The sequence below is a fragment of the Parabacteroides sp. AF17-28 genome, from assembly GCF_003479205.1.
In the GTDB taxonomy this organism is placed as follows: Bacteria; Bacteroidota; Bacteroidia; order Bacteroidales; family Tannerellaceae; genus Parabacteroides; species Parabacteroides acidifaciens.
Genome location: NZ_QUGV01000013.1, coordinates 92,952 through 135,875, shown reverse-complemented (window position 1 = coordinate 135,875; position 42,924 = coordinate 92,952). Strand labels below are relative to the sequence as shown.

General features: G+C 44.7%; 30 protein-coding genes and 1 tRNA gene. 10 read left to right on the top strand and 21 right to left on the bottom strand.

Features of this window, described 5'->3' with window-relative positions:
* Positions 1 to 194 (top strand): hypothetical protein (locus tag DWW90_RS20785; protein ID WP_233547721.1); only part of this gene is annotated, 194 nt, incomplete at its 5' end.
* A 12-nt stretch (positions 195 to 206) separates the two neighbouring features.
* Here DWW90_RS20785 and DWW90_RS11480 read toward each other — a convergent pair.
* The gene (locus DWW90_RS11480) at positions 207 to 1,577 is read right to left on the bottom strand and encodes a Gfo/Idh/MocA family protein (RefSeq protein ID WP_122345065.1); all 1,371 of its coding nucleotides are present in this window, start codon (positions 1,575 to 1,577) and stop codon (positions 207 to 209) included.
* A 282-nt stretch (positions 1,578 to 1,859) separates the two neighbouring features.
* Here DWW90_RS11480 and DWW90_RS11475 point away from each other — a divergent pair, with 282 nt between their 5' ends.
* A complete protein-coding gene (locus DWW90_RS11475; protein ID WP_122345064.1) occupies positions 1,860 to 3,914 on the top strand; it encodes an alpha-L-fucosidase in 2,055 nt (684 codons plus the stop codon).
* 101 nt (positions 3,915 to 4,015) lie between these two features.
* On the opposite strand, the gene DWW90_RS11470 is transcribed toward DWW90_RS11475, so the two are convergent.
* Positions 4,016 to 5,458 (bottom strand): MFS transporter, encoded by a 1,443-nt coding sequence (locus DWW90_RS11470; protein ID WP_122345063.1) that lies wholly within the window; start codon positions 5,456 to 5,458, stop codon positions 4,016 to 4,018.
* A gap of 203 nt (positions 5,459 to 5,661) precedes the next feature.
* Here DWW90_RS11470 and DWW90_RS11465 point away from each other — a divergent pair, with 203 nt between their 5' ends.
* On the top strand, positions 5,662 to 7,560 hold the full coding sequence (locus DWW90_RS11465; protein WP_233547720.1) for a GDSL-type esterase/lipase family protein: 1,899 nt from the start codon (positions 5,662 to 5,664) through the stop codon (positions 7,558 to 7,560).
* A 28-nt stretch (positions 7,561 to 7,588) separates the two neighbouring features.
* Here the strand turns inward: DWW90_RS11465 and DWW90_RS11460 are convergent, their stop codons facing one another.
* The 7 genes from DWW90_RS11460 to DWW90_RS11430 all read right to left on the bottom strand — a co-directional run bounded on the left by DWW90_RS11460 (position 7,589) and on the right by DWW90_RS11430 (position 18,967).
* Positions 7,589 to 8,818, bottom strand: a complete 1,230-nt coding sequence (locus DWW90_RS11460; protein ID WP_158582836.1) for a glycoside hydrolase family 105 protein — start codon at positions 8,816 to 8,818, stop codon at positions 7,589 to 7,591.
* A gap of 21 nt (positions 8,819 to 8,839) precedes the next feature.
* The gene (locus DWW90_RS11455) at positions 8,840 to 11,137 is read right to left on the bottom strand and encodes a DUF4038 domain-containing protein (protein WP_122345060.1); all 2,298 of its coding nucleotides are present in this window, start codon (positions 11,135 to 11,137) and stop codon (positions 8,840 to 8,842) included.
* 7 nt (positions 11,138 to 11,144) lie between these two features.
* The gene (locus tag DWW90_RS11450) at positions 11,145 to 12,176 is read right to left on the bottom strand and encodes a nucleoside hydrolase (RefSeq protein ID WP_158543405.1); all 1,032 of its coding nucleotides are present in this window, start codon (positions 12,174 to 12,176) and stop codon (positions 11,145 to 11,147) included.
* Positions 12,166 to 13,887, bottom strand: a complete 1,722-nt coding sequence (locus tag DWW90_RS11445) for a RagB/SusD family nutrient uptake outer membrane protein (protein ID WP_122345059.1) — start codon at positions 13,885 to 13,887, stop codon at positions 12,166 to 12,168. Before DWW90_RS11445 ends, DWW90_RS11450 begins: the two co-directional genes overlap by 11 nt.
* A gap of 14 nt (positions 13,888 to 13,901) precedes the next feature.
* Complete coding sequence (locus tag DWW90_RS11440) at positions 13,902 to 17,123, bottom strand: TonB-dependent receptor (protein ID WP_233547718.1); 3,222 nt, start codon at positions 17,121 to 17,123, stop codon at positions 13,902 to 13,904.
* Between the two features lie 224 nt (positions 17,124 to 17,347).
* A complete protein-coding gene (locus DWW90_RS11435) occupies positions 17,348 to 18,328 on the bottom strand; it encodes a FecR family protein (RefSeq protein ID WP_122345057.1) in 981 nt (326 codons plus the stop codon).
* A 69-nt stretch (positions 18,329 to 18,397) separates the two neighbouring features.
* The gene (locus DWW90_RS11430) at positions 18,398 to 18,967 is read right to left on the bottom strand and encodes an RNA polymerase sigma-70 factor (protein WP_122345056.1); all 570 of its coding nucleotides are present in this window, start codon (positions 18,965 to 18,967) and stop codon (positions 18,398 to 18,400) included.
* Positions 18,968 to 19,128: 161 nt separating this feature from the next.
* Between DWW90_RS11430 and DWW90_RS11425 the strand changes: the two genes are divergently transcribed.
* Positions 19,129 to 19,956, top strand: a complete 828-nt coding sequence (locus DWW90_RS11425) for a hypothetical protein (RefSeq protein WP_122345055.1) — start codon at positions 19,129 to 19,131, stop codon at positions 19,954 to 19,956.
* A 1,402-nt stretch (positions 19,957 to 21,358) separates the two neighbouring features.
* Here the strand turns inward: DWW90_RS11425 and DWW90_RS11415 are convergent.
* The 3 genes from DWW90_RS11415 to DWW90_RS11405 form a co-directional block, all read right to left on the bottom strand.
* Positions 21,359 to 21,432, bottom strand: a tRNA-Ile gene (locus DWW90_RS11415).
* 77 nt (positions 21,433 to 21,509) lie between these two features.
* Positions 21,510 to 22,635 (bottom strand): peptide chain release factor 2 gene (gene prfB, locus DWW90_RS11410; RefSeq protein ID WP_115498930.1). Its coding sequence is split into 2 segments (ribosomal slippage): positions 21,510 to 22,571 and positions 22,573 to 22,635, totalling 1,125 coding nucleotides; the frame shifts between segments, so codons are not numbered across the junction.
* Between the two features lie 44 nt (positions 22,636 to 22,679).
* Positions 22,680 to 24,485: a long-chain fatty acid--CoA ligase gene (locus tag DWW90_RS11405; RefSeq protein ID WP_122345053.1), complete on the bottom strand. Its 1,806-nt coding sequence runs from the start codon at positions 24,483 to 24,485 to the stop codon at positions 22,680 to 22,682.
* Positions 24,486 to 24,671: 186 nt separating this feature from the next.
* Here DWW90_RS11405 and DWW90_RS11400 point away from each other — a divergent pair, with 186 nt between their 5' ends.
* From DWW90_RS11400 to DWW90_RS11390, 3 genes are read left to right on the top strand one after another with little or no spacing between them, the layout of a single operon-like run.
* Positions 24,672 to 24,998: a PadR family transcriptional regulator gene (locus DWW90_RS11400; protein ID WP_115498928.1), complete on the top strand. Its 327-nt coding sequence runs from the start codon at positions 24,672 to 24,674 to the stop codon at positions 24,996 to 24,998.
* A 12-nt stretch (positions 24,999 to 25,010) separates the two neighbouring features.
* Positions 25,011 to 26,111: a PspC domain-containing protein gene (locus tag DWW90_RS11395; protein WP_122345052.1), complete on the top strand. Its 1,101-nt coding sequence runs from the start codon at positions 25,011 to 25,013 to the stop codon at positions 26,109 to 26,111.
* 14 nt (positions 26,112 to 26,125) lie between these two features.
* Positions 26,126 to 26,866 (top strand): head GIN domain-containing protein, encoded by a 741-nt coding sequence (locus tag DWW90_RS11390; protein ID WP_122345051.1) that lies wholly within the window; start codon positions 26,126 to 26,128, stop codon positions 26,864 to 26,866.
* A 200-nt stretch (positions 26,867 to 27,066) separates the two neighbouring features.
* Here DWW90_RS11390 and DWW90_RS11380 read toward each other — a convergent pair whose 3' ends face one another.
* The 3 genes from DWW90_RS11380 to DWW90_RS11370 all read right to left on the bottom strand — a co-directional run bounded on the left by DWW90_RS11380 (position 27,067) and on the right by DWW90_RS11370 (position 29,298).
* The gene (locus DWW90_RS11380; protein WP_115498925.1) at positions 27,067 to 27,462 is read right to left on the bottom strand and encodes an HIT family protein; all 396 of its coding nucleotides are present in this window, start codon (positions 27,460 to 27,462) and stop codon (positions 27,067 to 27,069) included.
* An 11-nt stretch (positions 27,463 to 27,473) separates the two neighbouring features.
* Positions 27,474 to 27,944, bottom strand: a complete 471-nt coding sequence (gene greA, locus DWW90_RS11375; RefSeq protein WP_115498924.1) for a transcription elongation factor GreA — start codon at positions 27,942 to 27,944, stop codon at positions 27,474 to 27,476.
* Between the two features lie 193 nt (positions 27,945 to 28,137).
* A complete protein-coding gene (locus DWW90_RS11370; protein WP_122345050.1) occupies positions 28,138 to 29,298 on the bottom strand; it encodes a TlpA disulfide reductase family protein in 1,161 nt (386 codons plus the stop codon).
* Between the two features lie 196 nt (positions 29,299 to 29,494).
* Between DWW90_RS11370 and pnp the strand changes: the two genes are divergently transcribed.
* Positions 29,495 to 31,747, top strand: coding sequence for a polyribonucleotide nucleotidyltransferase (gene pnp / locus DWW90_RS11365; RefSeq protein ID WP_115498922.1), 2,253 nt, complete (start codon positions 29,495 to 29,497; stop codon positions 31,745 to 31,747).
* Between the two features lie 74 nt (positions 31,748 to 31,821).
* On the opposite strand, the gene DWW90_RS11360 is transcribed toward pnp, so the two are convergent.
* The 3 genes from DWW90_RS11360 to DWW90_RS11350 all read right to left on the bottom strand — a co-directional run bounded on the left by DWW90_RS11360 (position 31,822) and on the right by DWW90_RS11350 (position 34,701).
* Positions 31,822 to 33,462, bottom strand: coding sequence for a fumarate hydratase (locus DWW90_RS11360; protein WP_122332116.1), 1,641 nt, complete (start codon positions 33,460 to 33,462; stop codon positions 31,822 to 31,824).
* Positions 33,463 to 33,635: 173 nt separating this feature from the next.
* Entirely contained in the window at positions 33,636 to 34,136 is a 501-nt protein-coding gene (locus DWW90_RS11355; RefSeq protein WP_122345049.1) for a DUF3868 domain-containing protein, read from the bottom strand.
* A 7-nt stretch (positions 34,137 to 34,143) separates the two neighbouring features.
* Complete coding sequence (locus tag DWW90_RS11350) at positions 34,144 to 34,701, bottom strand: DUF3575 domain-containing protein (protein WP_115498937.1); 558 nt, start codon at positions 34,699 to 34,701, stop codon at positions 34,144 to 34,146.
* 150 nt (positions 34,702 to 34,851) lie between these two features.
* Here DWW90_RS11350 and DWW90_RS11345 point away from each other — a divergent pair, with 150 nt between their 5' ends.
* On the top strand, positions 34,852 to 35,991 hold the full coding sequence (locus DWW90_RS11345; RefSeq protein ID WP_122345048.1) for a clostripain-related cysteine peptidase: 1,140 nt from the start codon (positions 34,852 to 34,854) through the stop codon (positions 35,989 to 35,991).
* A 71-nt stretch (positions 35,992 to 36,062) separates the two neighbouring features.
* Here DWW90_RS11345 and DWW90_RS11340 read toward each other — a convergent pair whose 3' ends face one another.
* The 3 genes from DWW90_RS11340 to DWW90_RS11330 all read right to left on the bottom strand — a co-directional run bounded on the left by DWW90_RS11340 (position 36,063) and on the right by DWW90_RS11330 (position 42,569).
* A complete protein-coding gene (locus DWW90_RS11340; RefSeq protein ID WP_122345047.1) occupies positions 36,063 to 40,286 on the bottom strand; it encodes a leucine-rich repeat domain-containing protein in 4,224 nt (1,407 codons plus the stop codon).
* Positions 40,287 to 40,499: 213 nt separating this feature from the next.
* Positions 40,500 to 41,255: a DNA-binding domain-containing protein gene (locus DWW90_RS11335; protein WP_353890073.1), complete on the bottom strand. Its 756-nt coding sequence runs from the start codon at positions 41,253 to 41,255 to the stop codon at positions 40,500 to 40,502.
* Positions 41,256 to 41,618: 363 nt separating this feature from the next.
* A complete protein-coding gene (locus tag DWW90_RS11330; RefSeq protein ID WP_122345046.1) occupies positions 41,619 to 42,569 on the bottom strand; it encodes a site-specific integrase in 951 nt (316 codons plus the stop codon).
* A 185-nt stretch (positions 42,570 to 42,754) separates the two neighbouring features.
* Here DWW90_RS11330 and DWW90_RS20780 point away from each other — a divergent pair.
* A partial coding sequence (locus DWW90_RS20780) for an Rpn family recombination-promoting nuclease/putative transposase (RefSeq protein ID WP_233547723.1) occupies positions 42,755 to 42,924 on the top strand: 170 nt, incomplete at its 3' end.

Sequence of the window (42,924 nt, the reverse complement as noted above, 5' to 3'; positions counted from 1 at the left end):
ACGACCGTCCTAATCTTTGCGAGGTGCCGAGTACACTACACATTAGCACGGTCATGGTGGCGATTAGGACGGTCGTAATTGGGGAAAACGCTCAAAAAAGAGGAAAAAGTCCCTTTTTGACGGTGAAAAAGCGGATTAACATTTGTTCGCTTTTGGAGGCCGAGCGAAAGGCGAAAAGGAGTTTTTTACAATAAGCCCCCCCTTGATTACATTACCGGAGCATCCGGAGCCTTACCCGGAACCGGAGCCTGACCCTCTTTATAGAATGGCAACGGACCCATCTCATACGTTTCGGGACCATAGTGCAAGGTAGAAGCCATAATCTCATCCCATGAAATCGGCTTGCCCGTATATGCGGCTTCACGTCCCAGAATTGCGACTTGAGTAGAGTAAGCCAAAGCCTCAGCTTGATTTATCTTTTTATTCAAACGGATAGACTCTACAAGATGCACATGTTCCTGGTCATACGGGTTTTTAACAGGTTTATTCTTATAATCGTATTCCCAAAGCACATTTCCATTATAATCAACGATCTTTATTTCACCCCGGTCATTCAGTTGAGCCATGCCTTTTGTTCCGTAAACCTGTTCCGACACGTTTCCATCACATCCGTCAATCTGGCGGGCGGTTGCCAACATGCGTTTATTATTGTTGTAATAATAGTCTACGCTGAAAAAGTCGAAGATATCGCCTGTCAAACGTTGTGCCCGTCCCCCGAAGCCTACTGCACGGACAGGGCGATCCTCCATAAACCAAGTCACAATATCGATATTATGGACAGCCTGATCGAGCAGATGATCGCCACTCAGCCATTTAATATTAAACCAGTTACGAATACAATATTCCATATCGCTCCATTCGGGACGTTTCCGCTTATTCCACCAGGCACCCTGATCCCAATGGGCCGTAGAAGAAACGATATCACCAATCAAACCATTTTTCACCTGCACGAATGCCTCCCAATAATCTCTACGGTGGCGGCGCTGTGTCCCCGTAATAACGGTAAGCCCTTTCGAAGTAGCCACTTTTGCCGCAGCAATCACAGTACGGATACCGGTCGGATCGACAGCACAAGGTTTTTCCATAAAGATATTCTTTCCGGCTTCCACAGCTGCCTTAAACTGTTCGGGGCGAAAATGCGTAGGAGTACAAAGCAACACAACATCGATTTCGTTCATGGCCAGTACTTTCTTATAAGCATCAAAACCCAAAAAACAATTAGCATCGGTAACTTCATTATTGAATTTTTCCTTTAGAACCTTACGGCAACTATTCATTCTATCCGGAAATAAATCCGCCAACGCAATAATCGACACATTCGGTCCGGCACTCAAAAACTGAGTGGCAGCACCGGTTCCACGATCACCACAACCAACCAAAGCGGCTTTCAGCGGTTTCCCGTCAGGAGCAACTTCTACAAATGAATACATCCCCAATTCTTCCGGAGTGTATGTTTTAGGAGCAGGAGCATCGCCACCCTGCGGTGAGGAACAAGAAGTCATTACTGCCGATGTCATGCCTAATGGAATACCGGCTCCTAACAGAGCGGTGTTTGTTAAAAAGTCTCGTCTCTTCATGGTAATAAGTAATAATTTAGATTCTATATTCCTCAAACATACTGAATCTTACCGAAACAAGAAAATATTTTCTTTGTTTTATCATACATATTATTAAGAATATAAGTTCCTGCAAATTGTATTTTAAACAATAAGTCATTACATATTGTAGTATTAACGCGAAGCACAGCCATTCCCAAAGCATTAGGGATGACAATAATTAAAAAAAGCTAACAATGTAATACGACCTTCCAAATTCGTTTTTTTCTTATCTTTGACCCATACATAAATTCATCACAAATAATGAAAAACACAAATTCACTACTTCTATGCGGGCTCGGTTTAAGCCTCTTGCTTTCTTGTAAAGAAGCTACGGCGCCAGCTCCTGTTTTGCCAGTTCCGACACCTGAGCAGGTGGAATGGCATAAATTGGAAACTTATGCCTTTGTCCATTTCGGACTGAACACATTCAACGACCTGGAATGGGGATACGGGAATACACCCGCATCTACTTTTAACCCGACAGACCTGGATTGCGACCAATGGGTACGTACCATCAAGGCTGCCGGTCTGAAAGGTGTAATCCTGACAGCGAAACACCATGACGGTTTCTGCCTGTGGCCGACTGCTACGACGGATTACAGCGTGAAAAGCTCTCCCTGGAAAAACGGGGAAGGCGATATGGTAAGGGATTTATCGGATGCCTGCCGGAGACACGGACTTAAATTCGGTTTATATCTTTCTCCCTGGGACCGTAACAGCGCCAACTACGGGACTCCGGGATATGTCGAGAAATTCCATGCCCAGATGCATGAATTGATCAGCAACTACGGACCGCTATTCGAGTATTGGTTCGACGGGGCAAATGGCGGCAGCGGTTGGTACGGAGGGGCTGACGAAAGCCGTTCTATCGACGCTAAGACCTATTACAAATACGAAGAGGCGCGAAAAGCGATCAAAGAATTGCATCCTTCAGCCATGATATTCGGCGGGACAGTTCCCGATATCCGTTGGATCGGAAACGAAGAAGGATGGGCGGGTGACACGCAATGGTCTCCTTATTCATACGATAAAGAAACAAATTACCGTCAAAGCCAGTGGGGAATGGAAAACGGCGACAAATGGCTGGGCGGCGAATGCGACGTATCCATCCGTCCGGGATGGTTCTACCATGCCCGGGAAGACCACCAGGTAAAATCGTTGGCCAAGCTGGTCGACCTGTATTACCGCAGTGTCGGACACAATGCCAATTTCCTGCTGAATTTCCCGGTTGCCCTCAACGGGAAGATCAGTCCGTCTGATTCCATCCGGGCCATAGAATGGTATCAGACGATCCAAAACGACATGAAAGATAATCTGTTAGAGGGGGCCTATGTGGAGGCCAGCAACACACGTGGACACAAATTCAGCGCAAACAAAGTGAACGACGGGAACTGGGATACTTATTGGGCAACCGATGACGGTGTAACCCAAGGGACACTGACCTTCACCCTCAGCACTGCCAAAGAGATAAACCGTCTGGTTATTCAGGAATATATCCCATTGGGACAACGAGTCAAATCGTTCAATATTGAAGCCGAAAAAGAAGGCAAATGGTATCCGGTTCAGGCAGTCGATTCGACAACGACAGTCGGCTACAAACGTATTGTCCGCCTCCAGACATTCAGGGCAGACAAAATACGGATCAATTTTACCGATGCAAGAGGCCCGTTATGTATCAATAATGTAGAAGCATTCTTGGCACCGGCACTAATGACAGAGCCTGTCATCAGCCGCAACCGAAACAACGAAGTTTCCATCCAGGCAGGTGATGCCAATTCAGAGCTCCATTATACTACTGACGGCAGCGACCCGACAAAAGAGGCAACGGTCTACACGGGACCTTTCACATTTGCCCAAAAAGGCATGGTCAAAGCGATCTCTTACGACCCGACATTTGATAAGAGCAGCCCGGTATCCGTATCGGAACTGGATATTCCGGCAAGCTGCTATACGATTATTTCTCCCAAAGAAGAAAAGGCAAATAACATTTTCGACGGGAACGGCTACACGGCTTTCTATTTGCCTAAAGGCAAGCCGGAACTGACTGTCCGGCTGGATAAAGACAGGCTAATCTCAGGTTTCCGGTACACCCCGAACCAAGGAAGGGACGCCGGCGGACACATTGCCAACTATCAGTTATTTATCGACGGAAAGAAAGTAGCAGAGGGCGAGTTTTCAAATATCAAGGCAAATCCGATTGAGCAAGTTATTCATTTTCCGGCCGTGAAAGGAAACACCATCCGGCTTGTAGCAACCCGGATTGTCGACAGCCTGCCTCAAGCAGGAATCGGGGAATTCTCCGTTATCACAGAATAAAACGGCTACTAAATCGGAATATCAGAAAATTCCTACAAAAAAGGAGGATACGGCAAACGTATCCTCCTTCTTTTTATACCTTATATAATTTTATATTCAAATTATTCCAGAACAATAACTTTATATTTCGGAACCAGCATCTTCATGATCACCCATCCGATCAGATAAGCGACAGCACAGACACAGAATATCACAAAATAGCCGGCCGGTTTACCGGAGAAGCCCATAAATGTCATTTGGGTAGCATCGGCATAAACAAACAGGTTTCCTGCTACTTTCTGCAAGATCATGGAACCGACACCACCTGCCATACCGCCGATACCCGTGATACTGGCAATCGCTGATTTCGGGAACATATCACCAACAGTTGAGAAAATATTAGCAGACCAGGACTGGTGGGCAGCTCCACCGATACCGATCAGAATAACCGGGAACCAGGGAGAAACCGTACCCAACGGCTGCGCCAGCAAAACCAACAACGGGAAGAATGCAAAAATCAACATTGCTTTCATACGCGCTGCATATGGGTTCATGCCACTGCGGTTAATAAAGATTGTCGGGAGTTTACCACCATAGATAGAAAGCATGGTCACAGCATACAGGGTAAAGATCAACGCCATACCCAACGGGTCGGAAGTCTTGATACCAAACTGTGTATTCAGATAGGAAGGAGTCCAGAAAAGGAAGAACCACCAAACACCGTCGGTCATAAATTTACCGGCAATGAAAGCCCAAGTCTGTTTAAAAGTAAAGCACTGCCAGAAGCCGATCTTCTTCTCATCCTTTTCTTCTACAAAGACAACGCCTTCTTCGTGCTTATCCTGTTCAATATAATCCAATTCCGCTTTATTGACATGCTTGCTCTTACTCGGTGCCGTGTACATGAAGACCCACAGGCCCATCCAAACGAAACCAAGCGCACCGATTACGATAAACGCCATTTCCCAGCCCCAAGCCTTTGCCAGCAGAGGAATGGATATAGGAGCGATCAGAGCACCGATAGAAGCACCAGCATTAAAGATCGAAGTGGCATAAGCACGGTCTTTCTTGGGGAAATACTCAGCTGTCACCTTAATGGCAGCCGGGAAGTTACCGGCTTCACCCAATGCCAAAATACAGCGGGCAGCCAGGAAGAAATACATACTCACCGTCGCTAATACAACCACAACATCACCGGTTGCAGCGATCATTTCTGCAGCATTGTGCATCCCTACGTAATGTTCGGTTGCCACACCGCAAACAGCATGAAGACATGCACCGAACGACCAGACACCGATAGCCCAGAGATAGCCTTTCTTTGTTCCCATCCAGTCGATAAAGCGACCGGCAAACAGCATGCAGAGGGCATATACAATTGAAAAAACTGATGTTATCGTACCGTAATGGGATTCATCCCAGTGAAATTCAGGTTTGATAAACTCATCCCAGGTCAAAGAAAGAACCTGTCGATCGAGGTAATTCACTGTTGTTGCGAAAAATAACATGGCACAGATTGTCCATCTGTAATTAGTCATCTTCTCATTTACTTTTTGAAATGTGTTCATGATATTAATATTCGTTTTTCATAATACGCCGGCAAATATAAGCTATTTTTTTCGTTATATACAAGTTTGTGTGTGCGAATACATCTACTATTTTATTTCTTTCACATCCTGTTCGGGATTATGAGACAATTGATTTGCATAAAAAAAGCATTTTATGTACGTTTGCCATCTGTAATATAAACACTATGCATACTCTAATTATTATGAAAAAGGTTATTTATCTGATACTTTTCACCCTGATAGCCAATTTGGCCATCCACGCCCAGGAAAAGACCGGCGAATGGAACGGATGTGACCGCTACGATTTCACCTTCAAAGACCGGCAGGCGATTGTCGTCGTCCCGAAACAGGCTGCAAAAGGAAATCCCTGGATATGGCGGCCCGCCTTCTTCGATGCTTTTCCAAGTGTAGACAAAGCTTTACTGGAAAAAGGATTCCATATTGTTTATTATGACGTAACCCATTTATACGGAAGTCCGCGAGCTGTTGCTTTGGGCACAGATTTCTATCATGAAATGGTCGCACGCTACGGCCTCTCCGACAAAGTCACATTAGAGGGATTCAGCCGGGGTGGGTTATTCGCATTCAATTGGGCTGCCCAAAACACGGACAAAGTAGCTTGCATATATGTAGATGCGCCTGTATGCGACGTGTTCAGCTGGCCGGGAAGGAACGCCTCTTTATGGAATGACCTGTTAAAAGAATGGAACCTGACAGATGCAGATATGAACAGTTTCAAAGGAAACCCGATCGATAATCTGGCACCAATAGCTTCTGCCGGTATTCCTATTATCAGCGTATGCGGTGACAGCGACCAGACCGTTCCCTTTAAAGAGAATATGGATATCGTACGCTCCCGTTACCTCGCAGCGGGAGGCCCGGTTGAAGTAATCATCAAGAAGGGATGCGACCACCACCCGCATAGCCTGGACAATCCGGAACCGGTAGTAGACTTCATTCTCCGCCAACAGCCGGAATATGAGAAGTATCTACATTATAATGTGCGTGGCAGCCTGCAAAACTCGTTCCATAAATTCGAGAAAGAACGCCGTGCACGGGTTGCCTTTTTAGGTGGTTCCATCACAGAAATGGACGGATGGCGCAACAGGGTCGAGCAACAGTTACAGCAACGTTTCCCCTATACTGAATTTGAATGGATCGAGGCCGGTATCGGTTCGACCGGAACAACTCCGGGCGCTTTCCGCCTGCAACACGACATCTTGTCGAAAGGGAAAGTGGACCTTCTCTTTGTGGAAGCGGCCGTAAACGACGACACCAACGGATTCAGTGCGCTCGAACAAGTACGCGGAATGGAGGGCGAAGTGCGCCATGCACTGAAAAGCAACCCGGAGATGGACATCGTGATGCTCCATTTCATCTATGATCCTTTCATTCCGATGGTTGCCCGCAAGCAGACACCGGACGTGATCCTGAACCACGAACGGGTGGCTAACCACTATCTTATTCCTTCCATCAACCTCTGTCAGGAGATAGGTGAACGGATGCAAGATGGCGAATTTACCTGGGATGAATTCGGAGGAACGCACCCCAAACCGTTCGGGCATAAATTTTATGCTGCGGCTATCGGGCACCTTTTTGACGACCTATGGAAAGGCCTTTCTCCGGAAAAGGCTGTTGTGCCTCATGAAATTCCCTCCAAGCCTTTGGATGCCTACTGTTACGACAACGGAGATTTTATCGATATCCAAAAAGCACATTCAGACAAAGGTTGGAAGCTGGTCGACAACTGGCATCCCGACAATAAAGCGGGCAAACGAAAAGGCTTCGTAGATGTCCCAATGCTGGAAGCCACACGCCCCGGCGACCAATTAACCCTTGAGTTTAAGGGAAAAGCAATCGGTATTTTCTGTGTCAGCGGTCCTTCTGCCGGTATCTTGGAATACAGCGTAGACGGCGCCCCATTCAAACAATTGGATACTTTCACAGAATGGAGCCACAACCTATATATCCCTTGGGTATATATGCTGGAAACAGAATTAAAAAATACCGATCACAAACTGGTTCTCCGCATGTCGAAAAAGAAAAATCAGGATTCGCTCGGCACGGAATGCCAGATACGGAATTTCGTGGTAAATCAATGAGCGGGGATATTGATTCATTAAAAGACAACTAATCTAATAACTTCGAAATTTCTACCCCAGCCAGAAACATAGCACCAAGACCATGAATATCATTATATGGGGTCGGACGATCATAATAAAACTTGACATCATTGCCAATGCCTGTACCAGCACAAATACCTGTTACAGCCCCTTCGTCTGTAATGCAAGTCAAAAGGCCATTCCATCCAGTCAAAGCAATTGTTTTATATCGTTTATCAACCCAACCATTATTAATTGCTAAAGCAATTGAATAAACAAACATAGCCGAACAAGATGTTTCCAAATAAGAATCTTCTTTATTCAATATCTGATGCCACAGGCCTGAAGCACTCTGATATTGTGCTAAATTTTGTATCTGACGGTTCAATAATGCTATAACTTCATTCCGCCTACTATGGTTCTCCGGCAAAAAACGCAGTAGGTCCGCAATAGCCACCATCATCCATCCATTACAACGCCCCCAATAAGTTCCGCCATTCACCTTTAAGTCATCATAATAGCAATGCCACATCAAACCCACTTTTTCATCATACAAATGCTTATCAAACAAAAAAATCTGATTAACAGCTTCTTCCATATAGAGTTCTATTCCTGTCAGCTTCCACATACGAATAAGGAACGGTACACTCATATAAAGATCGTCTGCCCAAACCGTATGATTATTAGGTACTGGACGGGAAAAAGTCCCGTCATCCAAACGCTGTTGCCTATACATTATATAATCGGCAGCCATATCTATATATTCTTTATATGCAACCACTCTGTTGTTTTCATATAATTCTATCAGGCTTGCTCCCATTGCCCCGCAATCATCCAATTGAGTAATATTGATGCCTTGAGCAACCGGAAAATGCCATTGGTCATTTCCTTTATAAATCGATTTCAAATAGGGACGATCCTTAAAGAAAAACTCAAAATTCTTTTTTGTATAGCTTTGATATTTTTCATTGCCTGTCACTTTACCAAGAGCATTAAAGCCGATATGGATAACTCCGTTCCAATACTTCCAGTCGTTATAACCATTTTGTGGAACAACATATTTATTATAGCCATAACGGGACAAATCATCGATCTGTACTCCATTAGCCTGATCATAATATCTATATGTAGTTTGTTGTATTACATGATCAGCGACCCGGCAAATGGTAGACAATACATCCTCTTTTGATACCTCCTGCCCCATTCCGCACAAAGGGATCAATAATAAAACTCCAACAAATAAGCACCTTATATTCATATGAATCATTTTTAAATACTACTACATTATTTTTGAATTCATCACTAATATCCAGTCATTTCCTTTCCCGGAACTTACCGGTTTAACCCGATAAGTTCCTTTAGCCAGTACATCGGCAATAAAAGAATACTGTCCTGTGCGAGGATTATACCATTGCAATGTCAGAATTGAAGCATTCGTCAGTGCTTCCAAAGAGACATCCACCGCATTCCCATGGGGTAAATAAACAAATGCATACCCATCACCTTGTATTGCAACTGCCATATCTCCTATTGCCTGTTGCTTTGTTAGAATAATCTCAGGAGCTGGACGACGGCTAAAATAATCATATCGTTCAAACAACCTGCGGGCATGTATCATACTACCGGCCCCCGGCAAGTCCAGGTCATCATACCAATTATTAAGAACATTCCCCGTTGGTGTATAAGCGGGTGACATACATTGCCAAATCGGATGGCAACCATACGTATGCCCAGCTGCTCCAGAAAAAAGACTCCAATATAATGCCTGACGCGTATTTGCATCGCCAAACCAAGTCGTAGAAGTACAAACCTTACCACGAACAGGATGATCTTCATAGCAAGGTTCCATATTGACACACGGCTTTACCGGTTGCTTATTATAATCACCAACAATCAATTTTTCAAATATGTCGAAACAACAATCGGCATGTCCAGTCTGACTACTGTTAAAATCAAGCCAATCGGCTGCATGAAACCACCTGCTCGATGTATGTCTTCCATACGGATGAAAAGTCATCAAATGATTTTTATCTATCGATTTTATCGCATTTGCCAAAGCATTCCAAACGGGGAAATTGGTATCACCTCCATTCCGGTCTCCTCCAATTATCCAGATTATATTGGGATAATCTTTATAACGGTTTGCCAGAAAGCGTCCGTATTCAGCAATATTCCGTTCGTTAAAAATAACAGGACCAACTCCCCATTGTTTATCCACTTTATCTCCCCATGTTGGTAACAGTCCCATATACATACCTTTTGCGGCTGCTTTTTCGATAATACGGTCTACCCATCGAAAATAAGTTTCATTCGGTTTTGCCGGATCATTATTTATCAAAGGCTTATTCCCATTACGGTCAGGCGTATCCAAGCCGTCAAGTTCAGCCAAGATTACAGCCTGTATTACATTAAATCCCTTTCCCCTACGATTTTCCAAATAACGATCAATCTCCTCTTCGGTCAAACGATGGAACAATTCCCATGCCGTATCGCCCATATAAAAGAAAGGTGTTCCATCCGTATGCGCCAGAAAGCGTTTATTAGCAGAAACGACAAGAGGGCCATGCGAAAAGTCCACTGATTTACCTTTCCAAGGAATATACGAATTGACCGGAATGTCTTTCCCTAACATCAACTTGGTTATTTGTCCGGCAACCTCTTGAACATTCACACCTGGCTTAAACCGCACAATAGACTGATTACGTTTGGGTCCCGGAATCCATCGGTTACTGCCGTCCGCCTGAAGTTGGCAAGAACCGGCATTATCCAGCTCAAAATAACGAGATGCCTCATCTGACAATAGAAAAGCTGTTACCTGATCCCAACTGGCCCGTCCCTGAAAATTATTATACAACTCATAAGCTCTATACATAGGATGTTCACGTGGCAACTTGGCTTTTAAAGCCGCATCACCGGTAACCACCTGCTGACCGATCTCCCAGCCGCAGAACACGACATCTTTAGTCCAGTTAGCCAGACAATAGACGGTCGAAGCCGGATCCGGACGTGAGAAATTCGCTTCTTTCCCCTCCGGGAATAGTCCCCCCATACAATACCATTTCCTGACTTTTGCCTCGACCAGCTGTTTCCCGTTAAGCGGTGAATACTGGTCAGCGGATGACTGGAGCAGCTTTTGTAAGCTACTCAAATGACCGATTGTAAGAATCACGACAGAATGATCCGGACTTTCTGCCAATAATTTTCGATATGTATGAGTTGCTGCTTCCGCATCTCTCCAAGATGCCAGGTCGTGTGGAAACTCTTCGGAAATCTGCCTTGTATAGCGGGAATGGTTTTTAAGGGAAGATTGCCCTTCTAAAAAGCCAAGCGGCAGCTGGCCCATCCCATAAAACGCATTAAAAGCACTCACACAAGTGGCTGCAAAAGGATCATCACTGGTCACAATAGTTCCTAACAAGTTTATCTTATGCTGCTTATGCAAAGTATAAAGCATCGCCAGTGTTCCGGCATCGTCAACATCCGAGTCTATATCCGTATCAACGATCACCCGCTGTTGCGCGATAAGAAACAGAGGGAATAGTAACATTCCAAAAACTGAGATCAATCGTTTTTTCATATTTTATTCAATGTTTATTCGGTGACATTATCATCAATTCTTCCAGAATCTCCCCCAACTCCTTACGATCCATCTTCTGTATAATATATTGTTGATATCCTTCCGAATGGCCTTTCCACACAAAGCTACAATTTTTTTTAATATCCACATACCCATAATCACTTAAAGTCCAATAATTAGATATTCCTCTCACAGCCAGCAGAACAGCAGTTGGATCAGCTGTATGATGGTTCCAATGCCCGTTTTTTGCTCTTTCCCGATGTAATTGATACGCTCTCCGAACCGGATTATTCAAGGGAGTTTCTTTCAACCGATCCCCGACAAATATGGTGTGCCCGATTTCTCTTCCAGCAAAAAGGATTTTTCCTGGCCAATGAGTAAGCGTATACACTGCCGCATCCGGATCACGGGTAAAGTTAACATTATCAGACGCGTCGTCAACCGGGAAATTCCCCCCCATGCAAACCCACAGTTTTACTTTCTTGCGGACTAAATCCATTCCACTTAATGAAGAAGAGCTATCCGGGAGACTTTTTAATAGAGACTGAAGGTTTGACATATAACCAACCGTCAGGATAACGATAGAAGAATCTTTCTGTTCACTTAATATTTTTCTGTATAAGGCTACAGCATCAGGGGCTTCCATATTCGACCTTAACCGATGTGGAAATTCCATCGCAACAGAATCCAGAAAAGATGAATTATCCCGATATACTCCACTGTCATTTTTCGGGACACCAATCGGGATATAAGGCCTATTATAATAAGTATTTATTACATCCACAACCGGAGCTGACATCGGATAAGAAGAGGTAACCATCGTAGCTAATATCTCAACCTCACCCGCATCTGCCAGTTTATGTAAAATGCCTAAAGCCGCTGTATCATCACAATCAGTCAGCATATCAGTATCAAAAATAATCTTTACACCCGATTTATGACATTCTGCAGCAGAAATAGACTGAGAATTCAATATAAAAAGGAGAAATATCCAGGCACAAATGCCCGGATATTCTATTTTTCTAAACTTAATTGCCATAGCCTTCATTTTGTGGAAAATCTTCCGGATTAGAAATACGAGCCAATTGGTCTCTCGGAATCGGACGAAGCACATGATATTTCTGAAATTTACCAGCTACTATCTCATTCATAGCCGGATTATTCATACGCTCATATAATTTACCAGTCCGTTTCAAGTCATACCAACGGCAGAATTCGCCAGCCATCTCACGTGCTCTCTCATCCAATATGAAATCAATATTAACCTGAGTAGCCGTTATCTCCATTTCTTTTTCTTTACCAGATATAGCTGCACGCTTTCGGATCACATTAATATATTCAGCTGCTTTAACATTGTCACCTAATAAATGGCAAGCCTCAGCTGCCAATAGATATGTTTCACCTAAACGGAAAACCACAACATCACGAACTCCCTTCATTTCATTCGCACTCGGACGCAATGGGTCCTGCAATTTTATCAAAGTTGTATACATGGTGCCACTCTGGAATTTAGTATTGGAAGGCCACTCTCCATCCGGATTAGTTTCCGACTGAATCTTATCCTGTAATTCCTCTCTCATTTCATCAGGCATCCATACCCATACAGGCCACACAGCTTTTACCTGCTCTTTTGTCCAAGGGTGTTTTGGGATAATCATTGCCGAATCACCTCTTTTCCAGAAAACCTCTTCTGTTTTTTTCGTATATGGACTAAAAATCATATCTGTGGCTTCTTCCTTATTGACACGCCAGAAGGTACGATAGCAATCTTCCCAGCGAGCATCTTTTTCCGCGTCATACAATTCCTGCAAATAATATGTCGGTCGTATACGGCTCCAAGGACGTCCATAAGCCAAATCGCGCTCTAACACTTTCGGATAATGATCCGAATAGGAAGCGGTAAACATCACATGAAGTTGCTGACCATCTCCGTTTAGTTCTGTATTGGACGTGAAAAGTACAGGCAATAGAACTTCAGAGTTACGTACATTATCCGTACTCCACAATTCTTTATGAGACCCCAGCAAAGAATGAGAAGAAGCAATGACTTCCTCTGTCAACCGTTTTGCTTCTTTAATATCTTCATCATTACGTTTAACTGTTAAATAAACGCGCGCCAAATGATGTTTAACCGCCTCTTTTGTAATACGCCCATATACATTTTGCTCAGCCGGAAGATTTTCTATACAATATTTTAGTTCATCTATGATAAAATTCCATATTTCAGCTTCTGAAGTTTTATAAGCCTCGGTAACCAATGATTCAGTTGGTTCCGTTTTTAGCTCAACCGCACCATATTGTTGAACCAAATGATAATAATGGTGTGCCCGGATAAATTTCGCTTCACTTATATATTGCTTTTTCTTCCCTTCACTCAAATCCGATATATCGTTATTTTCCAATGCTTTTAGAACTGCATTTGCCTGATTAATGGTAATATAGCAATTACTCCAAAGTGTACCCACACTACCGGAGGTTGCATCAATAGTCCAGTTTTGAAATTCTATATCCATCGATTTTGCACTTTTCCAGATATCAGTAGGAGCTTCACACATATATAAAATATATCCGGAACCATACAAAGTCCTCATCCGGGAATACAAACCATTTACACCCTGTTCCGCCTCTTTTGCATTTGTATAAAAATTGCCGGCTGTAATTTTATTATATGGAGTCTCATCCAAGAAAGAAGAACAAGACTGTAATAAACAGGCCACAAATAAAATACTGTAAATATATACTGTTTTCATACTATCACTCTATTTTAAAATGAAACATTCAATCCAAAAACGAAAGAAGTTAACGGTCGGTGACTGCTATAGGCATAGCAGTTTTCCGGATCAAGCCCTTCAAACTCATTAAAAGTCCAAACGAATGGATTATCAACAGCCAAATACACCCTCAAACGGTTTGCCTTAATTTTCTCAATCACTTGTGAAGGGAAAGTATATCCCAGATTGATATTCTTCAAACGAAGGAATGACAAATTACGATAGGCATAATCACTCTGATCCAATAGGGGTTGTGTATTAGAACCTACAGGTTTAGGGAATGTTTTAGAAGGATTATCCGGAGTCCAGAAATCCACATCCAAATGATTCATTCGTGAAGAACCTGCTTCATATGTCAAAAGTCCGATCTTTTGTCCATATCCGATACGACTGTAGAAATACAAATTCAAATCTAAGTTTCTATATTTGAGTGTTGTATTTAGGCCCCCGGTAAACTTCGGAATCTTATTATAAATAAACTGGTCATCCTGATCGTATTTACCATTCAGATTTACATCTTTCACTTTAGGATTACCCGGTTCATAGCCATATTTTTTAGCTTCTTCCACTTCTTCTGTCTGCCAGACTCCGTCATATTTATACAAGAGCTCAACCTGTAAAGGTTTACCCACAAACCATTTGTTACCCCTGTCTTGTGTCAGACCATCGTACAATTCTATAATTTCATTTTTGTTATAGGCAAAAGTCAAACCGACAGTCCACTCCCAATTCTTATTCACAAAAGGAACTGTATTTAGTGAGACTTCTATACCTGTATTCCTCGTTTTACCGATATTTTGCCAAGTTTCATTATAGCCGGTTGTAATCGGCAACAAACGTTTCATCAACAAATCATGCGTATCCCGGCGATACAGATCAAGCGTTCCTTCGATCCGGTTCCGAAAGAAGCCGAAATCAAAACCAATGTTAAACTCTTCTGTACGTTCCCAACCTAATCCCGGATTAGCCAGTTCTTGCGGTAAATATCCCATTGCAGATTCTTCACCAACTCCCATAACATACGGATATTTAGAAAATGCACCTAAAGTGGAATAACTGCCAATCGCAGTATTGCCTGTATTCCCCCAGCTCAACCTCATTTTCAAATTCGAAACCGCATCTACATTCTGCATAAAGGCCTCTGAATTAATACGCCATGCCAAAGCGACAGAAGGAAAGAAATCCCACTTATTTCCCTTCGCCAAACGGGATGAACCATCATAACGCCCGGTCAAGGTCAGCAGATACTTGTCCATCAAGGTATAATTGATACGTCCCATGAACGAAAGCAATGACCATTTTGAGTAAGACGATGTACGCCCAAAAATATCCGGCGCTTCATTTACATTATACCATTTTCCATAATAAGGGACATCCGAACCTGTCAATTGCACATAGTCGGTCGAATAGGTCTGCATATCATGTACGGCAGATACACTCATATTATGAATGCCTACCCGTTTATCATACTTTAATATATTTGTAAAAGTCAAGGACTTCTCTGTTGTTTTCTTATATGACAACGAATTATATGACATCAAATTCATATATGGACTGTTGTAGCTTCCATCTTCTACAAACTGGAAATCAGGAGTCAAACTTGTACGGAAACTCAAACCTTCAATAATATCCAATTCAGCAGAGACATTAAAGAAAGCTCGATCTCTAAAAGACTGATTCTCCAGATATTCATCACTTACATAATACATGGGATTTATTTGCATATAACTTTCACAATAGGGACTCGGATAATACGCCAATGCCCCCTCTTCATCATATATTCGAGTAACCGGATTAAGAGTCGTACCATTCTGGAATACACTATTATTCCCATTATCAGTCTTACGATGCGAATACATGGCCGAATATCCCAGCTTTAACCGATTAAAGAGTTTCACATCACCATTTAAGCGCATACTGAAACGTTCGCTTGACATGTTGTCGATTATACTCTGATTCTTATTATATCCCAGCACGATCAGATTAGACATATTATCTTTACCAACATTCACCGTAATATTATTATCTGTCTGGAAACCTGTACCGGAAAACATTTCATCCTGCCAATCCACATAATTCCGGCTTTCCAGAATATCTGTAACTCCAACAAACAATTCAGCATCTGTTTTTCCCGGATTTGCGGCTCTCAGGTAGTTCGCCCATTTATCACCGGACATCATGTTATAATCTTTAAACGATTTGGAAATCCCGACAAAGCCATCATAAGAGACAGATACTTTACCGTCCATCTTCCCTCTCTTTGTTGTAATGATAATAACACCATTAGAGCCTCTCGAACCATATATAGCTGTTGAAGACGCATCCTTCAGCACATCTATCGCTTCAATTTCAGCGGGATTGATATCGGATATTTTCCCTCCGAAAGGAGCTCCGTCCAAAACAATTAACGGATCATTCCCTGCATTCAGAGAATTATAGCCACGGATAATCGGAGTAGAGGTGTCACCAGGTTTATTACCGACTGTAATGTCCAAACCTGCGACCTTCCCTTGCAACCCCTGCACAGGATCGCTTAAAACAGCCTGATTTTCGAGGACAGTCGAACGAACCTGCGAAACAGATCCTGTCAAATCACTCTTCCTTACAGAACCATAGCCGATTACAACCACTTCTTCGATCATCTGATTGTCTTCTTTCAACTTGACATTGATGACAGAACGGCTGCCTACCGTTATATTCTGGGAGACATAACCGATAAAGGAAAAGACCAATACTGCCTTTGTGGTCGGCACATTGATCGTATATTTCCCATCAACATCCGTAATCGTTCCAACAGTCGAACCTTTCAGGCTCACACTGACACCCGAAACCGGTTCACCGGCCTCATCCGTAACTAACCCGACAATCTGTATGGAAGCATCGGATTTTGTCAACAGCTTACTTATATCATCTTTCTTTGAAGTTATGACAATATATCTATCAATCAATTTATAGCCGATATCCGTTCCCTCAAAAAGTTGGTCCAGGATGGCGGTGATACTTTTTTCTCCGGTTTTCACGTTTTGTTTCTTCACTGCGTTTAAAACCGTGCTGTTAAAGAAAAAGCGGTAATCCGACTGTTTCTCTATCTCTCTGAAAACGTCCGTCAGGGACACATTCTCTAAATTCAGGTTAACAGTTGCATTTTGAGAATACGTGTTATTGGCCTGCAAGCAGAATGTAACAAGGAACAAGAAGATTGTTATCAGCTTCATTTTTAGCCATATTTTTTGTGGTATCAAAAGCATGACACCTTTGATTAAATATTCTTTTTTCATATCTTTGTTGTACGATTATGATATTAGACAATTAATTTAGTTGTTTGATATTCGAGCCGGGATAAGTGCCACCTTATCCCGGCTTTTTATCTATTTGTTTCTCTTTTTCCTTACTTCATAGGCAATCCCCTCCATATTAGATTCAAATGTTAACGACTCAATTATTTAATATACACAGTATCCTTCTCTATCCGGTATTTGACAGGCGTACTGGTACTGATCACTTTCATAATAGTTTCCAGCGATTCATATTTGCGGAAAGAACCGCCGAATGATTCTTTTTTTATCTTCTGATTCTCAAACTTAAACTTTACATTGAAATTACGTTCCAACCGGAGAGTCAGTTCCTCGAATGTCATCTTATCAAAAAACATTTCTCCATAGCGCCAAGCAGTGTACGAGCTGGTAATAAGCTGCTTGTGACTGATTTTCGCATGTGTTTTGTCATAAACCAAAACTTCGCCAGGCCGGATTTTCTCCGAATAAGTCCCCTTCTCTGCCGTCACTGATCCTTCAATTAAGGCAAGACTCATTTCATGATCGTCATCGAAAGCATACACATTAAAAGAAGTCCCTGTTACCCGGAAAGTAAATTGGTCTGCATGAACAAGAAAGGGCCTGGTAGAATCTTTCTTTACCTCAAAATAGGCTTCTCCTTTCATATGAACCGTACGGTCCTTTTCCCCGAAAGCCCCATCATAACTAATCGAACTGCAAGCATTCACCCAAACAGTCGAACCGTCCGGCAAGCTCACTTTCGAGCGCTCTCCTACTCCAGTCTCTATTTTAGTCAAGCGGGAAGACACCTCTCTCTTATCAGCAAAATAGGAAATGAGCTGCATACAAACCAATCCGAACATAAAGACTGCGGCATAGCGAAGCATATTTTTCCCCAATTGCAACCAACGATGATTCCGGCGGGAAGGAAGAACATGATCCAAAAACTTTTTCCATTGACGGTCTACCTGGCTATTTAATAAATCTGATTCTATCCGCCCCAAGTCATAGACATCCTTGATAGACCGAAAATAGAGTTTGTTTTCCACATCCGCTTCAAGCCAGGCCAACAATTCATTCTGCTGTTCCGGTGTAGCTTCTCCTTTCAGGTAAGATATAATTAGTATATCGACAGATTCTTTCATAACTCATGCTCTTTGTTAGAATGACGCACGAGCCTGAGTTACTACTTAGACACAAATGCACTTTTTTTATTAACGGAAGAAATGAGGGAAGAGCAACAGCAATACCGGCAGGTAATCTTTCAGCTTTATCTTTAATATTTTCAATGCGTTATATATCTGGGCATCTACCGTACGGACACTAATAGCCAAGACATCAGCGATTTCCTGACTTTTCATATTCTGGTAGCGGCTCATCATGAAAATCAGGCGGCATTTTTCCGGAAGTTTGGAAATACTTTCCTGAAGCAAGGCATTGACTTCTTTCACATAAAGTTCTGTCAAAGGATAAGGCAATTCGGGATGAATCTCGATTTCTTTGATCTTCATCTTGACTGAGTTGGCATATTCGGCATGCACTCGTTCGGAACGGAAATGAGACAGGCAGCGATTGTGTACAGCCTTGAACAAGTAGAACTCATAGGATATCTGCACACTTTCGTAATTCTCCCACAGACTAATGAAACATTCCTGAACAATATCCCGTGCAAGCTCGCTATCCTCTATATATTTACAACAATAAGCATAGAGTCGAGGCTGCAACTGATTGAACAGTTGCTCGAAACCTTTCAGGTCCGTTTTATCCGCAGAGGCTCTCGACATCCTTATTTTGCATTTACAATAATCAATTGAGATACAAATATAGGAATTTATTCCACATTCCGACTGTTGCCTCTGTTAAACCGGATATTGCTTCGGCCAATGATGCAACTATTCCAATCCTTGATTCATCATCTAATTAGAAACAAATACCAGATATTATTATGAACAAGTTATTTTCAACTATCATGTCCGGCATACTCACAGTGGCAGGGCTGGCTTTATTCTCTTGCAGTGATAACGACGACATCAAGCTGACAGGCATAGACGGATGCCCCAGCGCCCTGCTTTCAAACGGACAGCTTACAGCTTCCTTTACTTATGACGGCAACAAGCTTTCCAGAATCCAGGACCCGGACGGGCATGCAACTCATTTCAATTATGAGAACGGTGAATTTTCCGGTATTTCCTATACACCGCCTAAAGATGTTGCCGACGGACATGGCTGGGTAGACTTCACAAAGACCGGTGATAATACCTTCGAAGTAAGCAGGGGCGGTGAACCGGCTCTTGACATAAGTTATGTGGAAGAAGTGGAACTCGACACGAACGGCTTGCCTGCCAAAATAACCTTTACCGGCATTTACCGGTGGGGAGCAAACGGAAAGGAGCAACTTGAGGAAGGCGACCGGTATGCTCTTCTAAGTTTCGACCCTGCCACACGGCAACTGCTGAAGCAGGAAGTGTTCGACAAAGAATCCAACCTGCTGGTAAAATATACATACGAATATGACAACGCTTCCGGAAGCATCAGCCATACGGAATTACCGATGTGGCTTCTGGGCTGGTGGTATTACCTATACTCCAACCAAAACGACTTCAAGTATATCCAGTTCCTGAACCGCCGGAACAACATAACCAAGATAACGTCTGAAAACAGCGAAGGCGACATCTCTTCCGTCACTTATACATATAAATATAACGAAAACAATTTCCCCGTTACCGCATTCTGCGACAAATGGGAAGGAACGGAGGTCGGAATCCGATACTAAAAACAATCGGTAAGTTCCAAGGCAAACCATTGGGATAAGTGCGAAGAAGGCTTACCCGATTTTCCGCAAGATGGTCGCGAACCATCCGGAGGTGCCGTTAAGGAGCGGACAACCCGGCAGATAGAATGATTTATGAGGGATGTGTGGCTCACCCGATAATCATTGGGGATAACCACAAGGATAAGGCAGGTTATACGGATCCGTTTAAACCTGCCAAGAAGTGAGCTTCTACATAAAGTTTTTGAGAAAGAACTGTCATACCATCATACTTCCCGTATGGCATTGAATATCATGACATATGGTCATGATAGTTCTTATTTCAACTATCTTTTAACCTTCATGAAGACTCCGTTTAACTATCATTTTGTGGCATTTCATTGAAAAAGCAAGGTGTCAAAAGTGTTAAAACAGGGCATTTCTAAGAAGTTTTGAACCTCCTGCAAATAAAGAAAAAGACAATAACCCCTGTTTCGGCCGTTTTTCTATTTCGTCCGAAATCTCGATCGATTTTGGATTGACTCTTTTCATGGTTTCAGTCTCTCCGGCTGACACCGAACGAAATGAGGTGCGCAGCCCATTCCGGAAAGCGTACAATTTGTTTGCCGGAAAGCGGAAACGCCGACAAAGTGATAAAGCTTAACTCCCGGAGAATCGCCTGTAGCAAAATAAAACGGACGGCGCTCCAAATATCCCAAGGAACTTTTGGAGACTGGTAGCCGTGAGGTGCGCAGAAAATAGCCTTGACCCGGCACTTCATCGCTCTGAAGGTTGACTTCGTGCTATATGAAGTCCGACTTCAGGGCAACAAAGTGCCGGATCAGAGCGATAAAGTCCCTCTTTATCGCGATAAGGTGCCGGAAAAGCGGAACAACTCCCTTCTTCGGGCCGAAAAAGTGGGTTGACATTTGTTTGGTTTCGGATGTCTTTCGAGCCCGAAAAAAGCGTTTTATACAATAAGCCCCCCGGGGGAGTTGAAAGTTATAAGGGAGCATTTTGTCCTGGCAGGGCATATTTTTAACATAAAGTCGTTATGTATTTTGCCGGAAATGCCCGTTTTGACGCCATTTACATCCGCATCTGGAAGGTATTGACACCCGGGGCTCGGTACTGTCGAGACCCAGGTCTCAAGAAATACGAGTGGTTACTTAATTGAAGTTCAGTGATATAGGAGATGAAAAAAGACAAGGGCATTTATGATAGTATGACAGTATAATTTGAAAATAAAGATATTGTTTTAGCATCCCACAGGCCTCGATAAACGCAGGGAAGTTTCGCTTCTCAGAAATAATGAATATTTATCCCCTATGATTATCGGGTGAGCCTAAAAATCCGCTGAACGCGTGAAACACTCTGTAAACAAAAAAAGCAATTACAAATTATGTAATTGCTTAGTTATTCAACGTGGTCCCACTTGGGCTTGAACCAAGGACTCCCTGATTATGAGTCAGGTGCTCTAACCAACTGAGCTATAGGACCTGTTCAGAGCGGTGCTCTGAAATCGGGTGCAATATTACGACTTATAATCGAGATATGCAAGTGTTAGCGGGGAAAACTTACTTTTCAGCAGCTTCCTCAGCGCCGAATTCCATCAGGTAAGCCTTGATGAAATCGTCGATTTTACCATCCATCACACCGTTGACATCGGATGTCTGGTAGTTGGTACGATGGTCTTTCACGCGGCGGTCGTCGAAGACATAACTGCGGATCTGCGATCCCCATTCTATCTTCTTCTTGCCGGCTTCCACCTTCGCCTGCTCTTCCATGCGGTGCTGCAATTCTTTGTCATACAAGATTGAACGCAACTGGCGCATCGCGTTCTCGCGGTTCTTAGGCTGGTCGCGCGTCTCTGTGTTCTCGATCAGAATCTCTTCTTCTTCGCCCGTATAGGGGTCTTTGAACTGATAACGCAGACGTACACCGGATTCCACCTTGTTGACGTTCTGGCCACCAGCACCACCCGAACGGAATGTATCCCAAGAGATAGCAGCCTGATCGATCTTCACTTCAATCGTGTCGTCGACCAACGGAGTTACGAATACAGATGCAAACGAAGTCATTCGTTTACCCTGCGCGTTATAAGGAGAAACACGAACCAGACGGTGCACGCCGTTCTCCCCTTTCAAGTACCCGTAAGCATAATCGCCTTCGATATTGAGAGTTGCCGTTTTGATTCCGGCTTCATCCCCTTCCTGATAGTTGGCAACAGAAATCTTATAGCCGTTCGACTCCGCCCAGCGCGTGTACATACGAAGCAACATCGAAGCCCAATCCTGGCTTTCCGTACCGCCGGCACCGGAGTTGATCTTCAAAACGCAACTCATCTGGTCGGCTTCCTGGCGCAACATATTGCGAAATTCCAGGCTTTCCACCAACTGGATTGCTTTGCTGTAGGCCTCATCGACCTCTTCTTCGCTGACAATCCCTTCTTTTACATAATCATAAGCCAACTGCAACTCTTCCGCTGCAGCATTAACCTCGTTGTAAAGCTCAATCCACTTTTTCAGCTCTTTTACTTTCTTCATCTGGACTTCGGCACGTTTGGCGTCTTCCCAGAAACCGGGGTCATGGGTGCGTAATTCTTCTTCTTCTAACTGGATGGTCTTACCATCTATGTCAAAGATACCCCCTCAGCGCTTGCTCGCGCTCCAACACGTTGTGTAGTTGGTCTGATGTGATCATAATCTTTTATCCTTTATTTTGTAATTGGCGACAAAGATACTAAATTATTCCGCATACATCGCTTCGATCTGTTCCGCATATTTCTGCAGGACAATCGGACGGCGCAATTTAAGCGTATCCGTCAGCTCGCAGCCCATCATAAACGGTTCAGGCAACAAGGTGAACCGCTTGATCTTCTCGTAGGAGGCTAAGTTCTTCTGATGTTCCTCCACATGCGTCTCTATCAGACGGAGAATTTCTTTATGGTTTACCAGCTCTTCACGGCTATTGAAGGTTAGCCTCTTCTCTCCGGCATACTCTTCCAGCAATGAATAGGCCGGCACGATCAAAGCGCTGACAAACTTACGCTGGTCGCCGATAACAGCAATCTGCTCGATAAAGTTATCTCCGCTCATCGCCATCTCGATTGCCTGCGGAGCAATGTATTTACCGTTTGAGGTCTTATATAAGTCCTTGATACGTTCCGTAAAGAACAGTGTATTTCCTTCTAACCGTCCGGCATCTCCGGTACGGAAGAAACCATCTTCGGTAAATGCTTTTTTATTTTCAGCCGGTTTATTATAGTAGCCGGACATCACCGTCTTGCCTTTTACTAAAATCTCACTGTTCTCCGGATCGATCCTTACCTGCACATCCGGCATTACCTCGCCGATAGAGCCGAACTGGAATCCAATCTCCGGATAAAAGCAAACGGTCGCCGTTGTCTCGCTCAATCCATAACCGTAAGCAATCGGGATATTAACCGATTGCAGAAATTCATTGATCGTATCAGAAAGAGGTGCACCCGCCACCGGGAAAAGGCGTCCACGTTCGATACCCAAGACCTTTTTCAGAAGCATAAAGACAGTCCGGTTGTAAAACTCAAACTTCAACTTCAATCCGCAAGGAGCCGGAATGCCTTTATTCTTATATTCCAGATTATACCGGCGTCCTGTCTCGATAGCATCCAGGAAAATCTTTTTCATGGCCGGAGAAGACGAATTGATCTTGTCATGCACACCGGCATATACTTTCTCCCAAAAGCGGGGAACGTTACACATCAATGTAGGATGCACCTCCGGCAATGTCTTTTGAATCATCTTCGGGTCCTGGTTAATGGCAATCGCCACCCCTTTATGCAGGCAATAGTAAGACCACGCTTTCTCGAAAATATGAGTCAAGGGAAGGAAGCACATCGAAAGATCCTTGTCCGTAACCATCGGCAGACGGATATCGTGAATACGCATCGCTTCCAGGTAATTGGAATGATGAAGCATGACGCCTTTCGACTCTCCGGTCGTACCGGAAGTATATATAATGGTAGCCAAGTCCTCCGGAACAGCCTCGTTCATACGGATTTTCACAGTTGTTTCGACATGGGCATTGTCACCCAACCGCAGGAAATCATCAAAATAAATGGAAGTCTTGTCCTCCGGATTCAATTTGACAGCGGGATCAAATATGATCAGGCGCTTCAGGAATTGCGAGTCCTTTTGCACCTTAAATGCATTGTTATACTGCAACTGTTCACCGACAAACAGAGTGTGTATGCCGGCATCATTAATTATGTATTCGATTTGTCCCGGAGAATTTGTCGCATACATTGGAATCGAAACCACCCGGTTCGCATAGGCGCCAAAATCAGTGTATAAGCATTGCGGCATATTTTGTGAATAAACCCCGATGTTTTCCTGTACTTCTATTCCAAACTCAGCCATGGCCTTGGCCGTAAGCATCACTTTGTCTGAAAACTCCCTCCAAGATATTTTCAACCATTTCCCGGTCGCATTATCACGGTGTTTTAATGCTGTACGGGAACCATATTTCTCCGCTTGACGATGGATCAACTCGGCATAGTGGTAGTAAATCATGATTCTTTGTTTTGATTTGATGCTGCAAAAGTACTCTTTTCTGTTCTATTTACTATGGGAGAGGGCTGTTTTTTACACAAAATCGCCTGATTTGTGCAATAGCAATGTTAAATTAGGATAAACATAGTAGTATGTATTGCATAGTACATAGGCAATACATATATTTGCAACATAAAACAATATAACATGAATGCAGAGAACGTAAAATCACAAATGAGAAAGGGAACACTGGAATACTGTATTCTATTGCTCCTCAAAAAAGAGCCGGCGTACACCTCTGACATTATCCAGAAGTTACAGGAAGCTAAATTGATTGTAGTGGAAGGTACTCTATATCCCCTGTTGACGAGATTAAAAAACAGCGAATTGTTAAGTTACCAGTGGATAGAATCTACTCAAGGGCCGCCTCGCAAATATTACCAGCTCACACCGAAAGGGGAAGAATTCCTCGGAGAACTGGAAATTTCGTGGCAGGAATTGAACGACACAATAAACCACATCAGAAATAATTAAAATCAGACAACAATGAAGAAGACACTTACAGTTAATTTGGGAGGAACAGTATTCCACATTGACGAAGATGCATATCAACTGCTCGATAAGTACTTAGCAAACCTCCGCATCCATTTCCGCAAAGAAGAAGGATCGGAAGAGATTATGAACGATTTTGAAATGCGCATATCCGAATTATTCAACGAACGGGTACGATTGGGGCATGAAGTCATCACAATCGAACACGTCGAGGAAGTAATCAAGCGCATGGGAAAACCGGAAGAGCTGTTTGGCGGCGAGGACGAAAAGGAATACGTCCGGGAAGAGTCCAAAGCACACACCTTCCAGGAAGAAGAAACAACCGGAGGAAGAAAAAAACTGATGCGTGACCCGGATAACCGCGTATTAGGCGGGGTCGCCAGCGGTATTGCGGCCTATATGGGCTGGGATATAACGGCCATACGCCTGATCATGATCATTTTACTTTTCATACCCACACCATATGTACCGATCGTCATTCTCTACCTCATACTATGGTTGGTGATGCCGTTAGCACGAACCGCAGCCGATAAGCTGATGATGCGTGGAAAGAGCGTGACTCTCGAAAATATAGGCAAAACAGTGACCGACGGATTTGAGAAAGTATCCAACAATGTAAACGATTATGTGAATTCAGACAAGCCAAGAAGTTTCTTGCAACAGCTGGCAGACCTGTTTGTCAATGTGGTCGGCTTTATCCTCAAATTCTTCGCCATATTGATCGGAATTATCCTGCTACCGCCGTTGTTGCTTGTCGCCTTTATACTGGTAGTCGTTACATTTGCCCTTATTGCGGGAGGAACGGGTGTCCTTTATCACCTCTCCCCGTTCGGAGCCGACCTGCTGGCAGGGACACCGATCCCATTGGCAATCATGGGTTGCATCGGATTCATTTTACTCATTGGCATTCCGATCTTTGCTTTGGTATATGCTATCTGCATGCAGCTGTTCAAAGCCAAGCCGTTGCCTAACACGGCTAAATGGACGCTTTTGATCCTGTGGATAATATCCGTTGCACTTAGTGTCGCTTACTTCTATCAAACCGGAATAAACGGATGGAGTACATTACCCTGGTATAATTTCTTCAACACCTAAATAAAACAACAAACATGAAAAAGGCATATCTATTTTTCATATACATAGTAACCTATATCGCGATGGCAGGGTTCCTATGCTCCTGCCACACGAACAGGGTTCGCGGAAACGGCAACATTGTGAGTCAGGAGATTTCGATCAGGGACTACAATGAGCTCCATATCGAGGGAGACAATATCGAGCTCACTTATGTACAGTCTGACGATGTTCCTTATTTGAAAATAGAAACAGATCAGAACATCATGGACATGCTGAAAGTCGAGACAGACGACAAAGAACTGACAATCAAACCCAAGAGCAAACATACATGGATCAATCCTACCCGGTTCGTCATAACCACCAACTCGACAACCCTCGAAGAAATCAAGATGGCAGGCGGAGGCAATTGCAATCTGGGCAAAGGACTCACAACCAATAAACTGGAAATCAGCTTAGCCGGAGGCGGAACTATCAGGGCAGATTCCATTACCGTCAACCGTCTGGAATGTGAAATCGCCGGGAGCGGGGAAATCAACCTGAGTGGGAAGGCAGAGAATATGGACATAAAAAGTGCCGGAAGCTGTACTATCAAGGCATTCGACTTGCTGACAGACAACCTGACTTGTAAAACAGCCGGAAGTTGCGAGATAGAGATAACAGCCAATAAGGAAATTTCCGCAAAAATGATGGGAAGCGGAGAGATCCGGTATAAGGGCAGTCCGAACATAAAAGGGAAAAGCATTCTTGGAAGTGGTTCCATAACCCAAGTTGAATAGAAGAATGATTGTGTGTTAAAAAAAAGAAGGCCGTCCTTTCACAAGGATGGCCTTTCTTCTAAGGTTAACAAATTTATGAGTAAAAACCACTAATGAATCTTTATAAAAAAACCGCTTCCTCCTTCACAATATTGTCATTATGAGGGAGAAGCGGTCACAAATATACATAAAGTTTTCTATTGTAAAAGACTTCGTCCTATTTATTTAAAGGCATTTCTTATCCGTGTGGCGGTGTCTGCGAGCACGTCCTGCGTAACCTCCATTTTCTTTCCGCCAAAATACATATCAGACTCTTTTTGAATCGGAATTAAGTGAATATGCGCATGAGGCACTTCCAATCCCATCACAGCCAAACCGACCCGTTTGCAGGGGATAGCCGCTTCTTGTGCACGAGCCACACGTTTAGCAAATGCCATCATACGCCCGAGCATAGGATCATCTATGTCGAAAATATAATCGACCTCTTTCTTCGGGATCACCAGCGTATGGCCTGTAGCCACCGGATTGATGTCCAGGAAGGCGAAAAACTCTTCGTCTTCCGCTACCTTATGGCAAGGAATCTCGCCTGCCACAATTCTGCTGAATATTGATGCCATACTATATGATATTAAATAGATATATCCATAATCTCAAAACTCATCACACCGGACGGCACCTTGATCTCCACGATGTCACCAACCTTCTTACCCATCAGTCCCTGTGCAATCGGAGTACTGACTGCGATCTTTCCCTCTTTCAGGTTCGCTTCCGAATCAGAGACCAATGTATATGTCATAACTGCGTTATTCTTGATATTCTTAATCTTGACCTTGTTCAGAATCTGGACTTCGTCTGTCTGCACACGGGTTTCGTCTATCAGGCGGGCATTAGAGATCAGTCCTTTCAACTGAGCAAGTTTCGCCTCCATGATACCTTGCGCTTCTTTTGCAGCGTCATATTCTGCATTTTCAGACAAATCGCCTTTGTCACGGGCTTCTGCAATCTGGGCAGATATTTCCGGACGCTTCACGGTTTCCAGATAATTGATTTCAGCTAAAATCTTATCATAACCATCTTTCGTCATATAGCTTACTGCCATACTAAATCCTCCTATTACTTTAAAATGTTATTATTGATTACCGCACAATAAAAAAAGAATCCCGACCAACTGCTTGGCCGGAACTCCTCTTTCTCTTATTTTCAGACTTTGCAAAGATAAAAGATCTTTTTAAGATCGGCAATCTTTGCAAAATGCTTTATAACATATAAATCTGAATGTTAGCTGTCATACATTAAAGTACAGCTTTCACATCCGCTTCCAGTTTTTTCACGTCTTCAACACGCTTAACCAGGTTTCCTTTACGGTCAAGGATGAAGAGAGCAGGCAACTGCTTCACATTGTACAAACCTGCCACCTGAGAATAAACAGACTGCGGATCACGAACAGAAATCCAGGGCAAATTAGACGCTCCGTTCCTCCAGAAATGAGAATCGCTATCCAAGGATACTTGGTAAATCTCAAGTCCCTGACCATGATATTTTGTATATAATTCACCCAATGCCATATTCAAAGCCGGTGACCATTCCGTCTGATAAGCCGTAAAGTTTATCAGGACAACCTTGCCGGGAGCAACGTCGGAGAGTTTCACCACTTCACCCCGAACATCGGGCAATTCGATATCCAAGAATGATATTTCTTTGGTTTCCACATTACTATAATCGACCGGACGCTGGGCGCGAAGCACCTTCATCGACTGCAAAGTCAGGTTATACAAATGTTTGGAACGCGGACTTTCCGGATAATAATGATCGTAGCTGGTGGCAACAGCGCCATATGCTTTCACATCGTTTCGATCATACAAGTCAAAGAACAACAGGCCATCAATCTGCTGGAACAATGCGAAATAAGCGGCCGTAGACATCGGCGCCGAATAGATATACTTACGGGCAATCTCCTTATAAGCATCGGCAGCAGCCAACACTTTGGAACGGTAAGTCGTATCCGAAATCATCTTATCTTCATAGTCCTTACGCAAACGGCTGATAGCCTGGTTCGCATCCAATTGCGCCAGCGTAATCGCCTTAATGGCTTTTGAATTTTCAGAACCTTCCACGGAATAAGAGGTTGCAAAAGCACCGGCATCTGCAAGAATAGAAACCGTCTCCGTCGAATCTATAGAGAAATTTATCTTCTGGTTATTCAAGCGCAGACGATAAAAATCCGGATATTCAGGACGTTTCTCCGTAAACTTGAACTTCCCTCCGGAAGCCAACTTGATGGAGTCGAGCGTCACGACATTCGAAATTCCTACGTTTTCTAAATACATAAGCTGACCGTCCGCTCCTGAAACAACGCCCTTCACCGTAAATTCGGAAGAGTTGTTACAAGCCGAGAATAAGAACATACACAGTCCTAATGTAGCCAACAATCGTGTGGATATTTGTTTCTTCATTTCTTTACTTCTTGTTTTAATCCGCTGCAAATATACATTAATTTACAATTGTGACACTATTATTCGCTAAATCTTCCCGCTATTTTTCAAAAAAAGAACTTTTCTCATGTTTTTTATTTTCATTTTCACACGTTTACAGATAAACTTTCATTACATTTGCACCAATTTTTACAGATAGAAAAATAAGAAAAAGATTATGCTTAATCCAATTAACAAGACGATCGAATTGGCTGATGGAAGAACCATCACCATCGAAACCGGGAAATTGGCAAAACAGGCGGACGGTTCTGTTACCGTGCGTATGGGCAACACAGTGTTGCTGGCTACTGTTTGCGCCGCTAAAGATGCAAACCCGGGTGTTGACTTCATGCCGTTACAAGTAGAGTACAAAGAAAAATTCTCGGCATTTGGCCGTTTTCCGGGAGGCTTTACAAAAAGAGAAGGCAAAGCTTCTGACTACGAAATCCTGACCTCTCGTTTGGTTGACCGTGCCCTCCGCCCTCTTTTCCCTGACAATTACCACGCAGAAGTATACGTAAACGTTATATTATTCTCTGCAGACGGTGAAGATATGCCGGATGCACTGGCCGGTTTGGCAGCATCTGCCGCATTAGCCGTATCGGATATTCCTTTCAACGGACCGATTTCCGAATGTCGCGTTGCCCGTATCGATGGTAAATATGTAGTTAACCCCACGTTCTCTGAATTGGAAAAAGCAGATATCGATATCATGGTGGGCGCTACTATCGACAACATCATGATGGTGGAAGGCGAAATGGACGAAGTTCAGGAATCCGAAATGCTGGAAGCGATCAAAGTCGCACACGAAGCTATCAAAGTACAGTGCCAGGCACAGCTTGAACTGTCTGAAGCTTGCGGCAAGATGGTAAAACGCGAATACTGCCACGAAGTAAACGATGACGAACTGCGCAAGGATGTACACGAAAAATGTTATGCAAAAGCTTATGCTGTTGCCACTTCCGGGACAGACAAACATCAGCGTGCCGAAGCATTCGAAGCAGTAGTTGAAGAATATAAAGCCCAGTTCTCTGAAGAAGAGCTGACTGACGAAAAGGCTGAAATGATCGGCCGTTACTATCACGATGTAGAAAAAGAAGCCATGCGCCGTGCTATCCTCGACGAAGGAAAGCGCCTGGATGGTCGTAAGACAACTGAAATCCGTCCGATCTGGATCGAGACAGACTGCCTGCCCGGCCCTCATGGTTCTGCCATCTTTACACGTGGTGAAACACAATCATTGTCTACCGTTACATTAGGAACGAAGTCTGATGAAAAGATGATCGACGATGTTCTGAATCACGGCAAAGAACGTTTCCTGTTGCACTACAACTTCCCTCCGTTCTCCACTGGCGAAGCAAAAGCATCCCGTGGTGTTGGCCGTCGTGAAATCGGTCACGGAAACCTGGCTCACCGCGCTCTGAAACGTATGATCCCGACAGACTATCCTTACGTAGTACGTGTAATCTCCGACATCTTGGAGTCTAACGGTTCTTCTTCAATGGCAACCGTATGCGCCGGTACTCTCGCATTGAGAGATGCAGGTGTTCCGATGAAGAAACCGGTATCCGGTATCGCAATGGGTCTGATTTCCGAAAACAAAGGTCAGAACTACGCGATCCTGTCCGACATCCTGGGCGACGAAGACCACTTGGGTGACATGGACTTCAAGGTAACGGGAACAAAAGACGGTATCACGGCTACCCAGATGGATATCAAGGTAGACGGCCTGTCATACGAAATCCTTGAAAACGCATTGGCCCAGGCAAAAGAAGGCCGTATGCACATCTTGGGCAAGATTATGGAAGCACAGCCTGAAGCTCGCGAAGAATTGAAACCGCATGCTCCGAGAATCGAAACGATGGTTATCGGTAAAGAATTTATCGGTGCTGTTATCGGCCCGGGCGGAAAGATCATCCAGGGTATCCAGGAAAAGACTGGTGCTACAATCACGATTGAAGAAGAAGACGGAGTTGGCAAAATTGAAATCTCCGGAACAAATAAAGATACGATCGATGCTGCAATCCGCGCAATCAAAGGTATCGTAGCAGTACCGGAAGTAGGCGAAGTCTACGAAGGCAAGATCTCATCTGTTATGCCTTACGGTGCATTCGTTGAATTCATGCCGGGTAAAGACGGTTTGCTGCACATTTCCGAAATCGACTGGAAACGTCTGGAAACAGTTGAACAGGCTGGCTTGAAAGAAGGCGATACAATTTCCGTTAAGTTGGTAGATATCGACCAGAAGACCGGAAAATTCAAACTTTCCCGCAAGGTATTGCTGCCGAAGCCAGAAGGTTACGAAGAACGTCCGCCGAGACCGGAAAGAGGCGATCGCGGACCGCGCCAGGATCGTGGAGACCGTGGTGGTGACCGTGGACCCCGTCAGGATCGCGGAGATCGCGGACCGCGCCGGGAATACAGAGACTAAGATAGTTTTCCGATAAAATAAAAGCCTGTCCTCTTATGAGCGACAGGCTTTTTTTATGCATCTATAATAGATTCTTACTTTCCGCAAGTGCAACGCGGCTTGATCTGTTTGAAGAAATCATTGCCCTTGTTATCGACCAGGATAAATGCTGGGAAGTCTTCCACTTCGATCTTCCAGATGGCCTCCATACCTAATTCAGGATATTCCACACATTCGATGCTCTTGATATTGTTCTGTGCCAGGATAGCAGCAGGACCACCGATACTTCCTAAATAGAAACCGCCATATTTCTGGCAAGCATCCGTCACCTGCTGGCTACGGTTACCCTTTGCCAACATAACCATGCTACCGCCGTGGCTCTGGAACAGGCCGACATACGAGTCCATACGACCGGCAGTCGTCGGGCCCATCGAGCCGCAAGCCATACCAGCCGGAGTCTTAGCCGGACCAGCGTAATAGATAGGATGATCCTTGATATACTGTGGCAGGTCTTCACCACGATCCAAACGTTCTTTCAGCTTGGCATGGGCAATGTCACGGCCTACAATGATCGTACCGTTCAACGACAGACGGGTTGCAACCGGATATTTATCCAATTCTTTCAGGATATCTGCCATCGGCTGGTTCAGATTGATCTTAACAGCATCGCCTTCACCTGCCTGGCGCAATTCTTCAGGAATCAGTTCACCGGGATGGCTGTCTAACTTTTCAATCCAGATACCGTCTTTGTTGATCTTACATTTCACGTTACGGTCTGCCGAACAGCTTACACCCAGACCAACCGGACAGGAAGCGCCGTGACGGGGCAGACGGACGATACGGATATCGTGTGCCAGATATTTACCACCGAACTGTGCACCCAAACCAATCTTGTGAACTTCCGCCAAAACCTCTTTTTCCAGTTCGATATCGCGGAAAGCGCGTCCATATTCGTTACCCGTAGTCGGCAGGCTGTCATAATAATGAGTAGAAGCCAACTTCACGGTCAACAGGTTCTTTTCGGCAGAAGTACCGCCGATAACCACTGCAATATGATAAGGAGGACAGGCAGCCGTACCCAACGTCTTAATCTTTTCGATAATGAACGGGACCAAAGTTCCCGGATTCAGGATCGCTTTTGTTTCCTGATACAGATACGTCTTGTTGGCTGAACCACCGCCTTTCGTTACGCACAGGAAATTATATTCCATGCCTTCGGTAGCCTCGATATCGATCTGGGCCGGCAGGTTACACTTCGTGTTCACTTCGTCGTACATATTCAGCGGAGCATTCTGCGAATAGCGCAGGTTCTCTTCCGTATATGTTTTATAAACGCCCAATGACAGCGCCTCTTCATCGCAATAACCGGTCCATACCTGTTGTCCTTTTTCACCATGAATAATAGCCGTACCGGTATCCTGGCAGAAAGGAAGTACACCTTTAGCAGAAACTTCAGCGTTACGCAGGAAAGTCAACGCTACATACTTATCGTTATCACTTGCTTCCGGATCGCTCAGAATCTTTGCAACCTGTTCGTTGTGTGAACGGCGAAGCATGAAAGAGACATCACGGAAAGCAGCGTTAGCCATTGCCGTAAGACCTTCTTTGGCCACTTTCAGAACCGGCGTTCCTTCAAATTCGGAAACCGAAACATAATCTTTTGTAAGCAGATAATACTCTGTTGTATCCGGGCCCAATGGGAATGGAGCCTGATACTTGAAAGGAGTTGTTGCCATAGCGTTTGTATTTTAATTTATAATATTGGTTTTAGAATCATATCCTTGAACGGACTGGCAAACTTAATTAAAAATCACGAGATTCGGCAGTCGTTTACCTTTATAAAATCAGCATATCCGGTTTATTTTAATATACTTTGCATTCGAAGAGCACAATATGCCAAGAAACGAATCTAAAAAATCAGGTTATCCGTCAAGACATTCATGTAAACCTGCTGCGTTATGCCGTCATAGTCTTTAAGCTGTCCGACCAGGACCAGTTCTGCGCCTTTCATCCAGGACAGGAAAGGGATCTCTTGCCTGTAGGCAATCTCACGAAGCTGGGTCGGTTTGTTTTTAATAACCAGATAAGCGCCGTCATCGGCAACTGTTTTTCCTTTAAAGGCAAGCGTCCTCTCATACATTTTCTGCTTGTTGGCACCGTTCACCACTATCGGTTGGAGCATCAACGAATCGCGTCCATCCCGAAGCATCGGCACCAAGGCCAAGCTCTGATAGCGTCCAACGGGCAATCCCGACAAGTCGATTTCCAAATCCAACAAAAGGTTATCCCCCTGCTGCTCGACGCAATTTTCTTTTACATAGATCATTCCCCGATAATCGGAAGACAACTCCTGCGCCCGGCAGAACAAGACGGCAAAAAGGGAAATCAATATATATAGAGTAGTTCTCATAAGACTCTTATTTAATAATATAGATAATACTTACCCCCAACTTGGTCGGTCCGAAATAGTTGTTACGATAACTTCCTTCCGACTCCTGGTTTGAAGGGAAAGGTGTTTTGTCATATTTGAACCGGACATATCCGACACCGGCTGTAAATTCGATATTCCAATGAGGAGAAAGATACAACTGGTAACCATACGAAAGGCCGCCTCCGTAGGCATTACCATCATAAGCATAGCCGGATTTCATCACATTCAAGAGTGTTTTGCCGGCCACATCATAATCGGCATACAGCCCATGAACACCAAAGAAATGCCCGTTAAACCGTTCGTGCAACCAATAACGCACCTCCGGCTGCACCAGCCAGTGCTTAATGGATTTATCCTCCGAAAAAGTCCAAGGATTATAATTGCCCGATATATCCAGTGAAAAATGTTTATTAAATGCAACCTCTGCCCCCAAATTGAAAGTGGTGGTCGCATCATACAGCAAATTTGTCTTAACAGCAACCACCTGCGACCGGGCACAGAGAGCGCAACACAAACAAAGAAAAACAAAGTATAGCCTCTTCATAGACATATTCTCGTTGATTTACCAATCGTATTAAGAAACAAAGATATGTAAAATCTATTTGTATATAAACACATTTGATATTAAATACACATACCAAACGGATTAATTGTATATCTTTGTCGAAAATAATTTATTCAGTATTGGGGGCATATGAAATTTAAACTTATCGCACTATTTATCACCCTTTGTCTGGGATTTACCGGTTGTTCGGATGACGAAACTCCGGAACCCCGTCCAACACGTACCATTTTAGTTTATATGATGGCAAACAACAGCCTCGACAGTTATGCCGCTAAAAACATTGCAAGCATGGTGGAGGGAGCAACTGCTAAAAACCTCAACGGAGGTAATCTGATCGTTTACTATGCCCCGAAGGGATCGAATCCGGAACTTCTCCAAATCAAGGAAGAGAACGGCATTGTAAATAAATTCCACATCAAAGACTACGAAAAGCAAAACTCGGCGGATCCGTCCGTGATGCTAAGCGTGATCAAAGAAGTGATATCCCTATATCCGGCAGACAGCTATGGCTTGGATTTATGGAGCCACGGGACAGCCTGGCTTCCTTCCGACTACCAGAATATGCTGAAAGCATTTGGCCAGGACGGCAGCAACTGGTTGGAGATAGACGATCTGGCAAAAGGTTTGCCGGATCATGTATTTGACTTCATTCTGTTCGATGCCTGCTATATGGCAAGCGTGGAGTGCACCTATGAGCTTAGAAATAAAGCGGATTATATTTTGGCTTCTCCAACCGAAACGATGGCAGACGGATGGCCTTATGCCCAGATGATGCCACAATTGTTTGCCACAGACTTGCAACTGGAAAAGGTCGGCGAGACATTCTACAACTACTACCTGAATGACTCTTATCCATACGCAACCGTGTCGCTGACAAAGACAAGCGAACTGGAAAATCTGAAAAACGCCGTGCACAACATATTAGCCGACAAAACGGAAAGCGACATCTATGGCATTAACCTTTCCGAGATGCAACAGTTGGAATATTTGTACCGCAGTCCGGGGATGTTATATGATATGGCTGATTATATAAAACAATTGGCAACAGCCGAGCAATACAGCAATTTCACCGATTGTCTGGAAAAAGCCGTTTTATATAAAGCCCATACTCCAAAGGCGTATTATCTCTACGGCCATCCCTCTAACGCCTTACCGGTAAACAGTTATTGCGGCCTGACCGTTTTCGTCCCGCAACCCAAACAGTCCTTCTCTAAGATATTCGACTGGTACAAGGAACGGGTAAGTTGGTATAAGGCGGTTTATGAATAAAACAGAAGAGGTTGTGCCAGTGATGACACAACCTCTTTTTTTAGTTAATAGCTCCTTCTTACAGGATTGATCTACAGTATAACCTTAAACCTCTTTTCCCCGATCACAACGATATAAGCCCCTTTGGACAATGTCACGTCATGATTTCCGGTTACAGAGCCGAGAGCTTTGCGAACAGAGCCCGTGAAGGAAAGAACGTAGACGGTTGCAGGCTGCGGCGTATAGATATGCAGCACGCCGTTTGTTCCCCAAACCTTTGTTTCGTTGCCGGCTATCTCTTCGATACCTACTGCGCTGTTCTTCACAATACCGGTGATCGAGATCGTCAAGTCTTCTTCGACATCGCGGATCACATATTTTCCGGCAGCGTTAGGCGTTATCTCCGTTTCGCCAACCTTTACGACAGGAACGGACTGGTCGTATTCCGGATCGAGTACCAGCTTGAAGTTGAAGCTGTCTCCCTCTTCCACCGAATATTTGCCTGCCTTTGGAGTCGTTGTGGCGCCTTCCACTTCCGGAAGGGTTACGGTGTAATAGACGTAAACCGGAGGAGCGGGAGGAGTACTGGTCACCTTTGTCACGGTGGCGAAGGTGGTCAGGGTGGTGGAAACACTTTCCTTCGTTGTTGTCACCATGCAACGGTATTGTCCGGCATCGTCGGCGTCTACGGTCAGCTCGTTCGGCTGATCGGCATCGCTACGCAGGGATTTGAAAGACATGGGTTGCGGTGCATTGGTTTTCTCTTGTTCCCATTCCTTCTTTTCCGCATTGTATTTGTCCCAGGTATAGGTTGTTGTTGCACCATCTGCAAATGTTGCCGTAGTCGTCAGTTTGACAGAAGCATTTGTATTTACCTTCTGGTCGGCAAGCGGGGTGAGGTCTATGGAGGCATCTCCTTCTACCTTTGTGATGATACCGGTGCTGTCGACTAACGTACCCTTGTTTGTCACCTTCGTGGTGGTCAGCTTCAGATCGGGATCTGTGGTCGTCAGGATCAGTGTACCGGAGTTATCGAGTTCGCCCAAAGTGTTTTTGCCGGAAAGGGTGATCGTTGCTTCCGTGTTGGATTTGATGGTTGTTTTGGCGGTTGCGTCTGGACTTGTCGTTGTAACAGTCACGTCTTCCATCTTGATATTGATCTCTGTTTTTCCACCACTACCATCACTTGCACCGATCTCCAGTTCTTCCGTCTTTGTGTCCCTGATCGTTCCGTTGAAGGACTTTTCGTTATCTCCTACTTTGTAATCTTCATCAGTCTTAATGGTGATTTTGTCACCGCTGTCTTCTACGATCGGGCCGATTGAGGTGACGATCAATGTCCAGGCATCCGTAGTGCTGGGAGTTACCATAGTGACGGTGTCTTTCTTGTAGAAGAAGTTGTCTCCTTCTTTCTTTGTACTACCCAGCTTGGCTGTCATTACAAACGTGCTGTCTGCATGGGCATGTTTCAGGAAGAAGCGGAAAGTCTGTCCTACCGGGGCTTGCTCTGCGAGGAAGGAGCCTTCGGCAACCTGACCGGCGTAATATGGCCAAGTGTTTCCTTCTGTCTCTTTATCCGTGTAAGAGATCTTGGCAAATGTCCCTTTCTCTTCCAAAACGTAGGTGAAGTCCTGCCAGTTGGAATAGGGCTTGTCGGTATGGAAGCTTGCCAGTTTGCCGTCCGGGACGCGGACGATACACGTGTTTTTGTCCTTCAGCGCGAAGGCGTCAGCGCCTGCTGTTATTGCGGTTGCATCGCTGTGCGAGAGATGCAATTCTGTGATTGTTGCGTCTTTGAAGGCTTCGTTTCCGATTGTGGCGAGTGTTTCGGGGAGGGTTACTTTAGACAGCGTCTTGCCTTGGAAGGCGTTGCTGGCGATGCCGACAATGGTGTATTCCGTTTCATCGCTCTCGTCTGTACTGGCAATACCGCCGGTCAGGTCGAGTTCGGCCGTCGGCAAGGTTTTCACGCCGGTAATTGTCAATTCCTTCGTGTTGGCGAGGGTGACGCCGAGGATGATCTGCTCATTGTCTTCGCCTATCGTTATTGTGTTGGCTTCACCATCGTATATCCAGCCGCCGAAGATGAAATGGTCTGCGTCTGTAATGGCCCAGGATGCGGGAGTCCAGTTAGTATCAGTTTTCTTTCCTTTCGGGAGAGTGACGTAGCGGTCGGTAACAGTACCGCTATTGCTAACTGTAAACGCGTCTGTCCCGAAAGAGCTCGGTTGCTTTTTCCCCATATAGGTAATATCTAACAGGTTGGTACAACCGTAGAAGATCTTGTCTGCAAATGTTGTAACTGTTGCCGGAATCGTAGCTTTCTTCAGTGCCGTACATCCTTCGAATGCGCTGGCGCCCAATGTCGTCAACGTGTTCGGGAGGGTGACAGCTTCCAGGGTGGTAATATCTTTAAACACACTTGCTGCAATTCCTACAACCTTGTAAACATCCGTGCCGTTTTCATCTCCAAACTTCTTGATTTCATTCGAGAGGATCAGCTTTTTGCCTTTGTACGAATTGCTTGCTGTGATTGTCAGGGCTTTGTCGCTGGCGGTTACCGTCAGTTCGTATGAGCCTCTGACTAACTTCTTGTCGGTATTCGAGTCATCATATTCCCAATCAGGGAAGATCATGTTGTCTGCGCCTGCCACGCCCCATTTTGTGTAATCCCAACCGGCTTCTGCGTCGTCTTCGTCTCCTTTGGGGAGGTAGACATTACAGGTTGATTTGATATTATAAATAGAGTTATTCATTGTCGGTTGCTTTGTCCCTACGAAAATTATAGTATCCAAGCTTGGGCAATTGGCAAATGCTGCTGCTGCCATTTCGGTAATTGATGCAGGCAGTTTGACACTTTCCAAAGATGAGCTCTGGCCGAATGCCCACGTTTCAATCTTGGTCAGACTTGTATTTTTACTAAGGTCTACTGTTCTCACAGCGATATTACTCATGGCACTTTCCCCAATCGTCTTAACCGAAGCCGGGATTACCAACGTTGTTAGGCCTGTACAACTCGCGAATGCATATTTTCCTATTGTTTCTAACGTTGCCTTATCTGCAAAGGTCACTGTTTTCAGACTCTTGCACCAATAGAATGCGTACTCCCCGATTGTTGTAACCGCAGCGGGAATGTTTATACTTTTCAGCGGGGTTCTCTGAAATGCATTGTCTCCGATTTTTGTAACCGTAGAAGGTAATTTTATACTTGTCAGGTTAGTTATATTATTGCTTGTATAAAATGCATTATCTCCGATTGCGTTGATTGTGTATTTAGTCTGGCTCTTCTCATCCGTGCTTGCGATCGACTCGGGCAGATCTAAATTGCCTTCAAATGATGTGTTTTGCCCAATTGTAAGTTCTGTAGTATTCGCTAAGGTTACAGTCAACTCTTTCTTGCCTTTGACTAACTTATTGTTGGTTGCATTGTATTTCCACTCGCCGAAGCTCATATCGTCTTTGCTTGCCACGCCCCAAGAGGCGGGTGTCCAAGTGTCATCTTCATCCCCGTTCGGGATATTGATTGTGTGGCCAGATGCGGTGCCGGTAAATATATCTATACCCATTGTAGGCTCTGTTTTCCCCAAGTAGGTAACTTTAGCTAATTTCGAACAGTTATAAAAAGCTTTTTTCTCGATTGTCGTTACTGAAGCAGGTATGGTTATTTCCGCCAATGCTGAACAATTTATAAATGCATTCTCCTCTATTGCTTTAACCTCAGAAGGAATTGTTATAGTTGTAAAATCGCACATACCAAAAGCTCTACTTTTGATGGTATCCAGCTTACTATTATCCCCAAAAGTTACAGAGGTCAGACTGGTAGCAAGAAATGCGCTATTCATTATCGTAGTAACAGAAGATGGTATTTGAATGCTTTTCAAAGGTGTGTTGGAGAAGGCTGATTCACCAATTGTTTTCAGGTTAGAACTCTCCTCAAAGCTTACGGTGGTTACTTGAGCACTATTAAATGCATATTTTCCTATCTCTGTTACAGAAGTCGGGATTGTAATGCTTGTAAGTGATGTGCTTTGAGAGAATGCCTGCTCTCCAATTTTTGTAATCGTATAGCTATCATTGATTGTCCCTGTCAAGTCTAAAGCACCGGAGAACGTTTTATTATTACCAATCGTCAGTGCTTTGTTGTCTGCTGCCGTTACATTAGAGATAGTGACATTTCCTTTTGTTAATGTATGTGCAGTAGTGTTGTAAGTCCATGTATCATTATCCGCTCGTGCCTGTATCGAGCAGAAAGTCATCAGGCAGGCCAGCAGCCATAACGGTAGCCGGCAACGTTGTTTTTGTAATGTTGTTCTCATAAGCGTTGTGCTTTTTAAGTTGTTTATTAATATTATAGAATGTATGAAATGTTAACTATTTTTAGGATGTAGGGTGTGAACACCGGTGATCGGTGGAGTGCGACCAGAGGTGATCGGCAACCTGCTTGTTCCCGCGCTTGACGCGGGATCGCATCAGAACCTGCCGTATATGGCCTGTCCTTTTGCGGCCCCGCGTCGAGCGCGGGGACAAGGTTATAAGATCCCCGGTCTGTCACCTATGCCGCTGCCTACGGTGAGGAGGATCGGGAAGGTGTAGGTGCGGGGCGTTTTTACCTGTTTGTAGCAGGAAGAGCCTTGCGTGGTGACGCTCAGGCGATATTGCCCCGGCGACAGGCCTGGGATCTGGATCACGATCTGCGACTTGGTGTTCTGGACGATTGTCGATACTTTATGAGGTTCGACGCCCTCCTTGTCTTCGGTGAAGTAGACGCCTACCGATTCGTCATCCCCTATGACGAGCAGGGTGTTGCCTGCGATAACGGCGGGGGCGTTCGGTGTGAGGGTCGTGTTGATCTCTCCCGTGGTCGAGTCGACGATACCGTTGATCACCGGGCCGGTGGTTGCTACTTGCAGGTTGAACGAGATGTTTTTCAATGCATCCAGCAGCTTCTTGCCTTGCGTGAAGGTGACTCCTACTTTGTGTTTGGCAGGGTCGAAGACGGGCTTTTCGCCTTCAAACGATCCGCCGAGGTTCAGCAGGTATTGCCCGACGCCGTCGACGACGCTTTTGCCCGAGGCGATGGCGCCGACCTTCTCGTCGTCGGCCATGCTGAGGATATTAATGATTGTTTCTTTGCGGAATTCGGTTCGTTTACCGACAATGCGATCGGCGATGTCGGAGTTGTAGACAGTTCCTGTGATCTGCGGCTTGGCGGAGTAGTCGCCTTTCTTTTCCGTCAGTACGTTGTCGTACAGGTCGGCGGTAAGAATAGTTTTTTCTGGCATAATGAATAATTTTAAGGCCCCAATGTTGAAGCGTGTTTGTTTGTCTTGTGTTACCTTATTCCCGAAATAAGGGGATAACGGTATCCCGTTCCCGCGCTCGACGCGGGATCGCAGTAAAACAGCCTCAAAAAGCGATGTAAAAGCAACCACACACCCACATCAGTGTCCTATTCCGGCGGTTTGGGGCATACGAAAGTTGAAGACGGTTTGTTTTTTACCGCCTTCCGCCATTTTATTTGCAAAAAAGTTACCTCGGAATGCTTCTGTTTCAGAATTATTCCTTATTTTTGGCCCGTTCCCCGGTGAATACGCCCTCGGACGCCGATTTTCCTCTTATCCCCTTATTTCGGGAATAAGGGGCTTTTTTTATACAGCCATTGCCACAATCCGGTCGATCGGCCCGGTGATGATCCGGTTTGCCCGGTCCAGTTCGGGCTGTTCCAGCGCAGCCAGGTAAAAGCGGGTGGTCTTTTCGGATGTGTGGCCGAGTGCCTGGCTGATAATGGCTATCGGCGTGTGCTTCCGGCGGGCTTCTGTGGCCCAGGTATGCCGGAAAACGTACGACGTCAGCCGGACGGGGTGCGGCAGGCATGCTCCGAGTGTTTTCAGGTGTGCGTTGTAGGTTCGCAAGATCGACTTGTAGCCTTCGTGGCTTGTTCCTCCCGGCGGAAGCAGCGGGAAGAGGTAAGGGGAGGCTGCGGTGGCGTATTTGTCGATCAGGCGGCGCATGCCGTCGGTGATGTGGACGCGGATCAGGGTGCCCGTTTTCTTCCTCTTATATACTAATGTATCGTTTTGCAGGTTGTCCGCCGTCAGGTGTACCAGGTCGACAAAGGGGATGCCGCATGCCAGGAAGCTGAACAGACAGAGGTCTTGCGTCCGTCGTACTGCCGGTTCTGCGGGCTTTAGATCGGCTATCTGTGCCAGCGTCTCACTGTCTAATGCCCGCGAGCCGGGCAGTTCGCGCCGGAGGCTGATACCTTCGAACGGGTTGGGAACTGCGGGCGGGAGCAGCCTGTCGTGCCGCGCCTGGTTGTAGATGGCGCGGAGATTGCTGAGGTAGGTGTTGACCGTGTTGGGTTTCAATCCCCGGGTTTGCAGGTAGTCGGCGAAGCGGTCGACAAGTCCGGGACGGATGTCGTGCAGCCGCAGTTCGTGTCCGTTGTTGAAGCGGATGATCCAGTTGCGGGTGGTGCGGTAGAGGTCTGCCGCATTTTCTTTTCCAGCCTCGCGCTTACGGCGTATGAGGCTTTCGGTGTAAACACCGAAGGCAGCGTGGCTACCTCCGGTGCGTTGTTTCTTGTTCAATTTAATCATATCTTCATTCCATTTTAATAAATAGATGAAGGTATAACAATCCGGCTTGAGGTATATCCATTCGACCGGGGGCGGATAGCCTTTTAAGTAAATGCCAAAAATAATACCATTTTATTCACTCTATATGCAATATTTGTCTACCTTTGCCAAATAAGTGTTAATAGTAATAACTAAAACAATTAATTATGGACAAATTTATCAATCCCTTCTCGGACTACGCGTGGAAGAAAATTTTCGGCAGTGAAGTAAGCAAAGATCTTATCATCAGCTTTTTAAATGAAGTTATCCAACAGGAAGTAATAGTCGACATCACATTCCGGAATGTCGAGATGCTCGGTTTGAAGCAGGATCAGCG

Coding starts and splice junctions, on each gene's coding strand:
- DWW90_RS11480 (WP_122345065.1), bottom strand. CDS start 1,577: ATGAAGAGACGAGACTTTTTAACAAACACCGCTCTGTTAGGAGCCGGT.
- DWW90_RS11475 (WP_122345064.1), top strand. CDS start 1,860: ATGAAAAACACAAATTCACTACTTCTATGCGGGCTCGGTTTAAGCCTC.
- DWW90_RS11470 (WP_122345063.1), bottom strand. CDS start 5,458: ATGAACACATTTCAAAAAGTAAATGAGAAGATGACTAATTACAGATGG.
- DWW90_RS11465 (WP_233547720.1), top strand. CDS start 5,662: ATGAAAAAGGTTATTTATCTGATACTTTTCACCCTGATAGCCAATTTG.
- DWW90_RS11460 (WP_158582836.1), bottom strand. CDS start 8,818: ATGAATATAAGGTGCTTATTTGTTGGAGTTTTATTATTGATCCCTTTG.
- DWW90_RS11455 (WP_122345060.1), bottom strand. CDS start 11,137: ATGAAAAAACGATTGATCTCAGTTTTTGGAATGTTACTATTCCCTCTG.
- DWW90_RS11450 (WP_158543405.1), bottom strand. CDS start 12,176: ATGGCAATTAAGTTTAGAAAAATAGAATATCCGGGCATTTGTGCCTGG.
- DWW90_RS11445 (WP_122345059.1), bottom strand. CDS start 13,887: ATGAAAACAGTATATATTTACAGTATTTTATTTGTGGCCTGTTTATTA.
- DWW90_RS11440 (WP_233547718.1), bottom strand. CDS start 17,123: ATGAAGCTGATAACAATCTTCTTGTTCCTTGTTACATTCTGCTTGCAG.
- DWW90_RS11435 (WP_122345057.1), bottom strand. CDS start 18,328: ATGAAAGAATCTGTCGATATACTAATTATATCTTACCTGAAAGGAGAA.
- DWW90_RS11430 (WP_122345056.1), bottom strand. CDS start 18,967: ATGTCGAGAGCCTCTGCGGATAAAACGGACCTGAAAGGTTTCGAGCAA.
- DWW90_RS11425 (WP_122345055.1), top strand. CDS start 19,129: ATGAACAAGTTATTTTCAACTATCATGTCCGGCATACTCACAGTGGCA.
- DWW90_RS11405 (WP_122345053.1), bottom strand. CDS start 24,485: ATGATTTACTACCACTATGCCGAGTTGATCCATCGTCAAGCGGAGAAA.
- DWW90_RS11400 (WP_115498928.1), top strand. CDS start 24,672: ATGAATGCAGAGAACGTAAAATCACAAATGAGAAAGGGAACACTGGAA.
- DWW90_RS11395 (WP_122345052.1), top strand. CDS start 25,011: ATGAAGAAGACACTTACAGTTAATTTGGGAGGAACAGTATTCCACATT.
- DWW90_RS11390 (WP_122345051.1), top strand. CDS start 26,126: ATGAAAAAGGCATATCTATTTTTCATATACATAGTAACCTATATCGCG.
- DWW90_RS11380 (WP_115498925.1), bottom strand. CDS start 27,462: ATGGCATCAATATTCAGCAGAATTGTGGCAGGCGAGATTCCTTGCCAT.
- greA (WP_115498924.1), bottom strand. CDS start 27,944: ATGGCAGTAAGCTATATGACGAAAGATGGTTATGATAAGATTTTAGCT.
- DWW90_RS11370 (WP_122345050.1), bottom strand. CDS start 29,298: ATGAAGAAACAAATATCCACACGATTGTTGGCTACATTAGGACTGTGT.
- pnp (WP_115498922.1), top strand. CDS start 29,495: ATGCTTAATCCAATTAACAAGACGATCGAATTGGCTGATGGAAGAACC.
- DWW90_RS11360 (WP_122332116.1), bottom strand. CDS start 33,462: ATGGCAACAACTCCTTTCAAGTATCAGGCTCCATTCCCATTGGGCCCG.
- DWW90_RS11355 (WP_122345049.1), bottom strand. CDS start 34,136: ATGAGAACTACTCTATATATATTGATTTCCCTTTTTGCCGTCTTGTTC.
- DWW90_RS11350 (WP_115498937.1), bottom strand. CDS start 34,701: ATGAAGAGGCTATACTTTGTTTTTCTTTGTTTGTGTTGCGCTCTCTGT.
- DWW90_RS11345 (WP_122345048.1), top strand. CDS start 34,852: ATGAAATTTAAACTTATCGCACTATTTATCACCCTTTGTCTGGGATTT.
- DWW90_RS11340 (WP_122345047.1), bottom strand. CDS start 40,286: ATGAGAACAACATTACAAAAACAACGTTGCCGGCTACCGTTATGGCTG.
- DWW90_RS11330 (WP_122345046.1), bottom strand. CDS start 42,569: ATGATTAAATTGAACAAGAAACAACGCACCGGAGGTAGCCACGCTGCC.